This is a genomic window from Brevundimonas sp. SL161 (genome assembly GCF_049896985.1).
Taxonomy (GTDB): domain Bacteria; phylum Pseudomonadota; class Alphaproteobacteria; order Caulobacterales; family Caulobacteraceae; genus Brevundimonas.
The window spans coordinates 56238-110586 of the sequence record NZ_JAFCVJ010000008.1 but is presented as its reverse complement, the minus strand read 5'-3'; the positions used below and the strand labels follow the sequence as shown (position 1 = coordinate 110586).

Below are 54349 nucleotides of genomic sequence, written 5' to 3'. Positions count from 1 at the left end.
CGTCCGACCCGGCCATCGTCGGCGCATGATCGGGCCGCATGTAGCCGTCGAACCCGATCGCCTTATAGGCCGCGAACGCCCCCGCCATGTCGGTCTCGCCCGTCTCGGGAAAGGTCTCGACGAAGTCGTCCCACGTCCCCTTAACGTCGCGGATGTGGACGAAGGCGATCTTCTTCTGCGCCCCGAACCGGTGGATCAGCGCCGTCACGTCCTCGCCCATTGTCCGGTACGAACCCTGACAAAAGGTCAGCATGTTGGAGGGGCTGTCGACCAGGTCCAGCGCCCTCTGCGAGGCCTCGGCGTTGATGAAAACCCGCCCTATCCCGCGCACCACCGGCGCCGGCGGATCGTCCGGATGCAGCCCCATCCTCACCCCCGCATTCTCGGCCGCCGGAATGACCCGGCGCAGGAAATATTCGTAGTTCTCCCAGATCTTCTCGGCCGGCACGACCGTCCCCTCGCCGATGTCGCCCGGGTCGTGGCGATAGCCCGTCACCGTCGCCCCGCCGCGCTCGGGCACGTTCACCCGGTTCCTCAACCACCCCAGCGGCATGAAGTTGTAGCAGAGCAGGCCTATGCCGCACCGGCCCATGTTCTCCAGCATCCGCTTGTAGTTCTCGATGTCGGTGTCGCGTCCATCCAGCCCCAGCTTGATCCGGCTCATGTCGAACTGGTCGCCCTCCAGCCCGCCGATGCGGAACCCCGCCTCGGCATAGCGATCGACCTCGGACTTCAGCGCGTCGTAGTCGTAAGGCGCCGGCTTGCCGGTGAGCTCTGGCGCCAGTTTCGCGATGGCGTGGGTGACCCCCATCTGGCGCGCCAGAGCCCAGCGCCGATCGACGGTCGGCAGTATCATCATCGTCAGCTTGACCACAGAGCTCGCCCTCCCCGCCAGGCGCATTCTTACAACTCGACGCACCGTTCGACAGGCCGAATGCAGGCTGGACGACCTCTGCCGCCAACGTCATAACATATCTGATAACTAGGGAGACGGCGGGACGATGGCAAGCGTTGAAGAGGGTTCGGGGTCCCGGCTGGTCCAGCCCGACAAGTACAAGTGGGAGCTGGTCCTCCTTCTCTGGGGTGCCTTCTTCCTCAACCAGGCGGACCGCCAGGTCTTCAACGTCGTCCTGCCCCTGATCCGCGCCGATCTACATCTGACCGACACGATGCTGGGCCTGATCGCGACGACCTTCACCGTGGTTTTCGGCCTGCTCGTGCCCTTCGCAGGCCTGGCGGGCGACATCGTCGACAGGCGCAGGGTCGTGTTGATCAGCCTGCTGATCTTCTCGACCGGCACCCTCCTGACCGGTTTTGCCTCCAGCTTCCTCTTGCTGCTCCTATTCCGAGGCGTGGCGACGGGCGCGGGCGAGGCCTTCTACGCCCCTGCGGCCGGCTCCCTGATCGGCAGCGCCCATGACAAGACCCGCGCCCGCGCCCTGTCGATCCACCAGACCGCCAACTACACCGGCACCGTCCTCGGCAGCCTCCTAGCAGGCTGGGCCGGTCAGACGTTCGGCTGGCGCTCGGCCTTCCTCATCTACGGCGTGATGGGTCTCGTCTGGGGCGTGGTTTTCTTCCTGCGCAGCCGCCGCTACGCCATCCCCGCTCCAGCCACCCGAGCGCGCGGCGACCAGAAGGATCTGTTCGGAGAGGCGGTGAAACTGATCGCCACCACCCCCGCCCTGATCGGTCAGATGCTGGCCTTCGGCGGCCTGATCTTTGTTTCCGTCGGCTTCCTGACCTGGACCCCGACCCTGCTGTTCGAGCGTTTCGGGCTACAGCTCGCCGACGCAGGTTTCTCGGCCACCTTCTACCATTTCATGGGCGCCTATGTCGGCGTTCTGAGCGCAAGTTGGCTGACCGACCGGCTGATCCCTTCCATCCCACGCATCCGCCTGTGGGTCATGGCTCTGGGCCTCGTCGCCAGCGCTCCATTCATCTGGTGGGCGGCCGAGGCCCAGTCGCTGGCCCACATCTACATCGCCCTGGCCGCCTTCGGTGTCGCGCGCGGGATGTATGACGCCGGCATCTTCGCGGCCATCTTCGACGTGGTCGAGGATCGCCTGCGAGCCACCGTCATGGGCATTGTCCTGGCCTCGGGTTTCCTGATTGGCGCGGCCTCGCCCGTCATCATGGGCTCGATGAAGGCTCAGTACGGCCTCGAGGGCGGGATGCAGATGCTGGCCGCCGCCGCCCTCATCGCCGGCGTCGTCTTGTTCGCCGCCACCATGGTCCGCCCGCTGCGTCCCCGGACCTGACAAGCAACAGGGGCGGACCGGTTTCCCGATCCGCCCCGAATGCCGACATTGCGGTGAATGTCAGAAATCTGCTGTAGCGACCCTTGTCGACCCCGCCAGATTCAGCAGGAATTCGCTAGCCGAAGTCACCTCAGAAGTAGCCGCCTTTACCGGTGATGTCGGAGATCGAGTCTCCCTGCTCGACCCAGGAGAAGATCTTCAGCTCGCCCGCGTGCATCTCTTCCGCCCGGATCAACACCTCGACGCAGATGTCGCGCGGCACCACCACCACCCCGTCGCCGTCGCCGACGATCAGGTCGCCCGGCTTCACGGTCACGTCGCCGATCTTGATCGGGATCTGGTAGTGGGTGATCAGGCAGCGGCCCAGCGAACCGTTCGGACTGCGGTAGCGATAGAAGACCGGGAACTCGGCCGGGATGATCTGGGCCGTGTCGCGGATGCCGCCGTCGATGCAGGCGCCCTTGACTCCCATCTTCTTGGCTGTCGCGGTCATGACCCCGCCCCACATCGTACCCTTCTCGTCGCCCGAGGAATCCCACATCACGAAGTGATCCTGGCCAAGCGTCTCCAACATGGTAGCGCGGAAGCTCATCTCGCCGGTGATCTTGACGTTCGGCGCGCTCTTCACGGTGAAGGCGAACCCGGCCACGACGGGCCCCGGACGCAGCGCTTGGATCGACCCGGGCATGGCCTGGTCCAGCAGGGCGAACTCGCGCATCACGTCCGACACCAGGCCGGTGTAGAGCTTCTCGTAGCGGGCGATCAGCTCCTTTTCGTGGATCGACAGTACCGCGTCGCTGACGGTCTCGCGCGCGGCGATCAGCTTTTCTAGCTTCATCATGCCGACTTCGGCACGCAGTTGATCGGCGGACATTCTGGACTCCTGAAGGCATTCGGCGCCGGCGAACCGGACGTCATGGGAAAGAAAACGGGGCTCCGGAAAAGACCCGGCCCGACCGCGAGAGCGATCGAGCCGGAAGGCCGCTTCAGGAGGTGGAGAGACGCACGGCTAGAAGGTCATCTTCAGGCCGACCGTCATGCGTCGGTCCGTCTTGATGACCTGGTTCACCGTGGAGCGGTCGTCGACGTAGAGGACCGACTGCTGGTCGGTCAGGTTGATCCCCTCGACCACCACGCGGATGTCGTCGTTGATCTGGTAGCTGAACGACGCGTCCAGGAAACCTTGCGGGATCAGGTACTGATACAGGCCAATCGGCTTGCCGTCCGCAGCGATGCCGGACCCCAGGCTGTTGGAGTTGATGTTCAGCCCCACGGTTTGGGCCGACTCCGAACGGTAGTTGTAGGCCAGCCGCGCGTTGATCGGGCCGTTCTCATAGTAGGCGATGACGTTGAACGTGTTCTGCGACAGACCTTCGTATGGTGCGCCCGTCGTCGTCTCGGCGTCCGAGTAAGTGTAGTTCAGCACCGTGCCGAACCCTTCGATCGGCAGGAAGGTGAACGGCTGCTGGTAGCTCAGCTCGATCCCCTGAATCGTCGCGCCCGATCCGTTGATGCGCTGGGTGATGAAGAACTGGTTGCCTAGCGGATCGCCCGGTGGACGGTTCAGCGGCACATAGCCGGGAATCTCGGCCAGGGTCGTCTGCGAGATCAGGAAGTTGGTCACGTCCTTGTAGAAGATCGTGCCCGAGATCAGGCCGTCCTCCGAGAAGTACCACTCCAGCGCGGCGTCGTAGTTGGTGGCCTCGTAAGGCAGCAGGTTCGGGTTGCCGATTGAGGCCGTGCCGCCGCCTGGGATGACGTTGAAGCTGGTCGTCAGGTCGGCCAGGTCCGCGCGCTGCAGAATCTTGGCGGCCGCGAACCGCAGCACCAGATCCTCGCTGAGGTCGAAGCGGATGTTACCAGCCGGCAGGGTGTCGGTGTAGGAGTTGGAGACCGAGATCGGCCGTGACTGGGCGTCGAACCCGCTTGAGGTCAAATCGGTCTTGACCACCCGCACCCCGACGTTGGCCCGCATGCGCATGCCGAACACCTCGGTGTCGATATCCGTCGTGGCCCACAGGCCCTGGGTCTCCTCCTCGACCCGCGCCACGCTCAACGGCAGCAGCGCGCGCCGGCCGTTGAAGTTCAGCAGGTTGCGCCAGTTGCGCGATCCGTTCTCGACGTTCTGACCCGTGTAGACGGTGGTCAACCACTCGCGCGGGAAACTCCCGCCCTCGCCGGAGAAGAAGCCGCCTTCGGACGGGAAGTTGCGCGTCACGATCCCGTTGAACGGGCTCTGCGAGGCGTTCAGCCGCACGCCGTTGCGGTAGAAGGCCGGGTTGGTCGTGTCGTTGAACTCGTTGCCGATATTGGCTTCCGAGGCCGTGAACAGGAAGTCGCTAGACCGGACCCCGAACTTCACATTGTCGAAGATGCCGTCGGCGAACTGATACTGGCCATCCAGGGTGATGATGTTGTTCCGCTGGCGAGCCTTCGTCAGACGATCGAACGTCAGGTTCGGAACGAACTGGGTCTCGTCGAAGAAGTTGTAGGGCTGTCCCGCCGCCGTCAGAATCTCGATGTTGTAGGGCGAGGTGTCGCCCGTCGGCCGCACGTTCACCGTCGCCAGCGGACCGCCGAAGCGCAGGATCTGTGCGACCTCCTGGTAGTCGCCGGCCGAGGTTGCCGCATCCAGGGTGAAGGTCCAGGACCCCGGCGTCCACTGGCCGTTGAACCCGATCGTGTGGGTGTTGAGGGCCTCCGGCGTATAGCGACCGTCGACGTTGACTGCCGAGTTGCGATAGGTGCCGCTCTGCAGGAAACCGTTGGAATTCAGCACGATGTTTGATGCGTTCGCCGTGCCGAAGCCGTTAGCCACGCTCATGAAGGCCGCGGTCGTATCGTTGATCAGGCGCGCCGCCGTGCCGTCCAGCCGCAGCAGCATGTCCTCGTGTGGCCGCCATTGCAGGGTCAGGTCCCCGCCGATCCGCTCCCGCTCCGTCAGAAGGCTGCTGAATCGATAGTCATTCGGCCGGATGTAGTCGTTACGGACGCCGTCCCGATTGAAGTCGAACCCGGTCGTGGTCGGCGCGATGCCAATCTGCATGCCGCCTTGGTTGAAAGCGGCATCCTGGCGGATGGAACGACGGCTGTAGGACACCCCGAAGGACGCGCCGAACGTGTCGGTGATTCGGTCCGCGATGAAGAAGGTCCCGCGCGGATCCCACTCTTCGCTGTAGTCGGAATAGGTCGCTTCCAGCCCCGCCGAGATGGTGCGGTCCGAGAAGCTCAGCGGCTTCCTGGTCACTAGATTTATGGAACCGCCCAGCGTGCCTTCCGGCTGCGACGCCAGCACCGATTTGGACACCTCGACAGCCTCAAAGAAGTCGGCGGTCAGGTTGCGTAGGTCGAAGTCGCGGGTCCGGCCCGGCGACGCCGCCGAGCGGCCGTTGATGTAGGTAGTGGCGGCTAGGCCGCGAATGTTGGCGCTACGGCCTTCGCCGCCCTCGCGCGAAATCTGCACGCCCGTCACGCGCTGCAGCGAGTCGGCGACGTTCTCGTCCGGCAGCTTGCCAATGTCGGTCGCGGTGATGACCTCGACGATATTGTCCGCGTCGCGCTTCTGCTCGATTGAGGCGCGCAGGCTGCCCCGAATGCCGGTGACGATGATCTCGTCCACCTGATCGGCGTCCTGCGGATCGGCGACCTGGCTGCCGTCGGCGGTTTGAGCCAACGCGGCTGGCGCCACGAATAAGACTGCGGCAATCGCTGAACCCATCAGCGCGCGCGACTTCAACGACCCGACACTCATTGCTTCTCCCCATAGCGACATGGCCGATTTTCAGCCTTATGCTTAGCTCGCCTACATATGAGGTTAGAACATATCTGATCAGTTGCGCAATAGGGCGTGAATGTGGGATTGACTGTCTGTCGTTTGCCGACGCGCGACGGTTGATGGAGACTGCGATTGACGACGCGTGAGCTTGAGGACCCGCTGGCGATGGACGAGATGAATCCGATCGGAAACGATCGGCCCCTGCTGTCTGACACGGTGGCTCAGTCCCTGACCCAGCAGATCATCGGCCGCGCCATGATGCCCGGCGATTCGCTGCCGTCCGAAAGCGACATCGGCAAACGATTAGGCGTGTCCAAGCCTGTTGTGCGCGAGGCGATCCGCAAGCTCTCGGCTCTCGGCATCGTCGACATCAAACAGGGCAAGCAAACCACCGTCGGCCGCCTGGCCCCCGAGCCGGTGCGCCAGATGCTGCGCTTCGCCTTGCATATCAATCCGGAGGGTCTGCGCGACGCGGTCGAACTGCGACGCGCGCTGGAGACCTACGCAGTTCGCCGCGCAGCCGAACTGGCGACCGACGACGACATCGCCCGCCTTCGCGACGCCATGGCCACGCTCGAGGCCGACTTCGCGGATCAGGACAAGTGCGTCGTCGCCGACATCGCCTTCCACCGGCTGATCGCCCACATGTCGCGTAACTCCCTCGTCGCTTTCCTTATCGACGCCCTGTCCGATTCCATGGCCGAGACGATCTCAGTCCTGCGAGCGAAAACGCAAGGCCGCGACGAAAACACCCTTCCCCGTCACCGCATGCTGGTCGAAGCCATCGCCGCGCGAGACCCGGAGGCCGCCGTCGCCGCCATGCACCTGCATTTCCGCGCCGCCATGCCGACCGTCGACGCGGTTCTGGCGGAACGTCGGGGACGTTAGTTCAGGATTTTGTTTTTACCCTCGTGTTGTCGGGGGGACGAACGGACACCAAGTCCTCAGCCGGTCTTTGACATGTCATACTCATGTCCTCGGACGCTTCGGACGGTGTTTGTTTGTCCGTATCAGCCGCCCTGCGTCACGCAGGATCGTTCAAGCATCTCGGCCATCCGCTGATAGCCATCGGGGTTCGGATGCAGCCCGTCGTCGGTGAACGCCTGTTGCATCAGGCCGTCTTCCCCCGCCAACGCCGAGAAATAGTCCAAATAGCCGAACTGGCGCTCTCTCGCGAAAGCCTCCAGCCAAAGATTCATTTCCCGTATTTTCCCCGGGTCTCGGTGCAGTGTTTGCGGCGCATCCGGCTTGTCGCACACCGGCGTCATCGACCCGATCGTCATGGTGATCCCGTGCGCCCGCGCGATGTCCGTCATGGAGGCGATGTTGCGGCCGATTCGCACCCGCGCCGCCTCCCCCGCAGACGCCGCGTCTCCGACGAAGGCCCGGACGTCGTTGGCCCCGGCGGTCAGAACCATCGCGTCGGGCTCCAGGCCGATCACATCCTCCTGGATGCGCAGTAGCATCTGCACCGTCCTTTGCCCGAAGATCCCGCGGTTGATAAGCTGAGGGCCATCCGGCGAGAGCACCTGCAGATCGCCCCAGAACTCGGTGATGGAGTCACCTAGTAAGACGATCCGTCTGGCCGGCCTCGGCAACGCCCGCAGCCGCTCGTTGTAGGCGGCGTATCGCCCGATCTCGGCCACGTCGGCGACCTGCATGACCCAGCGGGTTGCGAACTCCGCCAGGGTGACCTCCGCCACGCTGCGCTGGCCCAGCGGGTGGACGCTCGCGCGATCCACTCCCGTCCGGTCGCCGGTCTCGCTCATGATTGCTCCTTCACATCGGCCAACCGTTAGCATATCCGATAAGTCGGATTAACGGAGTCGCCATGCCGACCGCGATCGACATCGAGCCCATCCTCCTCGCCGACGGCCTCGTCTTCCCCGAGGGGCCAGCCTTCGCTTCCGACGGTGCCCTGTGGGGCGTGGAGATGAACGCCGGCGGCCTGTTCCGCTGGGCCGATGGCGAACTGACCCGGCTCAACGTCGGGGGCAAGCCCAACGGCCTGGCCATCCATGACGGTTCCGTCTTATTCTGCGACGCCGCTCAGGACGCCGTCTTCCGGCTCGCCTCGGACTGGCGCGAAGACGTCCGCATCGAACCGGTCGCCGAGACTGTTCTGGGCCGCGCCCTGACCGCCCCCAACGACCTGATCTTCGATCCCTCCGGCGCGATGATCTTCACCTGCCCCGGCGACTCAAAGGCCGGCCCCATGGGAACGGTCTGGGTCCGATCTCCCGATGGCGACGTCGCCCTCGTCGCCGAGGCCCTGCACTTCCCCAACGGCCTGACCCTGACGCCCGACGGCCGTGATTTGATTGTCGCGGAGACCCTGGGTCAGCGCCTGTGGCGAGGCGGCTGGAATGGCGAAACGCGCGCCTGGGCCGACCCCCGCCCGTGGGTCGAGGTCGGCGGTGCCCCCCTCGGCCCTGACGGCATGGCTTACGCCCCGGACGGCCTTCTCTACGTTGCCCTCTACGGTTCCGGCCTCGTCCAGGCCATCGACGACACGGGTCGGATCGTCCGCACCTTTCCCGTCCCCGGCGACAAGCCGACCAACCTCGCCTTCGACCCCTCGGGCGAGCTCGGCATGGTCGTCACCGAGGCCACTAACGGCCTCCTCCTCAGTTACCCCGGCGTCGGCGCGGCGTGAGCGAAGCCCCCGCCCTGATCCGGCTGACCTCACCCGACGGCCGGCTCGTCGCCTGGATCGCTCCGGACCAGGGCGCCGAGCTGTGCGGCCTCGCCTGGGACGGACAAGAACTCCTCTACCGAGGCCTGGACTTCTCCCCGACCTTCGGCTGGACCGGCCGCGCCCCGATCCTGTGGCCCGCCATTGGCCGCACCTTCGCCCCCGGTCCCGAACCGACCGCCGAGACCTTCAAACAGGCGCCTCTCGGCTGGACCGCCGATGGCGTCGACTATCCGATGCCGATGCATGGCTTCGCCAGATCACTGGCCTGGCGGGTGGAAGATCAGACAGAATCCACCCTCCGCCTTTGCCTGGCCGGCAGCGATCACACGCGGACCTACTACCCTTTTGGCTTTCGGCACACGCTCGACTACCTCCTGAGCGACGGGCTTCTGACCCTCCGCCATCAGGTGGAGGCGGACGTGGGCAACACCTGCCCCATGCCCTTCGTTCTGGGCAATCACGCCACCTTCGATCTGCCTCAAGCCGATGGGGCACCCGCAGGAGCTACCCTTGTCTCCAACGCTACCCATCGGATATTGCTCGACGCAGCGGGGCGACCGACCGGAAAAAGGATCCCGTTCACGCGTTTCGCCTCTCCCGCAGCTGTCAGCGACATCGAGACCTTTGACGTCATTCCCCTGGCGGCGGCTCACGAACCGCCGTGGGCGCAGCTCATCGATCCCTCGGGCCTTTCGGTGACCGTCAGCCATCACGCGCTCGATCGAGCCTTCTCGCCGCTGGAGTCCCTTACCCTATGGGGCAACCCAGGCGGCGGATATCTGTCCTTGGAGGCCTGGCTGGGCACGCCCAATGCGCTCGCGACGGGAGACGGCATCTTTCTTCTTCCCGGATCTAACCTGCAGTGGACTATGTCAATTGTCGTCACGTCGCAGTGGTGAGTGATGCGGTCCAGGAGCGCTGTCGTCATCTTGGGATCGCCGAACACGGTCGGCCATTCGCCGAAGGCGAGGTTGGTCGTGACGGTCACCGAGGTGCGCTCGTAGAGCTTGCTGATCAGGTGGAACAGCAGCTGACCGCCCGAGCGTGCGAACGGCAGGTAGCCCAACTCGTCGAGGACGACGACGTCGAGGCGGCAGAGCTGAGCGGCCAGCGCACCGGCCTTGCCCAGACGGGTTTCCTCCTCGAGCCGGTTCACGAGGTCGACGGTGTTGAAGTAGCGCCCCCGTGCGCCAGCGCGCACGACGTTGGCGATGATGGCGCTGGCCAGGCGCGTCTTGCCTGTGCCGGTCCCGCCGACCAGCACGACGTTGCGACGGTTCGCCAGGAAGGAGCCGTTGTGCAGGGAGCGCACCAGCCCCTCGTCGATTGGGGTGTCGTCGAACACGAAGGCGTCCAGGTCCTTCACGGCAGGTAGCTTGGCCGCCGCCATCCTGTAGCGGATGGAGGCCGCATGCGCCTGAGCGACCGTCAGGTCCTTCTGCTCGGGATGTTGGCGTAGCTCGCCCCAGCGACGGCATTCCGCCTCCAGCCAGCCGTTCAGCTCCTCCAGACTGGTGAAGCGCAGGCGGGGCTGGAAGAACCGCCCCCGCACCGTCTGAACCTGGTGCTCGACCTGGCCCTTCTCCCAGCCCGCCGCCGGCGAGCAGGCTGTCGGCTCGACCATGTAGTGGCTCGCCATGACCAGGAAGCGCCGGTTGAACTCCGCATCCGGCTCCCGGATCGCCTTGCGCACCACCTTGCGCGACAATCGAAGGTCTCGCGCGACCGCCTTGATCGCCTTCCCGGACGCAAACTCGCGCCGGATCCTCAACACCGTCTCCAACACCAACATCCCGAGCCCGCCGCCTGACATCCGCCAAGCCGGCACCGTTAGACATCAGGAATGAGGGGGCCTTATTCGACGCCGATCACCCCGCTAACGGGGTCCCTTTTCCACGCCGATCCACAATTGAGAACGAACATCAACGAGCGCCGCCGACGCCTAACTCTAGGCGGAATCCACGATGTCTGCTGTTGGAGCAGACACACCAAGGGTCGCGAGCGGCGTGATCGAAATCAGCGTCGCTCGATGGTCGCCCCGCTGATTTCGATCCTAGAGAACCGGGCGCGGGCCGCTGCGTCGCCCAGAGCCTCCGCCCGAATAAAAGTGGTAGTCAGGTCAACCACTGCGGAAAACGTCGCATCGTCGGCGCTGACAACAAGGTTGTGGTCGGCCTCCGGAACGATCACGAGCGCGCTGCCTGGCACCGAACTGTGATCGTACAGGGCGCGGTGACTGCGCCACTCCGTAACAAATCCCGGAACGACATCATGGTCGCCCGTCACCACCAGCACCGGTGCGCTGAGGTTACGATAGGTATCCGGGGTCATGAGCCCCGGAATGATGCCGGGGCTCGAAAAGGCGACAAGCGCCTTTACGCCGGGGTCGCTTTGGGCGCCGACAGGCGTCGACGCGCCAATGGCCAGTGAGGACATCAGGCTGCCGAACGAATGGCCCATCACGACAAGCGGCAGTCCGGAATGGGTCGCCCCGGCATAGCCGCGGGCGATCGCAAGGTCCTCCAGCCGGGATATGAAGCTCGCCGGCCCGCCTGAACCGGAGATATCACCACGCGCGAGGGCGTCATCATGAACCGGTGCGATGACCGTGAATCCTTCTTGGGCCAATGCTCGCATCATGCGCTCGTACGCGGCAGGCTGACCGCCGCCCCCTGCACTGAAGACGACGACGACGGTCGGGTTGCTGGCAGCCCAGACCCTGACTTCTAGTTCGCGGCCGGCGGAGGCTGGAAGACGCACGACCTGTTCGGCCGCGACGACTTCGGCCAGACCTTGCGCCGACGCGGGTGCGCAGCCCACCAACAGCAGAGCTGCTACCGTTCCGATCAGGTTTAGACGAATATTCATGTGTTCTCTCTTCGCTTCGTTCTGTCTATCCTCAGGCCTCCGTCGCCCTGTGCAGCCCGATTTGCGCCACTGGCCATTCGCCATGCGTGAATGAACACGCCGCCTTCTGTCACATCGAAATTCGTGGCCAAGGGGGCTCTCCTAGAATGTCGTCATGCCCTTTTTACCCGTTCAACGTCATCGAACCTTTCTGCGCGGTCTTGTTGTGGCCGTGCTCGGCGGGGCCTTTCTCGCCACGGCCGAAGCCTTCGGCGGCGCAAGCACGCCCTATCCGCAGCGGCTGCTTTTCTGGGTCACGCTAATGATCTCGGGCGGTCTCTTGGGCCATCTCTGCAGCTCGGTGGTCCGACAGTTCGTTGATGTGGATGATCGGCCTTGGCTGGCCGTTGCCCTCCTGACCTTTGCTATCACCGGGCCTGTGGCCGTCGTCGTCTGGGGCGCGACCGGCCTGTTTTCTGACCAGACCCTTTTACCCATCTCAAGCCTGACCGGGCTGCTCTGGCCTGTAGCCTTGGTGACCGCCGGAGCGCTGCGACGGGCAGCCTTGTGAGGGGCTCTGTCAGGCTGGTTAGTTTCGCTAGGCTCAGGACCCATTGATGTGATGCGCTCGATCTGATTCAGCCTCTGCAAGGAGACCGGATATGAGCGACCTTTATTGGCTGACGGACGAGCAGATGGAGCGGCTCAGGCCGCACTTTCCCAAGAGCCACGGCAGGCCGAGGGTGGATGATCGTCGGGTACTGAGCGGGATCATCTTCGTGAATCGCAACGGGCTGCGCTGGCGTGACGCGCCGCCGGTCTATGGGCCACACAAGACGTTGTACAATCGCTGGAAGCGGTGGAGTGAAGCGGGCGTCTTCATCCAGATGATGCAGGGCCTGTCCGGCGGCAAGGCCGAGCGCCGCACGGTGATGATCGACGCGACCTATCTCAAAGCGCACCGCACGGCTTCGAGCCTGAGTGTAAAAAAGGGGGTCTCGGGCGGCTGATCGGATGCACCAAGGGCGGCATGAACACCAAGCTGCACGCTGTGACCGACGCCAACGGACGTCCGATCAGCCTCTTTATGACGGCAGACCAGGTTAGCGATTACATCGGCGCCGCCGCCCTGTTGGAGAGCCTGCCGAGGGCGCAATGGTTGCTGGGCGACCGGGGCTATGACGCGGACTGGTTCAGGGAGGCCTTGCAGGCCAAGGGCATCACACCCTGCATTCCCGGCAGGAAGTCCCGCACCGAACCCGTCAAATACGACAAGCGCCGGTACAAAAGCCGAAACCGCATCGAGATCATGTTCGGCAGGCTAAAGGACTGGCGGCGCGTGGCCACCCGATACGATCGATGCCCGACCGTCTTCCTGTCCGCCATCGCCCTCGCCGCTGCCGTGCTCTTCTGGCTATGAGTCCTGAGCCTAGCATAGCCAGGGCACCCCGGGTCGGCGATACCCGCAACTAAATTCAGAGTTATGAAGTGCAATATGAAGCGTGGATGGGGTCTGATAAAATCTTAATCAAAACAGTGATTTGACAGAAGAAGTGGCGCACCCGACAGGATTCGAACCTGTGACCCCTGCCTTCGGAGGGCAGTACTCTATCCAGCTGAGCTACGGGTGCATCCGCCGGGCCTCGCGGCCGGACGAAGGGCCTTACAGCAGGTCGCGGCCGGCCTCAATCCCGGAAAGGCTGGACCCGGAACGGCTTGGCGAAGGGCGCGGCCCCGCCTAGCGTGCCGGGGTCTTTGCGGAGTCCGTCCATGCGTCGCCTGTTCCTTGCCGCCCTCGCCCTGCCCCTTCTGCTGGTCGCGGCCTGCGCCACCGCCCCTTCGCCCGATCCGTCCGGCGACAGTCTGGATGCCGTGGCGCGGGACTATGTCGCCCTGATCCTGGAGATCGGCGAGCGCGAGCCCGGCTATGTCGACGCCTACTACGGCCCGCCGGAATGGGCCGCGGCGGCGAAAGCCAACCCGCGCGAGGTCCCGGCCCTGATCCAGGGCGCAGCCTCCCTTGCCGGGCGACTGAACGCCCTGTCGACGCGGGGCGCGGAGCCCGCCGTGGTGCAGCGAAAGGCCTATCTGCTGGCTCATGTCTCGGCGGCATCGGCCCGTCTGCACATGATCGGCGGGGAGCGGATGAGCTTCGCCGACGAGGCCTATGCCCTGTTCGGCGTCCGGCCCGAGCTGAAACCGCTGACCGCCTATGATCCGATCCTGGCGCGGATCGACGGTCTGGTTCCGGGAGCCGGCCCCCTGGCCGACCGGGTCTCGGCCTTCCGTAACGGCTTCGTCATTCCGACCGACCGGCTGCAGGTCGTGATGGACGCGGCCATCGCCGAGTGCCGCGCCCGGACGATCCGCCATATTCCCCTGCCGGCCAACGAGCGGTTCACCCTAGCCTTCGTCACCGACAAGCCATGGTCAGGCTACAACTATTTCCAAGGCGACGCGGCCTCGAAGATCGAGATCAACACCGACCAGCCGATCTTCACCGACCGGGCGATCGACCTGGGCTGCCATGAGGGTTACCCCGGTCACCACGTCTACAACGCCCTGCTGGAACGGACCTTCGTCGCCGAGCGCGGCTGGGTCGAGATGAGCGTCTATCCGCTGTATTCGCCGATGTCGTTCGTGGCCGAGGGCAGCGCCAACTACGGCATCGATCTGGCCTTCCCCGGCGACGAGGCGGCGACGTTCGAGCGCGACGTCCTGCTGCCTCTGGCGGGACTGACCGGCGCCCCGGTCGAGGAAAAGGCCGAGCTGAACGCCCTGGTCCGCCAGCTGGCGCGGGCCGAATACACCATCGCCGACGACTATCTGGCCGGCCGCGTCGGTCGCGAGGCGACCATCGCCAAACTGTCAAAATACATGCTGACGACAACCGAGCGGGCGACCCAGCGGCTGCGCTTCATCGAGACCTACCGCAGCTACATCATCAACTACGGCCTCGGACGCGACACGGTGCAGGCCTGGGTCGAACGCCAGGGTCCCGACCCCTGGGACGGCATGGAGACATTGCTGTCCAGCCAGATCCTGCCGGCGGATATCATCTGAGGCGGAGCCGACTGAGCGCGACTCCAAAAAGCGAGTCGACAGAGTCGACAGAGTCGCGCCGGCCAGGGCAGTCGGGATGGCGATGTCAAAGACCGGGAGACAGTGTCTCACGGTTTTCAGGGGCGCCTGGGATAAAGCTCTAAATCGTGGCCGGGCGTTGATCCGATTGAGGAAATCGGACGATCCGTTGACGGGTGTGGTGCGCTTTCCCTCTCCCGGCGGGAGAGGGCTTGAGCGTCCAGGAGCGTCAGCGATTGGAAACGCGAAAGGGTGAGGCGGAACGGCTATTGAGCCGTCATGCCGCCGTCGATCTTGAACTCGGCGCCGGTGACGAATTTGGCTTCGTCGGAGGCGAGGTAGAGGACGCAATAGGCCACGTCGTTCGGTTCGCCGATCCGCTTGAGCGGGATGCCGCGCGCCAGCCGTTCGTGAGCCTTGGCCTCGTCACCGCCGGCCATGGCGATGAAGGGATCGAGGATGCCGGTCTTGATGAAGACCGGGTGGACCGAGTTGACGCGGACGTTCCACTCCATCTTCGCGGCCTCAAGGGCGACGGTCTTGGTGTACATCCAGACGCCCGCCTTGGTGGCGTTGTAGGCGCCCATGCCCGGCCCTGCGGCCAGGCCTGCGATCGACGAGATGTTGACAATGGAGGCCGAGCCAGACGCCCGCAGATGCGGCATGGCGTGTTTGCAGCCGAACATGACCGAGCGCAGGTTGATCTCGTACTGGCGCTGCCAGTTTTCGGCCGTGTCCTGCTCGCAGAAGAGCAGGACGTCGCCAACGCCGGCGTTGTTCACCAGGACCGACAGGCTGCCCATGTCGGCCGCGGCCCGTGCGACGACATCGATCCAATGGGCTTCCGAGGCCACGTCGTGGGCATAGGCGAAGGCGGCGCCCGGGATCTCGGCGTTGATCCGTTTGGCCAGGTCTTTCGCGCCCGCGCCGTTGATGTCGGTGATCGCGACCTTCGACCCTTCGCGCGCCAGCATCCAGGCGATGGCCTCGCCCAGTCCCTGGGCCCCGCCCGTGATCAGTGCGGCCTTGCCCGCGACGCGTCCTGCCGTGCTCATTGTCATTCCCCTCCCAGGGATTTCGCGGCGGCGTCGATGAAGCGCGCCATCGTCGTGTCGAGTTCGGTGACGCCGCCGGCGTCGTGGGTCGTCAGCAGCACCGTGACCCGGTTGTAGACGTTCGACCATTCCGGATGATGGTCCATGGTCTCGGCCTTCAAGGCCACGCGCATCATGAAAGCAAAGGCGGTGTTGAAGTCGGCGAACTTCAGCGTCCGCTCGATCGCGGGGCGGTCGCCGTCGTGGACGGACCAGCCGGTCAGGCCCTGGATGGCGGCTGCGGGATCGAGGGTCGGTCTGGCCATGAATGTCTCCTGATCGTCGGGGGTAGCGGCAGCGCCGCGCCCCCGCAAGGCGCCGCTACGTCAGCCGGCCGGCCGGCACTGGAACAGACGAAGACGCTGAGGCGTTGGGAAGCGTCGCCTTACGGAACGGAGCTACATCGTGGACAATCTCTGGATCGCCTCGCTGGACGACGCCGACCGCAAACGGCTGGAGCCGCACCTGGCCGAACGGGCTTTCACCCAGGGGCAGATGCTGTACGACGCGGGCGAGGCTGTGGACCAGGTCTGGTTCCCGCTGAACGGGGTCGTCTCCCTGATGACCGTCCTGCCCGAGGACAGGATGGTCGAGACCGCCGCCATCGGTCGAGAAGGCCTGATCGGCGTGACCTGCGGCCCGATGAACGCCCGCGCCTCGAGCCGCGCCATCGCCCAGATCGAGGGCTCCGCCGCCTGCTGCTCCGCAGACATCTTCTCCGATGCCCTGGCAGAGAGCCCCGGCATGCGCACCGCCCTGTCCAAATTCACCGAAAGCCTGTTCGCCCAGGTGCAGCAGACTGCCGCCTGCAACGCACAGCACCGGCTGGACGAGCGGCTGGCCCGCTGGCTGCTGACCCTGCACGACCGCGCCCAGTCAAACCGGTTCCACCTGACCCAAGCGGACATCGCCGTCATGCTGGGTGTTCGTCGCGCGACCGTTTCCGAAGCCGGGGCCGAGCTCGAGGGCAAACACCTGATCCGGCGCGGCCGGGGCTGGGTCGAGGTGCTGGACCGCAAGGCGCTCGAGGAGGCCGCCTGCGGCTGTTACGGCGCCATGCGCGGGGTGATGAAGGATCTCGGCGTGCCGCGGCCCAGGGCGCCGCACGCCTGAGTCGATGGCCCGCGAAGGCGAGGCCCGGTGACGCAGGCTTCACAGCGCGCTAGACCGCAAAGATGAGCGCTTCTCCAGATTCCTCTCAGCCTCGGGGCCCGCACTCGTCAGGCGGCACCTCCTCCTTCGGTTTCCGCGATGTGGACGCCCGCGAGAAGGTGCGGATGGTGCGGGGCGTGTTCGACAGCGTGGCCTCCAGCTACGACCTGATGAACGACCTTATGAGCGGGGGCGTGCACCGGCTGTGGAAGGACGCGGCCGCCGCCAGGCTGAACCCCCGACCGGGCGAGACCATCCTGGACGTCGCGGGCGGCACCGGCGACATGGCGCGGCGCTATTCGAAGATGGCGCGGCGGGCGCAGGAGCGGCGCGGCGGCGAGGATGCCTCCGTCATCGTGCTCGACTACAATGCCGAGATGATCCTGGCCGGCGTCGAAAAGGGCGGCGAGCCGGAGATGATCTGGACCGTCGGCGACGCCATGGCCCTGCCGATCCCCGACGCCTCGGTCGACGCCTATTCGATCAGTTTCGGCATCCGCAATGTGTCGGACATCGCCGTGGCCCTGAAGGAGGCGCGGCGGGTGTTGAAGCCCGGCGGGCGGTTCCTGTGCCTGGAGTTCTCGCGGCCCACGGCCGAGGCGGTGCGCAAGGCCTATGACGCCTGGTCCTTCCACGCCATTCCGCGCATCGGCGGCTGGGTGGCCAAGGATCGCGACAGCTACCAGTATCTGGTCGAGAGCATCCGCCGCTTCCCCGACCAGTCGACCTTCAAGGCCATGATCGAGCAAGCCGGGTTCTCCCGCGTCGCCGTGACCAACCTGTCGGGCGGCGTCGCCGCGATCCACTTCGGGTGGGCGGTCTGAGCTTTCCGGCCGCATATCGGGTCGCGCCCGCCGCCCCGCCGACCGTGGCCGTGCGCGATCCCGTCGGCGCGACCTGGCGGCTGATCCGCTGGGGCGCCGCCCTGGCCAGGCACGACGCCCTGCTCCCGCGCGAGATCACCGGCCTGCTGCCCGCCTGGGTCAGGGTTCTCGCGGGGTTCATCCACCTGTTCGCCGGGCGCGAGGGTCGCGACGGACGGCCGGGCCAGCGTCTGGGTCGGGCGTTCGAAACCCTGGGGCCGGTGGCGATCAAGCTCGGTCAGGTCATGGCCACGCGGGCCGACATCTTCGGCATCGAGTTTGCGCGCGACCTGGGCCGGCTGAAGGACAAGCTGCCGCCCTTCCCGACCGACGAGGCGCGCCGCGAGATCGAGCGCTCCCTCGGTCGGCCGGTCGAGAGCCTGTTCATCGATTTCGGCGATCCGATCGGGGCGGCCTCCCTGGCCCAGGCACACCCCGCCTGGCTGGCCGATGGGCGCAAGGTGGCGGTCAAGGTGCTGCGCCCCGGCGTGGAACGTCGCGTGGTCAAGGGGCTGGACGCCATGCGTCTGGCGGCCGGACTGGTGCACAGGCTGGTCCCTGCGGCGCGGCGACTGGAGCCCGAAGCCTTCGTCGAGACTGTGGCCCGGTCGATGTATCTGGAGCTCGACATGCGGCTGGAGGCGGCGGCGGCCTCCGAATTACACGACATCATGGAGAAGGCCCGGGCCGACGGCGCCCATATGACCGCGCCCAAGGTGGTCTGGGACGGGGTCGGCAAGCGGGTGCTGACCCTGGAGTGGGCCGTGGGCCTGCCAATGACCGACCCGGCCGCGATCGAACAGCCGGGCATGGACATCAACGCCCTTGCCGACAATGTCGTCCGCGCCTTCCTTGTCCAGGCGCTGGACTACGGGACCTTCCACGCCGACCTGCACGAGGGAAATCTGTTCGCCTCGGCCCCGGCCGAGCTGAGCGCCGTCGATTTCGGCATCATCGGCCGGCTGAACCCCGGCGAGCGGCGCTACCTCGCCGAGATCCTGTGGGGCTTCCTGACGCGCGACTACCCGCGCATCGCCCGGGTCCATTTCGAGGCCGGCTACGTGCCGCCGCACCATTCGGTCGAGGCCTTCGCCCAGGCCTTGCGCGCCGTTGGAGAGCCGGTAATAGGCCGTGCCGCGTCCCAGGTCTCGATGGGCCGGTTGCTGGGCCAGCTGTTCGAGATCACCGCCCTGTTCGACATGCATTTGCGGCCCGAACTGATCCTGCTGCAGAAGACCATGGTCTCGGTCGAGGGTGTGGCGCGACGCCTGAACCCGGACCATGATCTGTGGGCCGCGGCCCAGCCGGTGGTGGAGCGCTGGATCACCCGCGAGCTCGGTCCCAGGGCCCAGGTGCGGGACGGCCTGCGCGAGATCCTCTCGGGCGCCCGGGCCCTGTCGCGACTGGTGCAGGAGCCGCCCACCAGCCAGACGGTCATCGTCGAGCGGGTGAAGACCCCGACCTGGCTGGCCGTCTGCGTCGTCGTCGCGACCGGCCTCTCGGCCGCCGCCCTCATTGTGTCGCTTTGGCCCCGGATTGTGGGATGACACAGTCGGAGTCCGCATGACCGTCTCGATCAAGATCCCCCTTCTCGTCCTCGCCCTGGCCGCCCTGGCCGGGCCCGTGCTCGCCCAGGCGACGCCCCCGGCGCAGCTGGCCCCCCGCGGAGGCGCCGCTGCCACCCTGCCCAACACCTTCGACAACCCGACCGCTCCGGCCGCGCCCGCCGTGCGCGCGCCCGCCGCCCCGGGCGGTCAGGTCTCGGATGCCCAGATGGCCGAGGCCGCGCTGCGCGCCGTCATCGAACAGCTCAAGGCCGGCGACATCCAGGAGGCGATGTTCACGCCGGACCTCGGGCGTCGCCTGAACAGCCAGATGACCACCTTCTCGCCCCTGGTCCAGGGCTTCGGCGACCTGCAGACGATCGAGCCGTCCGGCGTCGACGATGGCGTGGCCCAGTATCTGGTCACCTTCGACAATGCCGCGACCCAGTGGCTGATCGGGCTGGAAGAGGGCGGGCTGATCGCCGCCCTGCTGTTCCGCCCGGCGCCGCCTGAATCGTCCGACCCGCCGTCGCCCGACGCCTGATCCCCTCCGCCCCTCCTTTCGGGAACCCTCCATGAAGCGTCTCGCCCCCATCGTCCTCGGCGTGGCCGTCCTGGGTCTCGTCCCCGGCGGCTGCGCGTCCGGCCCGGGTGGCCCGATGGGGGGCCCCGGCGGTGCGCAGGGACCGGGTCCCGGCCTGTTCGTCAGTCCCTTCGGCGAGCTGTTCTTCGCCGAACCGGGCGAGCCCTGGCCGGTCGCCGGCTGGTTCTCGGGCGCCGATGCCGACAACGACGGCCGGGTGACGCAGGAAGAATTCACCGCCGACGGGATCCGCCAGTTCCGCGCACTGGACGTGCGCCGCGACGACCGGCTGACCCCCGACGAGATCGCGGCCTACGAAGCGGATCTGGCTGAGGCCCGCGCCCGTCTGCCGGGCATGGCGGGCGGGCCCCGTGAGCCCGGGCGCCGTCTGCAAGGCTTCAGCGGCGGCATGGCCCTGGGCCTGGCCGAACCCGCCCAGCAACAGGGCAGCCGCAGCGCCCCCCGCCAGCGCGCGCCGACCGGCCCGCTGGCCTACGGACCGATCGCCGCGGCCGGGTTCTTCAACTATCCGCAACCGGTCAAGGCCGCCGACCTCGACATCAACCAGACCGTGACGGCCCAGGAGTGGGCGCAGGCGACGGACCGCTGGTTCATCGCCCTGGACACCGATCAGGACGGCGCCCTGACCCTGGCGACCCTGCCGCGCACGCCGCTGCAGCAGATGATGGATCGCGGTCCGCGCTAATCCAGCGCCGGCTTGCCGCGTCCGCTCTTGATCGTGGCGCGGCCCGACTTGGCCTGGAGGCGGCGTTCCTTCGACGCCCGCGTCGGCCGGGTCGGGACGCGGTAGGTCGGGGCCACCGAGGCCTTGTCGACCAGGTCCTGAAGCCGTTCGATGGCGTCGGCGCGGTTGCGCTCCTGGGTCCGGTGACGAACGGCGGTGATCAGGATCACGCCCTCCAGGGTCAACCGGCTGCCGGCCAGTTTCATCAGCCGCTCGCGCACGGGCTCCCTCAGCGAGGGCGAGTTCCTGGCGTCGAACCGCATCTGCACGGCGGTCGAGACCTTGTTGACGTTTTGCCCGCCCGGTCCGCCAGCACGGTAGAAGTGAAACTCCAGCTCGCTCTCGGGGATGGTGGTCATCGCGGCGCCCGCTTCGCCATGATCACTGCGCGGTCCAGCGCCTGAAGAAAGGCCGAACGGTCCCTGGGCCCGAACGGCGGCGGGCCGGAGGTGGCGACCCCCATCGACCGCAGATGCTCGCCCACCATCCGCCCTGCGAGGGCCGAGCCGATCGAGTCCGGCGTGAAGGGATGGCCGTTCGATTTCAGCGCCTGTGCCCCGGATTTCAGGCAGCGGTCGGCCAGCGGGATGTCGGCGGTGATGACGATATCGCCCGGTCCAGCGCGTTCGGCGATCCAGTCGTCGGCGATGTCGGGACCGGCATCGACGACAATCTGTTCGATCCACGTTTCGCGTGGCGTGTTGATCCAGCTGTTCGAGACCACAAACACCTGCAGGCCGTAGCGGGCCGCCACGCGATAGACCTCGTCCTTTACCGGACAGGCGTCGGCGTCGATGAAGAGGCGGGGGGCGGCGGACATTCGCTCCCTATACCTCTCCCTCCCCCTGCGGGGGAGGGGCGTCGCGAAGCGACGGGGTGGGAGCGGCGAGGTGATCCAGACACAGACCCCGTCCCTGTTTCGCCTTGCCGCCCCCACCCGGCTTCGCTGGGCTCAGCCACCCTCCCCCCGAGGGGGAGGGAGAAGGCCTCGATTTACCGCCCGTAGGCGACCGGCATCCCTCCGGCCTGACGCCCGCCGTTGAGATAGCGGTCGCGCAGGAGGATCTGGCGGCTGGTCAGGGACTGTTCCTGGCCGTTGATGAACTCCGCCGTCACCGACGACAGAGGCTCCAGCGGATCGCCGGACCAGACGACCACATCGGCCGCTGCGCCCGCGCGCAGCTCGCCGAACTGGCCCGCCATGCCGAAGATACGCGCCGGATTGACCGTCAGGGCCGCGATGGCCGCCTCGAACGGCAGTCCGTGGGAGACGGCGTTCCCGGCGTTGTAGCGGGCCTCGCGCGCCCTGTGGACCGAGCCCTCGTTGCCCTTGATGGCGATGACGACCCCGGCGGCGTTCAGGGCCGCGGCATTCTCCATCCGCGCCGCCCGGGTCTCGAGATCGCCCGGCAGGTTGGAGATGGGGTTGAGCAGCACCGGCACGTCGGCGGCGGCTATGTCGGCGGCGACCAGCCAGCCTTCCTCGGCGCCGTCCAGGATCAGCTTGACCCCTTCCTCGCGGCCGAGACGCAGGACCTGCTGGATGTCGGCCGCCCGGTGGACGGTGACGATCAGCGGCAGGGTCCCGTTGGCGACCGGGATCAGAGCCTCGAGATCGGCGCGAGAGATCGACAGGTCGCGCAGGGCCGCGCGGTCATAGGCGGCCTTGTTGCGGGCATAGAGGCGGACCTCAGCCAGGGTTTCCTTGAACAGGGTGAATTCGGCGCCGCGCGCGCCGCCGGCGACACCCGCTCCGGCCTCGCCGAACGGAGCAACCATGGCCACGCGAGGCTGGACCAGGATGTCGGTCCCGGCCGCCAGGTGGATCACCGAGGCCGTGCCTGCGAACAGGCCCGGCGTCTGGAACCCGCCCGAACCGGCGCCGGCGAAATCCGAGTCATCCTGATGCTGGTGACCGCCCGAGCCGCCCGGATGGTTGGGGACAACGATGGCGCGGGTGATGCCGCCCAGACGCGCGACCGGAATGGCGATCGACCAGGGGTCGAGGCCGTAGCTGACGTCGAACGAGGCCGAGATGGTGTTGGCGCCGTTGGACTGATCCTCCGACCCCTGGACGGATGAAATCTCGGTCAGGCCGAGGCCGGAATCGACGGCGACGAAACCGGGGGTGACCACCTTGCCACGCGCGTCGATGACGCGGGCTCCGGCCGGAGCGGCCCCGGTCCCGACCGAGACGATACGGCCGCCGGAGATGACGACCGTGCCGTTCTCGATCACCGACGTACCCGTGAGGACGCGCCCCCCGGTGATGGCGGTCACTTGCGCCAGTGCGGGCATGGCCGACAGCGCCAGAGCGGTCAGGGAGATGAGGGCGAAACGGCGCATCAGCGGGCTCCCGGAACGATGTTGGCGGCTGCGATGCCGAAGCCGGGCTGGCCCAGCTCGAAGTCCGAGACAGGCTGATAGCGCGGGTCGAAGCGGTCGAACGTGAGAGCGCCGTCAATGAAGACCTGGTCGGCGCGAGCGTAGACCGAGAACGGATTGGCGCTCCAGATCACAACGTCGCCGCGCAGGCCCGGCGTCAGCGCTCCGGTCTCGTCGCCGATGCCGATCGAGCGGGCGGCGTTGGAGGTGATCCAGCCGATCGCGTGTTCCTCACTGATGTTCAGACCGGCGCGGCGACCCGCGGCGAGCGCGGCGGCGGCTTCCTGGTTCAGGCGCTGAGTCAGCTGGGCGTCGTCGGAATGGATGACGGCGCAACCGCCCTCGGCGGCATCGACCAGGGCGGCATTCTCCTCAACCGCGTCGAGCGCCTCCATCTTGAAGCCCCACCAGCCGGTCCACATGTCGGCGCAGACGCCGGCGGCGGCCAGTTGCGGCGCGATCTTGTAGGCCTCGACAGCGTGGTGGAAGGCCGTGACGCGATAGCCGAACTCATTGGCGATATCGAGCATCACCATCATCTCGTCGGCGCGGTAGCAGTGGTTCTGGACCAGGATAGACCCGTCCAGCACCCCGGCCAGAGTCTCGTTCTGCAGGTTGCGGGTCGGGGGCGAGCCCTCGCCGTCCTCGCGCCACTTGTCCCATTTGGCCTTGTATTCGCGGGCGGCGATGAAGGCGGCGCGATAGCCGGCGACATTGCCCATGCCGGTGGCCGGCGACTGGTTGCGGCCGCCGTAGACGCGCGACGGGTTCTCGCCGCAGGCCATCTTCACGCCATAGGGAGCGCCGGGGAACTTCATCCCCTGCATGCTGATCGACGGAATGTTGCGCACCGTCACCGAGCGGCCGCCGAACAGGTTGGCCGAGCCAGGCAGGATCTGGAGGGTGGTGACTCCGCCGGCGCGGGCGGTGTTGAACCCAGGGTCCTGGGGCCAGATCGAATGTTCGGCCCAGACCTGGGCCGTGTTGGGGCTGGTCGCCTCGTTGCCGTCGCTCATGCCGCTCACGCCGGGCGAGGGATAGACGCCGAGGTGGGAGTGGACGTCGATGACCCCCGGGGTCACGAAGCGACCGCGTGCGTCGACGACGCGGTAGCCGGCGGGGACAGGCATCGAGGCCGGACCCACGGCCTCGACCTTGCCGTCCGACATCAGGACGACGCCGTTCTCGATGCGCTGGTCCGTGCCGGTCAGGACCGTGCCGCCGACGATGGCGACGTTGTCACGCGGCAGCGGCTGGTAGGTCGAGGGATAGGGATCGAGGTTGGTCGAGGCGTCCAGACCGCGCGCCATGGTGCGATCCGTGGAGGCGCCGCCGCTGCTCGATCCGTCGGCCGCGGGCGGGGCGTCAGTGTCCGTTGTGGCGCAGGCCGATAGCGCCAGAGCGCAGGCGATTACGGCGAGGCTGGAGCCCCGCAAGGCGTGACGGATCATTAAACGCTCCCCTTCGCGCCGACGGCGCGGAACGGGGCGGATTACAAGAGCGTCTCAAGCCGTCCGTCAAAGGCGGAAACATTACATTCCTGTAAGGCGGTCGCGACGCTCCGCATCATCAAGGCCTTCGACCTCGATCATCTTCAGCCGGGACTGTCCGCCGCGCGCCAGGGACACTGCCGAACGGGCCACGCCCAGAGATTTCGCGAGCAGCAGGATCAGGGCGGCGTTGGCCCCGCCTTCGACCGGTCGGGCGCGCACGCGGACCTTGAGGACCGGCCGCCCTTCGGGGTCGACGTCCCAGCCGTCGATGCGATCAGAGGCCGCGCCGGGGGTCAGTTTGATGGCGATCCGGGCCATGGCATCATCCCGATCAGGCCGCCTTCGCCCGGTTCCGCAGCGACAGGCAGTAGATGAAGGTCACCGCCATCCCGAGGATCACCGCGCCGCATCCGACCACGACCGCCGTCATGATGGTCGGCGCGAAGACGAACGCTCCAGCGTAGACGAGGCCGCTGAGCACCATGGACCAGGCGGTGACGCGCTGGGCCTTTCGGGCGCAGTAGCTGGGGGCGAAGGTCTTGGGTATGCGATTGCCGAACGAGGCGATCATCAGGCCGGTGGCGCCCAGAACGATCCGGATCGTCGTCTCCTGGTCGATGTAGCCGAGCTTGCGGGCGAGGCTTGCAGCCAGCGCCAGCACGAGAATGCCGCCGCCCCAGGCGAGGCTGTTGATCAGGTCCTTGTTCATTTCGCCGGCTCCTCTGAAGGCGTCGGCGCATCCGCGCCGAGGCCGAATGAATGGACGAAGCCCAGCAGGGCCTCTTCGAGCACCGAGAGCTTCAGGTGATAGATGACGGACTTTCCGACCTTCTCGGCGTGGACCAGATCAGCCTCTTTCAGCACCGCGAAATGCGCCGACATGGTCGGTTTGGAGACCTCGAACCGGGCGCTGAGTTCGCCGGCGCTCATCGGCCCCTGACGCAGGAACTGAAGCACCCGCCGGCGGGTCGGATCGGAAAGGGCCCTGAAGACACTGCTCATAATGCGACAATTAGCTAATCATCGAAATGAGTCAAGATGTCTGATCTCCGGGCATGAAAAAGGGCGCGGGCCTCTCGGCGCCGCGCCCCCGTTCGAAGCCTCAGAAAGCCTTAGCCCAGAGCGGCCATCAGCTCCGGCACGACCGTCTTGTAGTCGCCGACGATGCCGAAATCCGCGACCTGGAAGATCGGGGCGTCGGCGTCCTTGTTGATGGCGACGATGATCTTGGAGTCCTTCATCCCCGCCAGGTGCTGGATAGCGCCTGAGATGCCGATAGCGATGTAGAGGCCCGGAGCGACGACCTTGCCGGTCTGGCCGACCTGGTAGTCGTTGGGGGCGTAGCCGGCGTCCACAGCTGCGCGAGACGCGCCGACGGCGGCGCCCAGTTTGTCGGCCAGGGGATCCATGACGGCATGGAACTCCTCGGCCGAGCCCAGGGCGCGACCGCCGGAGACGACGATCTTGGCGGCGCCCAGTTCGGGACGGTCCGACTTGACCATCTCCTCGCCGACGAAGGCCGCCTTGCCGGCGTCCGAACCAGCCACGGTCTCGACCGGGGCCGAGCCGCCGTCCGCCGCAGGGACGAAGGCGGTCGGACGCACGGTGATGACCTTTTTCGCGTCCGACGACTGAATCGTCTCCAGGGCGTTGCCGGCATAGATCGGCCGCACGAAGGTGTCTGCGGCGACGACCTCGACGATCTCGGAGATCGGGGCGACGTCCAGCTTGGCCGCAATCCGCGGCATGAAATTCTTGCCGTCCATCGAGGCGGGAGACAGGAACGCGTCGTAGCCGGCGGCAAGGGCCACGACCGTGGCGGTCACGGCCTCGGCCAGCTGGTGGCCCAGCTCGCCGCTCTCGGCCAGCAGCACCTTGCGCACGCCGGTGATCCTGGCGGCGGCATCGGCGGCTGCCTTGGCGCCCGAGCCGACGACCAGAATGTCCACGTCGGAGGACAGGGCGAGAGCCGCGGTCACGGTCTTGTTCGTGCTGTCACGGACGGCCGAACCGTCGTGGTCGGCGATGACGAGGACGGCCATCTACAGGGCTCCCGCAGTCTTGAGTTTGGACACCAGTTCAGCCGCATCGGCGACCTTGATCCCGGCCGAGCGGGTCGGCGGGGCCGTCACCTTGACCACCGTCAAACGGTTGGCCGTATCGACACCGTAGTCGGCGACCGCCTTCATCGCGATCTCCTTTTTCTTGGCCTTCATGATGTTGGGCAGGGAGGCGTAGCGCGGTGTGTTGAGACGCAGGTCCACCGTGATCACGGCCGGCAGGGTCGCCGACAGGGTCTGGTTGCCGCCGTCAACTTCGCGCGTGACCCTGGCCGCGCCGCCGGCGATGTCGATCTTCGCCGCGAACGTGGCCTGGGGCCAGTCGAGCAGGGCGGCCAGCATCTGGCCGACCGCATTGTTGTCGCCGTCGATGGACTGCTTGCCCATCAGGACCAGGTCCGGCTTCTCTTCGGCCACAACGGCGGCCAGCAGCTTGGCGACGGCCAGGGGCTCGAGGTCGGCGTCGGACTGGATCAGGATGCCGCGATCGGCGCCCATGGCCAGGGCGGTGCGGATGGTTTCCTGTGCCTGGGTCACGCCGATCGAGACGACGACTATCTCGGTCACCGTGCCGGCGGCGTGGTGCTCCTTGCCCTCTTTCAGACGAACCGCCTCTTCGACAGCGATCTCGTCGAAGGGATTCATGCTCATCTTGACGTTGGCGAGATCGACGCCGGTCTGGTCCGCCTTGACGCGAGCCTTGACGTTATAGTCGATCACCCGTTTGACGGGGACGAGAACCTTCATGTTTGACTGTCCATAGGATCGCCGGAATGTTGCGGCAGGGAATGGAACGGGCGAAGGAGCCTGTCAACGTAACGCGACGTGAACTTGAAGCGTCGCCGGGAATGAGATTTCGATGAACCGCTTCCTGACCATGCGACGCCTGTCGATCCTGTTCTTCGGACTGTTCGCCGTCTGCGTCGCCGGAGCCTTCGCCTTCCAGCGCTTCTATGTCGCACCCGCCGACGCCTGCGCGCAGAGCGGCCGCTGGTGGTATGAGGAGGGGCGCGAGTGCGTCCAGCCGATCTACCTGCCCGACATCACCGGCCGGCCGGCCGGCGTGACGCGCGCCGAGGCTTCGAACGAGCAGAACCGCCAACTGCTGGCGATCGAGGACCGGCTGGCTGCCGAGCGTGTCGCCCGGGCCGCGGCGACGGAGCGCGACCGCGCCGACTACGCCGCCAAGACCGGCAAATGATCTAGACAGCGGCGTCGAACAGGGCGTCGCGGGCGATATCGGGGCGCAGCATCGGGAAGAAATGCGTGCCGCCGGCCACCGTCTCGACCGAGACCAGCGGCAGGCCGCGCGGCGCGGCCTCGACCGCGCAGCTCGAGTGGATCTCCGCCTTCAGGATGCGGATCGGCCGGCCGCAGTCGCGCATCGCCTTCCAGGGATCGTGCCCCTGGGCGCAATAGTTCGAGGCCTCCCACGCCGGGGGACAGGTCAGGACGAATCCGTCGCCGTCCTCGGTCAGGCCGGCGCCGAGATAGTCGATCACCATGATGTCGGACCAACCCTTGAAGGCGCCACGGCCGCGGTAGGCCGCCAGAGCCTGTTCCCGGCTGTCGAACCGCGCACGACGTCTGAGCGCGCCCTTCACCAGCGGGATATGGCCGGGCAGACGGTTCAGCAGCGGCAGTTGCAGCGCCGCCACCATCCAGCGCTTCCAGACGACCGGATCGAGGGCGACGATCTGGGAGACCTTCCCGGGCCGTTCGGCAGTGGCGAGGATGGCGCTGGTCGCGCCCATGGAATGGCCGGCCATGACCACCGGCGGTCCGTCCAGGCTGTCGAGCAGTGACACGAGGTCGTCGCGGTGATCCTGCCAGCCCTTCCGGCCGGTCGGGAGCGGCAGGGTGGTTGCCCCATGCCCCCTCAGATCGGGCGCGAGGATGCGCAGGGACGACGTCAGCGGCGCCAGAATCGAGCGATAGGTCGCGGCGTTGAACCCGTTCGCGTGGCAGAAGATCAGATCGACCGGCCGCCTCGGGTCGCCGAAGTCGAGGACCGACATGTCTCCGTCGCCCCATCGATTGGCGATGGGCACGGTCATGCGGCGGGGCGGGGAGAGCCGGGCAGCGTCCATGTCGGAAACCTAGGGAGCCGGAGACCCCGACGCCAGCATCTATCCGCCTATGCGGCGACGCGGCTTCCCGGTCATGCCGCTACACGGCAGGCGGGACAGCGGCCGTGGCCCTCGATCGTGGTGCGCTCCAGCGCATAGCCGGCGGCGGTCGCGGCCTGTTGCAGGGCTTCGCCTTCCGGCGGGGTGACCTCCTCGGTCGCGCCGCAACAGTCGCAGATCAAAAAGGCGGCGGCGTGGGCCCGATCGCCCACCGAACAGGCCACATAGGCGCTGATGGAGGCGATTCGGTGGGCCAGCCCCGTCTTCTCGAGAAACTCCAGCGCGCGATAAACGGTCGGCGGCTTGGCGGCGACGCCGTCCAGGCCGTAGCGGGCGATCAGGTCATAGGCCTTCACCGCCTCGCCGGCCTGCAGCAGCAACTCCAGCACGCGGCGGCGCGGCGCAGTCATCCGCTCGCCCTGCTGCACGCAGCGCGTCTCGGCAGAGGCCAGGGCGCGGCCAATTTCTCCGGCGTCGAGGCCGGTTTCGTCGTGCGCGTGATCGCAGTGGGAACCCATGGCCCAGAGCTAAGCCGCGCGACGCCCCATCGCAACCATCGCGGCTTGACTACCCGTGATGTTATCTCATAACACTTCAACCTCTTCCTCCCGAGAGATTGCCATGCGTTCTGCTTACCTGTCCCGTTCCGCCCTTCTCGTGGCCGTCGCCTCGAGCGCCCTGGCCGGCGCCGCCTCCGCCCAGACCGCCCCACCCGCGCAACAGGCCGATGCGGTCGAGGACGTCATCGTCACGGGACGTCCCTTCGGCGTCAGCGACAACGCCAGCTTGATCGCCGTCGACGTGCTGGACGAACAGGCCCTGGCTGTCGCCCCGGTCCAGACCCTGGGGGACCTGGTCGCGAGCCTGCCGGGCGTGCGCTCGTCCAGCTTCGCGCCGGGCGCCAGCCGCCCCGTCATTCGCGGCCTGTCCGGTCCCCGGGTCCAGGTCCTGACCAACGGCCTCGGCATGATCGACGCCTCGGCCGTCTCGCCGGACCACCAGGTCGCCGTGGATCCCGCCGAGGCCAGCCGGATCGAGGTCGTGCGCGGCCCCTCGACCCTGACTTTCGGCGGTTCGGCCATCGGCGGAGTGGTCAACATCCTCGATGAACGCATCCCGACCCATGCGGTCGAGGGCGGCGTCGACGGCCATATCTCGACCCAGTATTCCAGCGTCGACGACGGCTATGGCCTGGGCGCACGCCTGGCGGCCAACGCGGGCCCGTTCGTGTTCACGGTCGACGGCTTCCGGCGCGACAGCGGTGACTACGACATCCCCGGCTCGGCCATCTCACAGCGGCTTGCGGATGCAGAGAGCGTGGCCCGCGATGACGCCGGTACCGTGGTCAACTCCTTCGCCAAGATCGAACAGGTCGGCGCCGGCGTTTCATATGTCGACGACCGCGGCTTCGTCGGCGTCTCGATCAAGAACACCCGGTCCAACTACGGCACCGTGGCCGAGCCCGATGTCTCGATCGACCTGGAACAGACGCGCTACGACTTCCGCGCCGAGCGGGAGCTGGATACCGCCTGGTTCCAGTCGTTCAACCTCTCGGCCGGCTATGCCGACTACGCGCACACCGAGTTCGAGGGCCCCAAGGTGGGAACCGTCTTCCAGTCCTCGGGCTATGAGGGCCGAGCCGAACTGATCCAGCGCCAGCGCGACGGCTGGCAGGGCGTGGTCGGGGCCCAGGTGCTGGACCGCGAATTCGACGCCATCGGCGACGAGGCCTTCGTCCCCGCAACCTCGATTCAGGAAACCGGCCTCTACACCGTCCAGAGGCTGGATCTCGGCGCCTACGGCTTCGAGGGCGGCGTCCGCTACGACCGCCGCGAGCTGTCCGCCACCCCGATCGGCGGGACGTCGAAGATCAATCGCCAGTTCGATAACTGGTCCGCCTCGGGCTCCGTCTTCGTCAAGCCGGCCCAGGGCCTGTTCCTCGGCCTCAGCCTGTCGTCAAGCGAGCGAGCACCGAGCGAGGTCGAACTGTTTTCCGACGGCGTCCACGTCGCCACGGCGGCCTATGAGCTCGGCGATCCGACGCTCAATTCCGAGAAGGTCCTGACCCTCGAGGGGACGGTCCACCTGTCGCGCGGCCCGCTGGACGGCGATCTGCACGTCTATCGGGCGAAATACGACGGCTTCATCGACCAGCGCCCGACCGGCGCCGCTTTCGACTTCGACGGCCAGCCCTTCCCGATCTTCGCCTATGTCCAGACCGACGCGACCTTCACCGGTTTCGAGATCGAGGGCGACTATGCGCTGTGGGAATCGGGCGAACGTAGCCTGAAGCTCGGCGGCTCGGCCGACTATGTGAAGGCCGATACCGACCTGGGTCCGGCCGCGCGCATTCCGCCATACTCGGTCACCAGCCGCCTGATCTGGACCGACGCCCGATGGGACACCCAGCTTGAGGTCCGCCACGTCGGCGAACAGGACAAGACCGCCGCGTTCGAACTGCCGACCGACAGCTACACCATGGTCAATCTGTCCGGCTCAATCCGACCGTTCGCAGACCGCAACGTCACCGTCTTCGCCGAGGCGCACAACCTGACGAACGAGGAGGCGCGCGAACACGCCTCCTTCCTGAAGGACATCGCGCCCCAGCCCGGACGGAACCTGCGGGTCGGCGTCACCTATCGCTTTTAAGCGCGACAGGCGCACCGGTTTGCGGCGGCGGGCCGGTTCCGCTAGAAGGCCCGCCTTTCCGTCATTCCCAGAGCTCTCGAGTCCATGACCGACACCACAGCCTCCAACGACTCCGGCCTCGACGGCAACGTCCTGTTCTACGCCAAGCCCGAGCCGCTCTCGAGCGACCTGCACGGCAAGCTGGGCGTCAACCCCATCGACAAGCCCTACGCCTTCGTCGCCGCTTCGCACGTCGTGCCGCTGACGGTGACCGAGTTCGCCCCGGCTGCCCTGTCCTACCCGGTCGTCTTCCTCGGCGATTCCAAACAGCCGGTCGCGGTCATGGGCCTGCGCCAGAGCGAAAACCTCTATGTCAGCGCCAAGGGCGAGTTCCGCCCCGAGGCCTACATCCCCGCCTACGTCCGCCGCTATCCGTTCGTCTTCGCCAACGACCCGCAGGGCCAGCGCCTGATCCTGTGCATCGACCGCGATGCGCCGTTCATCGTCGAGGGCGGCCAGGCGCCGCTGTTCGAGGACGGCAAGCCCTCCGAATACGTCAACCAGGCCATGGAATTCTGCAACAACTTCGAGCAGGAGCGCCAGCGCACCGACAGTTTCATCAAGCTGCTGACGGACCTGGACCTGTTCGACGTCCGCGAAGCCGTCTTCACGCCGCGCAACGAGCGCGGCGAGCCGGGTGAACCCCAGAAGCTGGCCGACTATTTCGCCGTCTCGGAAGAGAAGCTGAAGCTCCTTCCGGCCGAGAAGCTGGCGGAACTGCGCGACAACGGCGCCCTGGGCCAGATCTACGCCCACCTGGTGTCGCTGCTCGGCTGGGACCGCCTGATCGCCCTGGCCTTCCAGCGCGCGAACGACAACGGCGAGATCGCCGGCAACGCTTAAGAGACACGGCCTTCTCCCTCCCCCTCGGGGGAGGGCAGATCGCGCAGCGATCGGGTGGAAGCGGCAAGGCAAGGCCGAACAAGCCTGTGTCTGGACCGCCTGGCCCTTCCCACCCCGTCGATGCTCCGCATCGACAACCCTCCCCCAAGGGGGAGGGAGAGACGTTCAGCTACCGCCTGACGAATACGCCCCGGGTCAGGCAAGAGAAGACCAGACGGCCGCCCTCGTCGAGCAGGTCGTGCTGGGCGATGACGATGCCCTTGTCGTCACCCACGGGGTCCTTGCCCATCACCGTCATCCGACCGCGCAGCAGTTCACCCGCCGGCGGATTGCGCATGAAGCGAAGGCCGTCGACCGCCAGCAGTTTCGACTGGGCCCATCCGGCGGCCTTGTCGGCCGCCAGACGGCTCCACAGCGCATAGACGAGCGCATCCGGCGCGCCATAGGCCGGATCCCAGCCTGGCGCGAAATGCGCGACGAACAGCTCGATCGCCGCCTCGTCCACGGCGCAGGCGCCGAGCTGAAGCACCTGGCCGTTCTCGATGTCCTCGAAATGAACATGCAGCGGATCGCTCATGGTGTCCCCTTGTTCGATCAGGCCGGTTCTTCGGAGACGCGTACCAGAAGCTTGCCGTCATGGTCGCCGGTGAACAGCCGATTGAGGGATGTCACGGCGCCTTCCAGGCCGTTGTCGACGTGGACCTTCCACTGGACCTTGCCCGACGCCAGCCACGGGCCGACCTCGGCGATGAACTCCCTGGCGCGTGGCGAATAGTCCATGACGAGGAAGCCCCGCATCGTCATCCGGTGGGTAATCAGGCGGCTGAGATCCGGCGACGGCGGCCGCTTGGTGGCGTTATAGGCCGAGACCATGCCGCAAACGGCCATCCGGGCGTGGATGTTCAGCCGGTTCCAAACCGCGACCATGATGTCGCCGCCGACATTTTCGAAGTTGAGATCGACGCCGTTCGGGGCCAGCCGGTCGAGCGCCTCGCCCACGTCCTCGTTCTTGTAGTCGATGGCGGCATCGAACCCGAGCTCCTCGGTCAGCCAGCGGCATTTCTCGGGTCCGCCGGCGATGCCGATGACATGGGCGCCCTTCTGTTTGGCGATCTGGCCGGCGACCGAGCCAACCGCCCCGGCTGCCGCCGAGATGACCATGACCTGTCCCGGCTCGGGCCTCAGCACGTCGGTGACGCCGGCCCAGGCGGTCAGACCCGTCATGCCCAGGACCGACATGTTCGCCGTCAGCGGCATGCCCGGGGCGCGATGCACCCGGCTCACGCCGCTGTCCGGCACCACGCCATAGTCACTCCAGCCGCCCATGGCCGTGGTGACGATGTCGCCTTCCTTGAATTTTTCGGACCTCGACTGCTCGATCACGCCGAGCGTCAGGCCGCGCATCACGTCGCCCAGGCCCACCGGCGGCAGATAGCCGACGGCGTCGTTCATCCAGGTCCGGTTCGTCGGGTCCAGCGACAGATAGACGGTGCGGACCAGGACCTCGCCGTCCTTCAGATCGCGAACCGGGCTCTCGACCAGTTCCAGGTCGCCGTCCTTGATCAGACCCTGCGGCCGCTGGCGCAGCACCCACTGGCGGTTGGTCAGAGCCATGGTCGTCATCTCCGGGTTGGTTTCTTTTGCAGACCCATCATGGGCACAGGCCGCGGGCAGAGCAAAGAAAAAGGCGACCCCTGGGGGATCGCCTTAAAGTGGCATTATCGAGAATGAGGCGCGGAGGCGACAGGGCCAGCTGAGGCCGGTCCGGTAGGGGGGGCGTCGCCGCCTCCGCAGATTGAGAACGACGTCATTCCATAAGCGTTCCCCTGTTCAGCGAAGTTTTTTCGCCGCTTGCGAGACAGGCCGACCGCACGGAACGGCCACGCTCGCCTAAGCGTTGTCTGACCTGGACGTTCACCTTCGGAAAGCAGCCTCATGACCCATCACGATCCCCATTCCGAAGCAGCCGACGCTGTCCACGAAGGCCGCCCCGTCGATGCCCAGTATGTGCGAGGCGCCAGACCCGGCAAACGCATGCTGGTGCTGCTGATCGTTTCGGCGGGTGCGGCGGCCATCCTCCTGCTGGGGATGTGGTTCGTGTCCAACGGCGGCTTCGCCTCCCAGAACCCCAACACCGGCGCCCAGGCGGTGGATGCCGCCGCCTTCGACAATTCCGGCCCGCCCACGCCCGATGCGCCCACCACCGCCACGGGCGAACCGACCTCGCCGGCGGCCGGGACCGCCCCGAACGTCAATCAACCCGCCAACTGATCCCTGCTCACGAAGAAGCCCCGCCGGAACGATCCGGCGGGGCTTTTCATTGCCGGGAAGGCGCCTGGGATCAGGCGACTTCCTTCTGGCGGCTCGGGTGGAAGAAGAGGGCCTGGCTGATCGCCGCCTTCACCGTTTCCGGCTGGAAGGGCTTGGTGATCAGGAACGTCGGTTCCGGCCGCTCTCCAGTCAGCAGACGCTCGGGGAAGGCGGTGATGAAGATCACCGGCACGTCGAACTTCTTGAGGATATCCTTGACCGCGTCGATGCCCGACGAACCGTCTGCCAGCTGGATGTCGGCCAGGACGAGGCCTGGACGATGGCGGGCGACCGCATCGACGGCCTCGTCATGCGTCGTGGCCGTGCCGGTGACATTGTGACCCAGTTCGCGAACCAGGCTCTCGATGTCGGCGGCGATGATGGCCTCGTCCTCGATGATCAGGACGTCAGTGGCCAGTTCAGCGTCGATCTCGGCCTGGGCGTCGCCGATCAGCCGCTCGACCGAATGGGCGTCGGCCGACAGGATCTGCGCCGCTTCGGACGGGGTGAAGCCTTCGAGCGCGGTCAGCAGGAAGGCCTGACGCGAACGCGGAGCGATCCGCATCAGTCGGCTGGACGCATCGGTCAGCCCTTCAATGCCGCTGGTGTCTTCCAGCTGGGCGCCGGTCGTGGACCAGATGGTGTGGAACACATGATACAGAGCCACGCGCGGCGCCATGTCGGGCGAAAGCTGGCGCTCGCCGGCGGCGAGGGCTTCCAGCGCCACGCGCACATAGTTGTCGCCCGTCGCCTGATCCCCGGTGAGGGCCCGCGCGTAACGACGGACGTAGGGCAGGTGCGGCGCAAGTCTGGCCAGAAGGCTCATTTAAGTATTCCCCGACAAATCGACGATGCGCCCGTTAAAAGCGGCACGCGTGGCGAACGGAACGTATCACTACCGTCACGGTTCCAACGGGTCTGATTTAGCTTCACCATAAAATGCGCGGCCAACGGAACTGGCGTGCGCGAGCGACGTTGACGGCCTGATCAAGAAGCCCGGCGCGCGGAGCCGGCGCATACTCGCGGATGAGTTTCAACGATTGGCGGCGCAGACATACATGATCGATTCATCGGACTCCGGGCGAAAACCCGCCAATGCCCGGCCTGCAGGCGGCGAGCCGCCGCTTGAGGAAGCGCGACTGCGTCAGCAGGCCATCGGCGTGAAGCTGCGCCACCTGTTCGACGAGGTCGTCAACGAGCCTGTCCCCGACGAATTCCTGGAAATCCTGCGCCGCGCCGACCAGCGCGCTTCCGACGAGAACAAGGCGTGAGCGTCTCAGGCCGTTCGACCGCGCCCAAGCCTCCCTCCGCCGACGACGAGGGGTTCAAGCGCGAACTGGTCCAGCTGATCCCGCACCTGCGCGCCTTCGCCCGCACCCTGACGGGCGACCCGACCGCCGCCGACGACCTGGCGCAGGACGCCATGATGAAGGCCTGGGACGCCCGCGCCTCCTATCAGATGGGCACCAATATGAAGGCCTGGACCTTCATGATCCTGCGCAACCAGTTCTATTCGGAGAAGCGTCGCTCGTGGCGTTCGTCCCAACTGGATCAGGAAGCCGCCGAACGGACCCTGGTCGCTGTCGATGATCCCGAAGCGCCGGTCGCCCTGGACGAACTGCGTCAGGCCCTGAACACCCTGCCGGAGGAACAGCGCGAAGCCCTGATTCTCGTCGGCGCGGGCGGCTTCGCCTATGAAGAGGCGGCCGAGATCTGCCAGTGCGCCGTCGGCACGGTGAAGAGCCGTGTCAGCCGCGCCCGCAAGGCTCTGGCGGCGACCCTGGAGCGCGGCGGCTATGGCCGTGACGGCCGTGCGGCCGGCGACGCCATGCGCTCCATTCTTGCCGACGCCGACCGTCTGAGCGGCGCGCGGCAGGGCTGATCGTGGATTCTCCCAGGCCCGCGCGGGGTCGTATCGCCCGGCGCATGGCCTCTTCCTTCAGTCGGTTCTGGGCGCAACGCGCGGGCGCGTCCGGAGGCCGGAGGATTCACGTCCAGGGCATCCGCTTCCGACTGGGCCTGGCCATGGCCATCGCCCTCATGCCCATCCTCCTGCTGGGCGCCTTCCAGGCCCAGGTCGAGTTCCGTCGACAGGCCGAGGATCGCCGCGGCGACCTGCAGTTCGCCGCCGAACGGACCGCCCAGGCCGCCAAGTCCCGGCTGGATTCGGCGAGCGTCCTCCTGAGCGCCCTGGCCCCGGAGGCGAGCGGACCGGACTGCGGCCCGCGTCTTGCGGCGCTGGTCCAGCGGCTCGACGGTTACGACGCCCTCCATCGCATCGGCATGGGCGGACAACCGGTCTGCGACTCCAGGCCGACGCCCATCGTCGGCGAGGAGGTTTCCTTCACCGACGGCCCCTGGTTCCAGCGGCTGCGGCAGGGCGAGGAAGTGACTCTGGCTCGCGCCTCGTCGGACCTTAGCAGTACACCGGCGCTGGTGGTCGGGGTGCGTTGGGAACGACCGCGCGGCGTCTTCGCCGGAGCCATGGCTGCGGTCCTGCCCCTGTCGGTGTTGCAGCCCGACATTGCCGACCCGTCCCTGCCGGACGACGCCCAGGCCGCCCTGACCGACGCCGAGGGCCGCGTCCTGGTCTCTACCGACATCCGCGCCTTCACCTTCAATGAGGGCCCCGGCCTGCTCGGCTGGGTCGAACGCGCCCGCGAAGACCAGTCCGCGGTGTTCGAAGCCGACGACGCCACCGGGGAGCATCGCGACTATGCCGGGGCGGCCCTGGCCGGCCGCGATGTCTATGTGGTCATCTCCGCCCCCTCGCCGGGTCTCCTGTCCTGGGCCCGACTGAACCCGATCGGCGTGCTGATCCTGCCGCTCGCCGCCTGGGTCACGGCCTTCGGGGCCGTCATGCTGGTGTCCGAGCGGATCGTGGTGCGCTGGCTGAACTATCTGGAGCGGATCGCCGCCCTCTATGCGCGAGGCCGCTATTCCGTCCGTCCGGTCCAGGCGGCCCAGGCGCCCGCCGAGATCCGCCGGCTGGCCCAGACGCTCGACGAACTGGCCGAGGCCATCGCCACCCGCGACCGCTCCCTGCACGAAAGCCTGTCGGAGAAGGACGCGCTGATGCGGGAGATCCATCACCGGGTGAAGAACAACCTGCAGATCATCTCGTCCCTGCTGTCGATGCAGCAGCGGGCCCTGAAGGACGAACCGGCCAGGGCGGCGCTGGGCGACACCCGCCAGCGCATCTCGGCCCTCGCCCTGATCTATCGCACCCTCTACCAGTCCGACGACATCCGCCACGCCGACGCGCGCGAGTTCATGACCGAACTGGTGGGTCAGCTTGTGGCCTCGGAGTCCGGACGCGGCCACACCGTCACCAGTTCGATCGACGCCGACAGTCTGGTGGTCGATCCCGACAAGCTCGCGCCGCTGGCCCTGTGGCTGGTCGAGGCCATCACCAATGCCCAGAAGCACGCCTTCGCCGGTCGCGGCGGGGCGCTTCAGGTCCGCTTCCGCGTCCTTGGCGACACCAGTACGCTGGAGGTTCAGGACGACGGTCCCGGCTCTGCCAGCGAGGCGGGCCGCGGCGGGGTTGGTCGCACCCTGATGGGCGCCTTCGCCAAACAGCTGCGCGGCGAGGCCGAGCTTCTGCCCGCCCCCGGCGGCGGCACGATCGCGCGTATGGTCTTCGCCACACCCGAGGCTGTGGGCCCCACCAACCCCGACGACCTCAAGCCCAGCGACGCCACGGTCACGCCCGGAACCCTCAGCCGCACCTCGCGTTGAGATCTCACACGGCAAGATCCCTCTCCGCCTCGAATTTTCAGGAGTTCCTCATGCGCAAGCTTTTCGTACTGATCGCCGCCGCCGCCGCCCTGACCACCGCCGCCTGCAACACCATCTCGGGTGTCGGCCGCGACACCTCGGCCGCCGGCCAGGCTGTCACCGGCGCCGCGGAAGAAGCCAAGAACTGACCTCTTTCGGGACGCTGTCTCTCGAGACGCGGCCTGGATGAAGAAGGCCCGCCGGTCCCCCGTCCGGCGGGCCTTCGCTTGTCCGCTTGGCCCCCGGGAGAGACGCCGCTAGGCTGATCGCGAGGCGTCCGGCAGACGACGCCCGGGCTCACAGGCGGGGAAAGCGATGACCGATACGACCACCGAACAGGACACGGGCGAACCGGGTCTGAAAACCGTCGTGACGGCCTCGGCCGCGGGCACGGCGTTCGAGTGGTACGACTTCTTCATCTTCGGCTCGCTGACGACCATCATCGCGCGCCATTTCTACGCCGACGTCGGCGAGGCGACCTCCTACATCCTGGCCCTGCTGACGTTCGGCGTGGGCTTCGTCGTGCGACCGCTGGGCGCGCTGGTGTTCGGCTGGTTCGGCGACAAGACGGGGCGCAAAACCACCTTCCTCGTGACCATCTCCCTGATGGGCGTGGCCACTGTCGCCATCGGCCTGTTGCCTGACTACGGCCAGATCGGCATCGCCGCGCCGATCCTGTTACTGTTCATGAGGGTCCTTCAGGGCTTCGCCCTCGGCGGCGAATACGGCGGCGCCGCCATCTATGTCGCCGAACACGCCCCGCCGAAGAAGCGCGGCTTCCTCACAGGCTGGATCCAGACCACGGCCGCGATCGGCCTGATCATGGCGCTGAGCGTCATCCTGATCACCCGCTGGATCCTGGGGACCGAGGCCTTCGACGCCTGGGGCTGGCGCATCCCCTTCCTGCTGTCCTTCTTCCTTCTCGTGATCAGCCTGTGGATCCGGTTGAAGCTGAACGAAAGCCCCGCCTTCAAGCGCATGGTGGCCGAGAGCACCGAACGACAGGCGCCCTTCCGCGAAAGCTTCGGGACCTGGAAGGTCGGCAAGTTCGTGCTGATCGCCCTGGCCGGCATCATGTTCGCGCAAGGGGCCGTCTGGTACGCGGGCTATTTCTACACCCGGTTCTTCATGGAGCGGGTGCTGAAGGTCGAGGTCGCCACGGTCGACATGATGATCCTGGCCATCACGGTGGCCTCAGCCTTCCTCTATGTCTTCTTCGGCTGGCTGTCGGACCGGGTGGGACGCAAGCCTGTGATGATCGGCGGCATGGCCCTGTTCCTGATCGCCATCTTCCCCGGCTTCCACGCTCTGACGCAGGCGGCCAACCCCGCCCTGGCCATGGCCCAGTCCTCGGCCCCGGTCACTGTCATCGCCGACCCGGCGACCTGCGCCGTCCAATTCGATCCGGTCGGCAAGACCGCCTTCGCCTCATCCTGCGACCTGGCCAAGACCGTGCTGTCCAATGCAGGGGTCAGCTACGACAATCTCGCCGCCGAGCCCGGTTCGCTCGCCGCCGTCCGTGTCGGCACGGTCGAGATCGCCTCGATCGAGGGCGCAGGCCTCGACGCCGCCGCCCTGAAGTCCGCCCGCACCGATGTCGAGACCCGCGTCAAGGCGGCCCTGACCGAGGCCGGCTATCCAGCCAGGGCCGATCCGGCGGGCATAAACCTGATCGCCGTCTTCGCCATCCTGATGGTCTTCATGGTGGCGGCCACCGCCGTCTACGGCCCCCAGGCCGCAGCCCTGGTCGAGCTGTTCCCGACGCGGGTCCGCTATACGGCGATGAGCCTGCCCTACAACATCGGCACCGGCTGGGTCGGAGGCCTCCTGCCCGCCGCCAGCTTCGCGCTCGTGGCCTGGTCGGGGAACATCTATTTCGGCCTCTGGTATTCGGTCGGCTTCACGGCGGTCGCGGCGGTCGTGGCCCTGCTGTTCCTGCCGGAGACGAAGGGCCGCGACCTGCATACGATTGGCGATTGAGGCGTTAGATCAGATAGCGGCGTCTCCCTCCCCCTCGGGGAGGGTGGCTGAACCGAAGGCGAAGTCGGGTGGGGACGGCAAGGCAACGCCGCACCCATGCGTCGGATCGCGTTGCCTTGCCCTCCCCACCCGGTCGCTTCGCGACCACCCTCCCCCGCGGGGGAGGGAGACGTTCGAGGATTAATTTCATGAACACCGCCGCCCGCAATGCCGGCCTCAAGCTCCTGCGCGAGCACGCCTTCATCGCCGGCGAGGCGATCCCCGCAGGCGCCAACGGCATCGCCGTCGACGATCCCGCGACCGGTGAAATCATCGGCCATATCCCCGACCTCGGAATCGCCGGGACGGAGCGCGCCGTCCAGGCGGCGCACGACGCCTTCCCCGACTGGTCGCGCTCGGATCCGCACAAACGCGCCGCCTTCCTGCGCGAATGGGCGCGGCTGATCGAAGAGAACACCGAGGGACTCGGCGCCCTGATGGCCATTGAAAATGGCAAGCCGTTCGAGGAGGCCAAAGGCGAGGTGACCTACGCCAACGGCTTCATCAAATGGTTCGCGGGCGAGGCCGAGCGTCTCCTTGGCGAGACCCAGGACAGTCCGCTGGGCCACGTCATCCTGACCTTCCGCGAGGCCGTCGGCCCCTGCGCCCTGATCACGCCTTGGAACTTCCCGGCCGCCATGCTGACGCGCAAGCTCGCCCCCGCCTTCGCCGCCGGCTGCACCGCCGTGGTCAAGCCGGCGTCCCAGACCCCCTTCACGGCGATCGCCCTGGCCGAACTCGCCTACAGGGCAGGCCTGCCCAAGGGCGCGCTCAGCGTCATCACCGGGGACGCGGCGACCATCGGCGGCGTCCTGACCGCCTCGCCCCTGATCCGCAAACTGTCCTTCACCGGCTCGACGCCCGTCGGTCGCAAGCTGGCCGAGCAGTGCGCCCCGACTCTCAAGCGGGTGTCGATGGAGCTGGGCGGCGCCGCCCCCCTGATCGTGTTCGAGGACGCCGATCTCGATCTCGCCGTGGCCGAGACGATCAAGGGCAAGTTCAGGAACTCGGGGCAGACCTGCGTCTGCCCCAACCGCGTCTATGTCCAGGCCTCGGTCGCCGAGGTCTATGCGACGAAACTCGCCGAGGCGGTTTCGAAGATCCCCGTCGGCCCGGCCTTCGAGGACGGGGTCAAGGTCGGCCCCCTGATCGAGGATAAGGCCATCGCCAAGGTCGAGGATCACCTGAAGCGGGTTCAGGCCTCGGGCGGCAAGGTCCTGACCGGCGGCGCGCGCCACGAACTTGGCGGCCGCTTCTTCCAGCCGACGGTGACCCTCGGCGGCGACGACGAACTGTTCCGCCACGAGGAGACCTTCGGCCCCCTGATCCCTGTCTTCCCCTTCGACACGGAAGAGGAAGCTCTGGGCAAGGCCAACGACTCCGAGTTCGGCCTCGCCTCCTACCTGTTCACCCGCGACCTCGACCGCGCCATGCGCATCGGCCGCCGCATCGAGGCAGGCATGATCGGGATCAACACCGGCCTGATCTCCACCGCCGTCGCCCCGTTCGGCGGGGTCAAACAGTCGGGCTACGGCCGCGAAGGCTCGACCCACGGCATCGAGGAATACGTCGACATCAAACAGGTCACCCTGGCGCTGAAATGAAATTCAGCCGTCGCCTGAAGCCCATGATGTGGCCCGTCGCGCTCCTGATCGCGGCCGGGCTGACGGCGCTAGCGGCCGATGCGACGACGCGGTCGGTGGAGACGGTGACACTCTACGGGCTGATCAAGCTGGCCAGCGATCTGGTGCTGGTGATTGCGCTGGCATGGCTGGTCGTCGCCTTGTTCCGGGTATTCAGACCGGCAGCGCCCCGCGCTTGACCACCGTCCGCATCGCCACGCTGGAGGACACCCGCGTCACCCCGGGTATGGTGGTCAGGGCCTTGGCGTGGACCCGCTCCAGATCGTCGACGTCGCGCACCACCAGCCGCAGCAGATAGTCTGATCCGCCGGTCATCAGATAGCATTCCACCACCTCCGGCACGCCCGTGATCGCGGTCTCGAACGCGGTCAGGGCGCTCTCGGCCTGGGACGACAGGGTCACGGTGACAAAGACGCTGATCGGAAAGCCCACGGCGCGCTCATTGATGATGGCGGCGTAGCGACTGATCACTCCCGCCCCCTCCAGAGCGCGCAGTCGACGGAGGCAGGCGCTCTCGGACAGGGCCACCGCCTTGGCCAGATCCGTGTTGGTCATCCGCCCGTCCGCTTGCAGCGCACGGAGCATCTTTCTGTCGGTCGCATCAAGCGCGACAGCGGAAATGGCCTTCATGTCTACCCTCTGCGCAAGTTTCTGCGGCTTTACGCTGATCACTTGCCGAAAAGAACAGGAACCTGCACGGCGCGGGTCGCTAGAAGATGGAGCCATCGCCCCACCGGCCCCCGGCCTCGCGGGCCCCGTCTGAACCGGAGAGATCTGATGCGCGTCGGCGTTCCCAAGGAAATCAAGAAGAACGAACACCGGGTCGGCCTGACCCCCACGGCCGTTCGGGAATACATCGCCCACGGCCATACGGTCACGGTCCAGACGGGCGCAGGCCTCGGCGCCGGCTTCCCCGACGACGCCTTCGTCAAGGCCGGTGCGACCCTGGTCCCTGACGCGGCCACGATTTTCGCGACCTCGGACATGATCGTGAAGGTCAAGGAGCCGCAGAAGGTCGAGTGGGAGATGCTGCGCGAGGACCAGATCCTCTACACCTACCTGCACCTCGCCCCCGATCCGGAACAGACCAGGGGCCTGCTGGCCTCGAAATGCGCGGCCATCGCCTATGAGACCGTCACCGACGCGCGCGGCGGCCTGCCGCTGCTGGCGCCGATGTCCGAGGTCGCCGGCCGCATCGCCGTCTTCTCGGCCGCGGAGACCCTGCTCAAGCACAACGGCGGCATGGGCCTGCTGTTCTGCGGCGTGCCGGGCGTGGCTCCGGCCCGCGTGCTGGTCCTGGGCGGCGGGGTCGTCGGCCTCAACGCCGCGCGCATGGCCATGGGCCTGGGCGCCGAGGTCGTGGTGCTGGAACGCTCGATCCCGCGCATGGCCTATATCGACGAGGTCACCAACGGCCGCGTCATCACCCGCTACTCCTCGATCGGCGCGATCGACGAAGAAGTGGTCAAGGCCGATGTCGTCATCGGCGCCGTCCTGGTGCCGGGCGCCGAGGCTCCCAAGCTGATCAAGAAGGCGCACCTCAAGTCGATGAAGCCGGGCAGCGTCCTCGTCGACGTCGCCATCGACCAGGGTGGCTGTTTCGAGACCAGCCACGCCACGACCCACGAGGATCCGACCTACGTCGTCGACGGCGTCGTTCACTACTGTGTCGCCAACATGCCGGGCGCCGCCCCGCGCACCTCTTCGGAAGCCCTGAACAACGCCACGCTTCCGTTCGGCCTGGCCCTGGCCAACCACGGCCTGGAAGCGCTGAAGAAGGACCCGCATCTGGCGCGCGGCCTCAACGTCCTCAAGGGCGAGATTACCTATCCGGCGGTCGCGGAAGCCATGGGCCTGAGCTGGTCCGATCCGTTCGGCGTCTGGGCCAAAGGCTGACTGCTACTCCCTCTCCCCTTGCGGGACCCTTGCGGGAGAGGGATCAGCTCGCGGTCGCCAGCCGCACCAGCTTGCCGTCTTCCTCGTCGGTGATGACCCAGACCGCGCCGTCCGGCCCCACGGCGACGTCGCGGATACGCTCGCCGAGGCCGGTCAGCAGCCGCTCCTCGCCGACCACGCGGTCGCCGTCCAGCACCAGCCGGGTGAGCGACTTGCCGCCCAGACCGGCGATCAGCAGGTTCCCGTCCCAGCCCGGAAACATGGCGCCGGAATAGAAGGCCTGGCCGCCCGGCGCGATCACCGGATCCCAGCGATAGACCGGCTGCTCAAGACCGGCCCGCGCCGTGATCCCCTCGTTGATCGGGGCGCCGCGGTATTCGACGCCATAGGCGATGATGGGCCAGCCGTAGTTCCTGCCGGCCTGCGGCCGGTTCAGTTCGTCGCCGCCGCGCGTGCCGTGTTCGATGGTCCAGACCGCGCCCGTGCCCGGCTGGACCGCGACGCCCTGCACGTTCCGGTGCCCCAGCGACCAGATCTCCGGCAGGGCGCCGGCCTGACCGACGAAAGGATTGTCCTGCGGGACCGACCCGTCCGCATTGATGCGGATGACCTTGCCCATATGACTGTCGAGCTGCTGGGCCTGGGGCCGCATCGGCGCGTCGGACCGCTCGCCCAGGGTGATGAAGAGATGGCCCGCCGGGTCGCAGGCCAGCGAGGAGCCGAAATGCTTGTCCCCGTCATAGGTCGGCAGGGCGCGGAAGATGACCTGAACATTTCCGACGGAAACGCCGTCTTCCGTCAGCACGCCGCGCGCGACCGAGGTGGCGTTGCCGCCCTCGCGCGGTTCGGCATAGCTCCAGAAGATCGTCCGGTCGGTGGCGAAGCCAGGCGACAGGATCACGTCGAGCAGCCCGCCCTGACCGCGCGCGTCGACAGCGGGCAGACCCGTGATCGGCGCCCCGACCTGGCCCTGGGCGCTGACAATCCGCAGGCGGCCCGGACGCTCGGTCACCAGCCAGTCTCCGTCGGGCAGCAGGGCCATGCCCCAGGGGTGCACGAGGCCAGACGCCACCACGGCGTGCCTCAGCGTCCCCTGCGTCTGGACGCCCGGCGCGCGGGTCTGGCCGGCGAAGGCGGGGGTCTGGTCGGCGCCATTGGCCGGGCGGGTCTCGACGGGCGCTCCGGGCGCGGCGGCCGGTCCAGTCTGGCCGTTGGCCCCGCAGGCGGCGCCCAGCATGAGTAGAGACGAGGCGGCAGCGAGGACGATCGGGCGCATGGGAACTCTGGGTCTGACAGGGGCGCGACCGCCCTGAAACGGCGCACAGGCTCCGCCGTTCCTGCCCCGGCTTCCACGTTACAGCAAGTCGCAGAACACACCGGCTGTTCAACTCACTTGAACCGGAGGGGCCGCGACGATATACGCACGCCTCTCGCGTCGTCCGGCCCCGGCCTGAGGACGACCGATGCGCTGGGCTGGGTAGCTCAGATGGTTAGAGCGGTGGATTCATAACCCACAGGTCGGCGGTTCGATCCCGCCTCCAGCCACCAGCGCATTTCCCCTATCTGCGGACCCTCAGGTCGGTCGGCGCCGCACGGATGCCGATGGGTCTGGCGCTCTCGATCAGGCCGTCCAGACGCTGGACCAGCTCGACCCCGGCCTCGGTCAGATAGAGGTGGCGCGACACCGCCTCGCGCCCGTTCGACGCCATCAGCAGCCAGCCGCGACCCGGTGCCCGCGCGCCGGGTTCGCCGGCGTCCAGCAAGGATCGCGACGCGCGGGACGCCGTCGCCTCGGTCGTCTCCATCAGGGCGGCCAGTTCCTTGACCCGTACCCCTGGATTCTCGGCCACATAGAGGAAGGCGAGAATCTCCGACTGAGTGATGTCGGGCGCCAGTTTCTTCAGCAAGACCAGTCCGGCCAGCAGCGTGTTTCTTCGCCGGCCGCCGGTCTCAGTCATCGGCATAGGGCGCGACCACCAGAGCCGGCGCCGGTGGGCGACGACCGGAGCGGGGTTTCCGACGCTGGAAGGCGAGGGCCGCAGTCGGGTGGACGCGCTTAACCATCTCGAACTGGCCGCGAACGGCCTCCGACTGGCGTTCTGCGTCTTCGGCGTCATGGGCGTCGATGTCGATCGTGATCGTCGCGCGAAGGCGCATTGTCTGCGCCGACGTCCGGGCGGCAGGGGTGTTCGAGATCGCAGCAGGCGGCGCGACCGACCTGGCGGCGCGGGCCGCCAGCACGGCCCAGCCGATACTGGCCTGGATCCATTCCAGCAGTTCCGCTCGCACAGGATTGATCATGCCGGATCCCATCTTTCCGTGTTCGGCCACGGCGGCAGAACAGGTCGAAATCGTGTTCCCACAATGTCGGAAATCATACTTCGTTGTAAGGTTTGGGCGCCGCCGTCAGGTTCCGTCAGGGCTTGACTATCTGCAGTGGCATCCCGCTCAAAGCCCCTGCCCGCGGAACGGGAGCGCCAATCGGCCAAGCCCGGCGTCTGCCCTTGCGCCGAAGAGCCGCAGCCCCTGGCGCCGCCTGCGCCAGCGTCAGCCCATCGGCTGACCGACCAGAAGCCCGGCCATGGCGAAGATCACCAGGGCGCGCGAAATCAACATGAACGCCGGCCCCGGTCCGCATGGCCGTAACCGCGCCGCTGGGTCTGCGCCGCACCACCGCCGCAACCGATCATGGCGACCGACGTTCACGGCAAAGGTTCAACGCTGTCCGAAGGCTCCCCCATGACCATTCGCATTCCGTCGCTTCTGGCTGTCTCCGCCATTGCCGCACTGTCGCTGGGCGTCGTCGCCTGCACCGAGGCTGAACAGGAGAAAACCGAAGCCAAGGCGGAGGTCGCCGCGGACAACGCCGGGGTCACGGCCTCGGAGGCCGCCGACAGGGCTGGCGTCGTCGCCGCCCAGGCCGGTGAAGTGATCGAGTCCGGTGCGATGAAGGCGGCCCAGGCCGTGGAGACCGGCGCCGGCAATGTCGCCGATCGTCTGGAAGCCAATCAGGCCGAGGCCGCCGCCGAGGGCCGCCCGGGCGCAGTCAACCCGGCGACGGATCAGCGCGTCCCGGCCCCGGCGCAGTAAACGGTCAGCAACGGGCGACAGAGACCTAGGAAGACAGCGGCTCCGCCAGCACCGCGTCGATCAAGGCCTTAGCCTCAGAGCTGTTCCAGTCAGCTTCTCCGGCGAAGGCGGCGCGGATCCGCCCCTGACGGTCCAGCAGGATCGTCTGGGGCATCTTGCCCTTGCCCGGAAACTCGAACGGCAATTGAAATTTCGGATCGCTGTAGAAGGGCAGCGGCAAGTGCACGTCGATGAAGCTCTTCGCGTCGGCCACCGGGTCCGCGCCCGTGTCGACATTGATCGGCAGCACCACCAGATCTCCGTCCGGATAGGCTGAGGCCAGGGCCGCGATCGTCGGCATCTCGGTGCGGCACGGGGCACACCACATGGCCCACAGATTGACCAGAACCACCTTTCCCCGGAAATCGGCAAAACGAACGTCGGCGCCGTCGCGGGTTTTGAAGACATAGTCGGGCGCAGCGTCCAGGGCGGCGGGCGTGTCCAGAGCGGCTAGCGAGCCGACCGCGAACCGGGCCAGTTCGCTCTTTTCGGCCAACGCGGGCGCCTCGGCTTTGAAAGGACCGGCGTGCATGGCGTATAGGGTGCCGACCGCTCCGCCGGCGACGACCGCCAGCGCCGACGCTCCCACGATCCAGACGCCCCTTTTCGAGCCGCTCATGCCTAACTCCAAAGACCCGGCCCACAGTACGGCCCCGGCCGGGCAGACCCTATGGGGCGGACGCTTTTCCGCCAAGCCCGCCGACATCATGCAGGCGATCAACGTCTCCATCGGCGTCGACCAACGCCTGTGGGCACAGGATCTGCGCGGCTCGCGGGCGCATTGCCGCATGCTGATCGACCAGGGCATCGTGACGGCGCAGGACGGTGCGGCCATCCTCGGCGGGCTCGACACGATCCAGGCCGAGATCGAGGCCGGGACCTTCCCCTTCCGCGACGAATACGAGGACATCCACCTGAACGTGGAGGCACGGCTGTCGGAGTTGATCGGCGAGCCGTCGGGCCGTCTGCACACGGCCCGCAGCCGCAACGATCAGGTCGCCGTCGACTTCCGCCTGTGGGTTCGGGACGCCTGCGACCGGTCGGTGGAACATCTTCAGGCCCTGCAGCGCGCCCTGCTGGCCCGCGCCGAACAGCATGCCGGCGACCTGATGCCCGGCTTCACCCATCTGCAGACGGCCCAGCCGGTCACGCTCGGCCACCACCTGATGGCCTATGTCGAGATGGCCGGTCGCGACGCGGGCCGGTTCTCCGACGCCCGCGCGCGCATGAACGAGAGCCCGCTCGGCGCCGCCGCCCTGGCCGGCTCGCCCTTCCCAATCGACCGCCATGCGACGGCGGCCGCGCTCGGCTTCGACCGGCCGATGGGCAATTCGCTGGACGCCGTCTCGGACCGTGATTTCGCGCTGGAGACCCTGGCCGCCGCCTCGATCACCGCGGGCCACCTGTCGCGCCTGGCCGAGGAGATCGTGATCTGGATGACGCCAATGTTCGGTTTCGTCTCCTTGCCCGACGACCTGACCACCGGCTCGTCGATCATGCCGCAGAAGCGCAACCCCGACGCCGCCGAATTGGTCCGCGCCAAGACCGGCCGGATCATGGGATCGTTCGTCGCCCTGTCGACCGTCATGAAGGGCCTGCCGCTCGCCTATTCCAAGGACATGCAGGAGGACAAGCCGCCGGTGTTCGAGGCCATGGACGCCCTGGACCTGGCCCTGACCGCCATGACGGCCATGGTTTCCGCCTTCCGTCCGAATACGGAACGGATGGCTGAGGCCGCCGGATGGGGCTTCTCCACCGCCACCGATCTGGCCGACTGGCTCGTGCGCGAGGCTGACCTGCCGTTCCGCCAGGCGCACCATGTTACAGGCGCGGCGGTGAAGCGGGCGGAACAGCTGGGCGTGGGTCTGGCGCAACTGCCGCTCGCCGAATTGCAGAGCCTGCATCCCGGCGTCACCGAAGCCGTTTACAAGGTGCTCACGCCTGAAGCTTCCTGCGCCAGCCGCCAGAGTTTCGGGGGAACCGCGCCGGAACAGGTCCGCGCGCGCATCGCCGATTGGAAAGTCCGACTGTCATGACCAAGGTCCTCACCCTCGGCGCCCTCGCCATTCTCGCTGTCGCCGCCGCCGGCTGCGGCCGGATGGCCGACCTGGAGAGTCCGGCGCCGCGCCAGACCGAGCGCGCGCCGCGCGACGCCCGCGCCCCGGCCCTGCCCGACCCGGCGACGATCAACCGTGCGTCCAGCCAGCAGCCGATCGACGGCGGCCCCTCCAACCCCATCGGCGGCACCGCCGCCGGTCGCGAGCCTCAATAGATCTTGGATCACTTTGAACTCAGGGACGGCACCCTCCACGCCGAGGGCGTCGACCTGACCATTCTGGCGACCGAGGTCGGCACCCCGGTCTACGTCTATTCGAGCGCCACACTGACGCGGCATTACCGGGTGTTGCGCGAGGCGCTGGACGCCCATCCGTCGGTGCTGGGCGACAGTCTGATCGCCTTCGCGGTCAAGTCGAATTCCAACCTGTCAGTACTGGCGACCCTGGCCCGTCTCGGCTGCGGCGCCGACACGGTGTCGGAGGGAGAGATCCGGCGCGCGCTCAAGGCGGGCATCCCGGGCGACCGCATCATCTTCTCGGGCGTGGGCAAGACCGACGCCGAACTGGCCTTCGCCCTCGAGGTCGGGGTGCGCCAGATCAATGTCGAGAGCGTGCCCGAACTGGACCGCCTCATCGCCATCGCCGAGGCGAAGGGCGCCAAGCCCGACGTCGCCATCCGGGTGAACCCGAAGATCGGCGCCGGCGGTCATGCCAAGATCACCACGGGCGGAGAGGGCGACAAGTTCGGTGTCCCGGCCGACGAGGCGATGGCCCTCTACGCCCGCGCCGCCGCCAGCCCGCACCTGAACCCGGTGGCGCTGGCCTGCCATATCGGCAGCCAGATCACCGACCTGGCGCCGCTGGAGGCCGCCTTCAGCCTGTTGCGCAAACTGACCGAGACCCTGCGTCAGCAGGGGCTGCCGGTGACCCGCATCGACCTCGGCGGCGGCCTTGGCGTGCCCTACACCGGCGGAGCGACAACCGCCTCGCCCGCCGACTATGCCGCCATGGTCGCCCGCGTGCTGGACGGCCTGGACGTCGAGGCGGCGTTCGAGCCCGGCCGCCTGCTGGCCGCCAATGCCGGGGTCCTGCTGACCCGGGTCATCCAGGTCACCGAACGGGCAGACGGCCGAAAATTCCTGGTGCTGGACGCGGCCATGAACGACCTGATGCGCCCGGCCATGTATGACGCCTTCCACGAGGTGAAGCCCGTGGTCCCGCGCGAGGGCGCCGAAGTCGTCTATGACATCGTCGGTCCCGTCTGTGAGACCGGCGACACCTTCGCTCGCGGCCGTTCGCTCGCCCCGCTGCAGGCCGGCGATCTCGTCGTCTTCACCGGCGCCGGCGCCTACGGGGCGGTGATGTCGAGCGAATACAACTCCCGCCCGCTGGTCCCCGAGGTGCTAGTCGACGGCGACCGCTGGGCCGTAGTGAGGGCGCGGCCGTCGTATGAAGAAATGCTGGCGCGCGAGACGACGGCGGAGTGGCTAGCCTAGAAACCGCGTCACCGCCGCCAGGAACCGCGTCGGCTGGTCGATCATGACCATGTGTTCGGCGCCCTCGATCCGTTCGAACCGGGCGGGCGCTCGCAGGTTGCGGTAGCCGGCGGCGAACAGGGCATCCAGATGGGCGCGCGGCGAGTTCCCGTCTGCGCTCCAGCCATAGACGACGGTCACCGGCGCCGCGATGTCCGGCAAACGACTGCGCAGGTCCGTGGTCATGACCTCGTAGAGGCCCTGGGCCAGAACCTGACGGTCGCCGCCCTGCCAGCCGAGCGTCCCGAACACGCTGTCGGCCGCACCGCCGAGCTGTTCGCCCAGCAGTATTCCCTGCGTCCGCAAGGCCTCGTCGCCGAGAAACAGCAGGGCCTGATAGGCGATCTGGGCCAGGGGTTCGACATCTCCGACCGTCGCGCCCGGGCTGATCAGGGAGGGGAAAAAGGGCGTCGCATCGACCACCATGACCCGGCCGACCTGGCCGCCGCGCCGGTCCCGCCCCGCGTCGGCGGCGGCCCTCAGCGCCACCAGCCCGCCCATCGAATGACCGATGACCGCAGGCCGTCGCAGGCCCTGCGAGGCGATGTAGCGCCGCAGCTCCGCCGCCACCGGCGCCACCAGCGCCCCGTCCACGTTCGCCCCGGCCGGGACGTTGCCGAAGCCCCGGATGGAGACGAGGTGAACCCGGTAGCGGTCGTCCAGCCGGTTCGCTGTCCGCGCCCAGACGTCGCTGGTCGAGGCCAGGCCGGGGATCAGGATCACATCGGGTCCCTCGCCCCGGACCGTGACGACCAGCCGGTCGGATCGGAACGCCCCGCTCGACTGCGCCTGGGCGACAGTCGGGAGGATGAACAGGGCGATTGAGATGATCAGGGCGCGCAACATGTCAGGACCCTGAACGGGGAAGTGGGCAAAGGGTTGACCGGTCGACCCTTGATCTTCGCCTCGCAACGGCGCGAAATATGGCAGACAAGTGTCCGTCTGGGGAGGCGACTATGACTATCCGGAAATATGCGATCGCGACCGCCATGGTAATTTTCTGGGCCGCTGCGGCGCAGGCCCAGACGGCTCCGCCTCAGGAAAAGGTGCTGGGCGGCGCCCCCGCGCCGGTTCAGGAAGCCACCGGGCCCGAGTGGTGGGCCTTCTCTCGCGCAGAGGCGAAACACTATCTGATCGACGTCAACAGCGTCGTCCGGACCGGCGACGAGCTGACGGTCATGGTCGCCCGCGTGCCCATGGACACGACCGCCAGAGACTATTCCCATACGGTCGACCAGTTCGGCATCCGCTGCAACGGCCGTCAGTCGCATGTCGCCACCACGAGCGACGCCTTCGCGGATGGCGTGCCCGAGGAACCCTACGACACCGAGGAGCCGTGGGAATCGATCGCCCCCGACAGCTTCGACGACGCCATCCGCGAGATCAGCTGCGAGGACATGCGCCCCTCGCCGCCGTCCTATGCGAGCGTGAAGGCCTATATCGACGCGGGCCGGCCCTGAGACTGATCCTGGCTGTCGCCGTCAGACGTCGACGGCGGCGTCCAGGGCGTTTTCCTGGATGAACTCGCGGCGCGGCTCGACCACGTCGCCCATCAGCTTGGCGAACAGATCGTCGGCGTCATCGGCGTGGTCGACCTGGACGCGCAGCAGGGTGCGGGCGTTGACGTCCAGGGTCGTCTCCCACAGCTGCTCCGGGTTCATCTCGCCCAGACCCTTGTAGCGCTGGATCGACAGGCCCTTCTTGCCGGCGTCGAGCACGGCATTGAGCAGGTCGAGCGGACCCCGGATCGTTGTCGACTTGTCCTTGCGGCGATAGGTGGCGGGCGCCGCGAACACGCCCTCGAACGCACTCGCCCGTTCGGCCAGGCGACGCGCGTCCAGCGAGCGGATCAGCGCCTCTTCCAGCACGATGGTCTCCTGCACCGCGCGGCGTGATCGGGTGAAGACCACGGCGCCCTGCTCTCCGGGCTCGCCTGTCCACGCCCCGTCGCCTTCCTCCGCATAGAGGTTCAGCCGCGCGGCCGCAGCGGCGGACACCCCGGCCATGTCGGCCTCATCGGCGAACAGACCGGCCAGCGCCGCCTGTTCGATGGCGAAGGCCGGAGCGCGCTGGCTCAAACGGTCGACGCTGGCGCTATAGGCCTTGGCGTCACGCACCAGGGACTGCAGATCAAGACCCATCCGGCGTTCACCGTTCGACAGGTCCAGCTCGGCCTCCGATGACCCTTCCTCGATCAGGTAGGAGTCCATCTCGGACTGGTCCTTGAGATACCGGCTCTGCTTGCCCTTAGCGACTTTGTAGAGCGGCGGCTGGGCGATATAGACGTGGCCGCGTGTGATCAGCTCCGGCATCTGACGATAGAAGAAAGTCAGGAGCAGGGTCCGGATGTGGGCGCCGTCGACGTCGGCGTCGGCCATCAGGATGATCTTGTGGTAGCGCAGCTTGTCGGCGTTGAAGTCGTCACGCCCGATGCCGGTGCCGAGCGCAAGGATCAGGGTTCCGATCAGTTCGGACGACAGCATCCGGTCGAACCGGGCGCGCTCGACGTTGAGGATCTTGCCACGCAGCGGCAGGACGGCCTGGTTCTCGCGGTTGCGGGCCTGTTTGGCCGAGCCGCCGGCGGAATCGCCCTCGACGATGAACAGCTCGGACTTGGCCGGATCGCGCTCCTGACAGTCGGCCAGCTTGCCGGGCAGGCTGGAGATTTCCAGCGCCGACTTGCGCCGGGTCAGGTCGCGCGCCTTGCGGGCCGCCTCACGCGCCGAGGCCGCCTCGATGATCTTGCCGACGACCTGTTTGGCCTCCAGCGGATGTTCCTCGAACCATTGCGCCAGCCCTTCGGAGCAGAGCCCCTCGACCGCCGGCCGCACCTCGGACGAGACCAGCTTGTCCTTGGTCTGGGAGCTGAATTTGGGATCCGGCACCTTGACCGACAGGACGCAGGTCAGACCTTCGCGCGCGTCTTCGCCAGTGACGGAGACCTTCTCCTTCTTGCCGGCGCCGGAGCTCTCGATATAGGCGCCCATGACGCGGGTCAGGCTGGTGCGGAAGGCTGAGAGGTGGGTGCCTCCATCCCGCTGCGGGATGTTGTTGGTGAAGCACAACATGGTCTCGTGGTAGGAGTCGTTCCACCACAGGGCCAGGTCGATCTCGATATTGTCCTTCTTGCCGCGAATGACGATGACGTCCTTCAGGATCGGCGTCTTGGACTTGTCCAGGTGGCGCACGAAGGCCTCCACGCCACCCTCGTAATGCAGCAGGATATCGACGGCTTCGGCATGGCGATGGTCTTGCAGCTTGATGACAACGCCCGAGTTCAGGAAGGCCAGCTCCCGCAGGCGATGCTCCAGCGTCTTCAGGTCGAAGTCGATGTGGGCGAAGGTCGTGATCGAGGGATAGAAGGTCACCTGGGTGCCGCTCAGAACCTTGCCGTTCTCGCGTATCGGGGCCTCGCCCGTCACCCGCAGGCTCTCGACCGTGTCGCCCCGCTCGAACTTCATCTCGTGGCGCTGGCCGTTACGGAAGATGACCAGCTTCAGCCAGTCCGAAAGGGCGTTGACCACCGACACGCCCACGCCGTGCAGACCGCCGGAGACCTTGTACGAGTTCTGGTCGAATTTCCCGCCAGCGTGCAGCTGGGTCATGATGACCTCTGCGGCCGACACGCCTTCCCCGGCGTGGATATCGACCGGGATGCCGCGCCCATTATCGGTCACCGTGACCGAGCCGTCGGCGTTCAGGATCACCTCGACGAGATCGGCGTGACCGGCCAGGGCCT

General features: G+C 67.2%; 57 protein-coding genes, 2 tRNA genes and 2 pseudogenes (2 of these 61 only partly in view). 30 read left to right on the top strand and 31 right to left on the bottom strand.

Annotation, left to right across the window (positions count from 1 at the left end; genetic code table 11):
* A protein-coding gene (locus tag ACP7AU_RS08280; protein WP_426051093.1) for a mannonate dehydratase crosses the window boundary here: on the bottom strand, window positions 1-874 show its 5' portion. Its footprint begins 113 nt before the window's first position; 874 of the gene's 987 nt are visible here — the first part of the coding sequence; it begins with the start codon at window positions 872-874; its stop codon lies beyond the left edge, outside the window.
* Between the two features lie 127 nt (window positions 875-1001).
* Here ACP7AU_RS08280 and ACP7AU_RS08275 point away from each other — a divergent pair, with 127 nt between their 5' ends.
* Complete coding sequence (locus ACP7AU_RS08275) at window positions 1002-2261, top strand: MFS transporter (RefSeq protein ID WP_426051092.1); 1260 nt, start codon at window positions 1002-1004, stop codon at window positions 2259-2261.
* Window positions 2262-2391: 130 nt separating this feature from the next.
* Here ACP7AU_RS08275 and ACP7AU_RS08270 read toward each other — a convergent pair whose 3' ends face one another.
* On the bottom strand, window positions 2392-3135 hold the full coding sequence (locus tag ACP7AU_RS08270; RefSeq protein WP_426051091.1) for an RraA family protein: 744 nt from the start codon (window positions 3133-3135) through the stop codon (window positions 2392-2394).
* 135 nt (window positions 3136-3270) lie between these two features.
* Window positions 3271-5934 (bottom strand): TonB-dependent receptor, encoded by a 2664-nt coding sequence (locus ACP7AU_RS08265; RefSeq protein WP_426051090.1) that lies wholly within the window; start codon window positions 5932-5934, stop codon window positions 3271-3273.
* Between the two features lie 234 nt (window positions 5935-6168).
* On the opposite strand from ACP7AU_RS08265, the gene ACP7AU_RS08260 reads away from it, so the two are divergent.
* Window positions 6169-6924, top strand: a complete 756-nt coding sequence (locus tag ACP7AU_RS08260) for a FadR/GntR family transcriptional regulator (RefSeq protein ID WP_426051089.1) — start codon at window positions 6169-6171, stop codon at window positions 6922-6924.
* 122 nt (window positions 6925-7046) lie between these two features.
* On the opposite strand, the gene ACP7AU_RS08255 is transcribed toward ACP7AU_RS08260, so the two are convergent.
* Complete coding sequence (locus tag ACP7AU_RS08255; protein WP_426051088.1) at window positions 7047-7805, bottom strand: GDSL-type esterase/lipase family protein; 759 nt, start codon at window positions 7803-7805, stop codon at window positions 7047-7049.
* Window positions 7806-7867: 62 nt separating this feature from the next.
* Here ACP7AU_RS08255 and ACP7AU_RS08250 point away from each other — a divergent pair, with 62 nt between their 5' ends.
* Window positions 7868-8692 (top strand): SMP-30/gluconolactonase/LRE family protein, encoded by an 825-nt coding sequence (locus ACP7AU_RS08250; protein ID WP_426051087.1) that lies wholly within the window; start codon window positions 7868-7870, stop codon window positions 8690-8692.
* Window positions 8689-9633 (top strand): hypothetical protein, encoded by a 945-nt coding sequence (locus ACP7AU_RS08245; protein ID WP_426051086.1) that lies wholly within the window; start codon window positions 8689-8691, stop codon window positions 9631-9633. The genes ACP7AU_RS08250 and ACP7AU_RS08245 overlap by 4 nt, the downstream gene beginning before the upstream one ends.
* Here the strand turns inward: ACP7AU_RS08245 and istB are convergent.
* From istB to ACP7AU_RS08230, 3 genes and pseudogenes are all read right to left on the bottom strand, one after another.
* A pseudogene (istB, locus tag ACP7AU_RS08240) lies at window positions 9618-10145 on the bottom strand (IS21-like element helper ATPase IstB); the annotation flags it as partial. The gene ACP7AU_RS08245 and the pseudogene istB sit on opposite strands and share 16 nt — an antisense overlap.
* Window positions 10134-10394 (bottom strand): annotated as a pseudogene (locus tag ACP7AU_RS08235) (IS21 family transposase); the annotation flags it as partial. The pseudogenes istB and ACP7AU_RS08235, both read right to left, overlap by 12 nt.
* 356 nt (window positions 10395-10750) lie before the next feature.
* Window positions 10751-11602, bottom strand: a complete 852-nt coding sequence (locus ACP7AU_RS08230) for an alpha/beta hydrolase (RefSeq protein WP_426051085.1) — start codon at window positions 11600-11602, stop codon at window positions 10751-10753.
* A 154-nt stretch (window positions 11603-11756) separates the two neighbouring features.
* On the opposite strand from ACP7AU_RS08230, the gene ACP7AU_RS08225 reads away from it, so the two are divergent.
* Entirely contained in the window at window positions 11757-12152 is a 396-nt protein-coding gene (locus ACP7AU_RS08225) for a hypothetical protein (protein WP_426051084.1), read from the top strand.
* 91 nt (window positions 12153-12243) lie between these two features.
* A protein-coding gene (locus tag ACP7AU_RS08220) for an IS5 family transposase (protein ID WP_426051083.1) occupies window positions 12244-13001 on the top strand; the annotation gives its coding sequence in 2 pieces (ribosomal slippage) (window positions 12244-12562 and window positions 12562-13001; 759 coding nt in all).
* Between the two features lie 134 nt (window positions 13002-13135).
* On the opposite strand, the gene ACP7AU_RS08215 is transcribed toward ACP7AU_RS08220, so the two are convergent.
* A tRNA-Arg gene (locus ACP7AU_RS08215) sits at window positions 13136-13212 on the bottom strand.
* A 139-nt stretch (window positions 13213-13351) separates the two neighbouring features.
* Here ACP7AU_RS08215 and ACP7AU_RS08210 point away from each other — a divergent pair.
* The gene (locus ACP7AU_RS08210; protein WP_426037935.1) at window positions 13352-14644 is read left to right on the top strand and encodes a hypothetical protein; all 1293 of its coding nucleotides are present in this window, start codon (window positions 13352-13354) and stop codon (window positions 14642-14644) included.
* A gap of 284 nt (window positions 14645-14928) precedes the next feature.
* Here ACP7AU_RS08210 and ACP7AU_RS08205 read toward each other — a convergent pair whose 3' ends face one another.
* Together ACP7AU_RS08205 and ACP7AU_RS08200 are read right to left on the bottom strand one after the other, a co-directional pair.
* A complete protein-coding gene (locus tag ACP7AU_RS08205; RefSeq protein WP_426037933.1) occupies window positions 14929-15723 on the bottom strand; it encodes an SDR family oxidoreductase in 795 nt (264 codons plus the stop codon).
* The gene (locus tag ACP7AU_RS08200) at window positions 15720-16022 is read right to left on the bottom strand and encodes a 4a-hydroxytetrahydrobiopterin dehydratase (protein WP_426037931.1); all 303 of its coding nucleotides are present in this window, start codon (window positions 16020-16022) and stop codon (window positions 15720-15722) included. Before ACP7AU_RS08200 ends, ACP7AU_RS08205 begins: the two co-directional genes overlap by 4 nt.
* A 139-nt stretch (window positions 16023-16161) precedes the next feature.
* Between ACP7AU_RS08200 and ACP7AU_RS08195 the strand changes: the two genes are divergently transcribed.
* The 5 genes from ACP7AU_RS08195 (at window position 16162) to ACP7AU_RS08175 (ending at window position 20604) form a co-directional block, all read left to right on the top strand.
* Complete coding sequence (locus tag ACP7AU_RS08195; RefSeq protein ID WP_426051082.1) at window positions 16162-16869, top strand: Crp/Fnr family transcriptional regulator; 708 nt, start codon at window positions 16162-16164, stop codon at window positions 16867-16869.
* A gap of 62 nt (window positions 16870-16931) precedes the next feature.
* Window positions 16932-17732, top strand: coding sequence for a class I SAM-dependent methyltransferase (locus ACP7AU_RS08190; RefSeq protein WP_426037927.1), 801 nt, complete (start codon window positions 16932-16934; stop codon window positions 17730-17732).
* 44 nt (window positions 17733-17776) lie between these two features.
* A complete protein-coding gene (gene ubiB, locus ACP7AU_RS08185; RefSeq protein WP_426051101.1) occupies window positions 17777-19318 on the top strand; it encodes a 2-polyprenylphenol 6-hydroxylase in 1542 nt (513 codons plus the stop codon).
* 16 nt (window positions 19319-19334) lie between these two features.
* On the top strand, window positions 19335-19859 hold the full coding sequence (locus ACP7AU_RS08180) for a hypothetical protein (protein WP_426037925.1): 525 nt from the start codon (window positions 19335-19337) through the stop codon (window positions 19857-19859).
* Between the two features lie 31 nt (window positions 19860-19890).
* The gene (locus ACP7AU_RS08175; protein WP_426051081.1) at window positions 19891-20604 is read left to right on the top strand and encodes a hypothetical protein; all 714 of its coding nucleotides are present in this window, start codon (window positions 19891-19893) and stop codon (window positions 20602-20604) included.
* Here the strand turns inward: ACP7AU_RS08175 and arfB are convergent.
* The 9 genes from arfB to ACP7AU_RS08130 all read right to left on the bottom strand — a co-directional run bounded on the left by arfB (window position 20601) and on the right by ACP7AU_RS08130 (window position 27328).
* The gene (gene arfB, locus ACP7AU_RS08170; RefSeq protein WP_426051080.1) at window positions 20601-21002 is read right to left on the bottom strand and encodes an alternative ribosome rescue aminoacyl-tRNA hydrolase ArfB; all 402 of its coding nucleotides are present in this window, start codon (window positions 21000-21002) and stop codon (window positions 20601-20603) included. The genes ACP7AU_RS08175 and arfB overlap by 4 nt on opposite strands.
* Window positions 20999-21463, bottom strand: coding sequence for a YaiI/YqxD family protein (locus ACP7AU_RS08165; protein ID WP_426037919.1), 465 nt, complete (start codon window positions 21461-21463; stop codon window positions 20999-21001). The genes arfB and ACP7AU_RS08165 overlap by 4 nt, the downstream gene beginning before the upstream one ends.
* A gap of 173 nt (window positions 21464-21636) precedes the next feature.
* Entirely contained in the window at window positions 21637-22989 is a 1353-nt protein-coding gene (locus ACP7AU_RS08160; RefSeq protein WP_426051079.1) for an amidohydrolase family protein, read from the bottom strand.
* The gene (locus ACP7AU_RS08155; protein WP_426051078.1) at window positions 22989-24479 is read right to left on the bottom strand and encodes an amidohydrolase; all 1491 of its coding nucleotides are present in this window, start codon (window positions 24477-24479) and stop codon (window positions 22989-22991) included. The genes ACP7AU_RS08160 and ACP7AU_RS08155 overlap by 1 nt, the downstream gene beginning before the upstream one ends.
* Before the next feature lie 81 nt (window positions 24480-24560).
* Complete coding sequence (locus ACP7AU_RS08150) at window positions 24561-24839, bottom strand: DUF167 family protein (RefSeq protein WP_426051077.1); 279 nt, start codon at window positions 24837-24839, stop codon at window positions 24561-24563.
* A 13-nt stretch (window positions 24840-24852) separates the two neighbouring features.
* Window positions 24853-25230: an ammonium transporter gene (locus ACP7AU_RS08145; protein WP_426037910.1), complete on the bottom strand. Its 378-nt coding sequence runs from the start codon at window positions 25228-25230 to the stop codon at window positions 24853-24855.
* Window positions 25227-25523, bottom strand: coding sequence for an autorepressor SdpR family transcription factor (locus tag ACP7AU_RS08140; protein WP_426037908.1), 297 nt, complete (start codon window positions 25521-25523; stop codon window positions 25227-25229). The genes ACP7AU_RS08145 and ACP7AU_RS08140 overlap by 4 nt, the downstream gene beginning before the upstream one ends.
* Window positions 25524-25633: 110 nt before the next feature.
* A complete protein-coding gene (locus ACP7AU_RS08135) occupies window positions 25634-26563 on the bottom strand; it encodes an electron transfer flavoprotein subunit alpha/FixB family protein (RefSeq protein ID WP_426037906.1) in 930 nt (309 codons plus the stop codon).
* The gene (locus tag ACP7AU_RS08130) at window positions 26564-27328 is read right to left on the bottom strand and encodes an electron transfer flavoprotein subunit beta/FixA family protein (protein ID WP_426037904.1); all 765 of its coding nucleotides are present in this window, start codon (window positions 27326-27328) and stop codon (window positions 26564-26566) included.
* A 112-nt stretch (window positions 27329-27440) separates the two neighbouring features.
* Between ACP7AU_RS08130 and ACP7AU_RS08125 the strand changes: the two genes are divergently transcribed.
* Complete coding sequence (locus ACP7AU_RS08125) at window positions 27441-27782, top strand: hypothetical protein (RefSeq protein WP_426037902.1); 342 nt, start codon at window positions 27441-27443, stop codon at window positions 27780-27782.
* Window position 27783: 1 nt separating this feature from the next.
* Here ACP7AU_RS08125 and ACP7AU_RS08120 read toward each other — a convergent pair whose 3' ends face one another.
* Together ACP7AU_RS08120 and ACP7AU_RS08115 are read right to left on the bottom strand one after the other, a co-directional pair.
* Window positions 27784-28671, bottom strand: coding sequence for an alpha/beta fold hydrolase (locus ACP7AU_RS08120; protein WP_426051076.1), 888 nt, complete (start codon window positions 28669-28671; stop codon window positions 27784-27786).
* Between the two features lie 71 nt (window positions 28672-28742).
* A complete protein-coding gene (locus ACP7AU_RS08115; RefSeq protein WP_426037898.1) occupies window positions 28743-29228 on the bottom strand; it encodes a transcriptional repressor in 486 nt (161 codons plus the stop codon).
* 103 nt (window positions 29229-29331) lie between these two features.
* Here ACP7AU_RS08115 and ACP7AU_RS08110 point away from each other — a divergent pair, with 103 nt between their 5' ends.
* Together ACP7AU_RS08110 and ACP7AU_RS08105 are read left to right on the top strand one after the other, a co-directional pair.
* Window positions 29332-31359, top strand: coding sequence for a TonB-dependent receptor (locus ACP7AU_RS08110; protein WP_426051075.1), 2028 nt, complete (start codon window positions 29332-29334; stop codon window positions 31357-31359).
* Between the two features lie 84 nt (window positions 31360-31443).
* Complete coding sequence (locus tag ACP7AU_RS08105; RefSeq protein WP_426037894.1) at window positions 31444-32241, top strand: SapC family protein; 798 nt, start codon at window positions 31444-31446, stop codon at window positions 32239-32241.
* A 169-nt stretch (window positions 32242-32410) separates the two neighbouring features.
* On the opposite strand, the gene ACP7AU_RS08100 is transcribed toward ACP7AU_RS08105, so the two are convergent.
* Complete coding sequence (locus ACP7AU_RS08100; protein ID WP_303696676.1) at window positions 32411-32818, bottom strand: MaoC family dehydratase; 408 nt, start codon at window positions 32816-32818, stop codon at window positions 32411-32413.
* A gap of 17 nt (window positions 32819-32835) precedes the next feature.
* Window positions 32836-33855 (bottom strand): NADP-dependent oxidoreductase, encoded by a 1020-nt coding sequence (locus ACP7AU_RS08095; protein ID WP_426037892.1) that lies wholly within the window; start codon window positions 33853-33855, stop codon window positions 32836-32838.
* Between the two features lie 321 nt (window positions 33856-34176).
* Between ACP7AU_RS08095 and ACP7AU_RS08090 the strand changes: the two genes are divergently transcribed.
* Window positions 34177-34512, top strand: a complete 336-nt coding sequence (locus ACP7AU_RS08090; protein WP_426037890.1) for a hypothetical protein — start codon at window positions 34177-34179, stop codon at window positions 34510-34512.
* A gap of 70 nt (window positions 34513-34582) precedes the next feature.
* Here ACP7AU_RS08090 and ACP7AU_RS08085 read toward each other — a convergent pair whose 3' ends face one another.
* Complete coding sequence (locus ACP7AU_RS08085) at window positions 34583-35377, bottom strand: response regulator (protein ID WP_426051074.1); 795 nt, start codon at window positions 35375-35377, stop codon at window positions 34583-34585.
* Window positions 35378-35609: 232 nt separating this feature from the next.
* Here ACP7AU_RS08085 and ACP7AU_RS08080 point away from each other — a divergent pair, with 232 nt between their 5' ends.
* From ACP7AU_RS08080 to ACP7AU_RS08050, 7 genes are all read left to right on the top strand, one after another.
* A complete protein-coding gene (locus ACP7AU_RS08080; protein ID WP_426037886.1) occupies window positions 35610-35822 on the top strand; it encodes a NepR family anti-sigma factor in 213 nt (70 codons plus the stop codon).
* The gene (locus tag ACP7AU_RS08075; RefSeq protein ID WP_425991074.1) at window positions 35819-36433 is read left to right on the top strand and encodes a sigma-70 family RNA polymerase sigma factor; all 615 of its coding nucleotides are present in this window, start codon (window positions 35819-35821) and stop codon (window positions 36431-36433) included. The genes ACP7AU_RS08080 and ACP7AU_RS08075 overlap by 4 nt, the downstream gene beginning before the upstream one ends.
* A 143-nt stretch (window positions 36434-36576) precedes the next feature.
* Complete coding sequence (locus ACP7AU_RS08070; RefSeq protein WP_426051073.1) at window positions 36577-38292, top strand: sensor histidine kinase; 1716 nt, start codon at window positions 36577-36579, stop codon at window positions 38290-38292.
* Window positions 38293-38342: 50 nt separating this feature from the next.
* The gene (locus tag ACP7AU_RS08065) at window positions 38343-38480 is read left to right on the top strand and encodes an entericidin A/B family lipoprotein (protein ID WP_426037882.1); all 138 of its coding nucleotides are present in this window, start codon (window positions 38343-38345) and stop codon (window positions 38478-38480) included.
* Between the two features lie 166 nt (window positions 38481-38646).
* Window positions 38647-40311: an MFS transporter gene (locus tag ACP7AU_RS08060; protein WP_426051072.1), complete on the top strand. Its 1665-nt coding sequence runs from the start codon at window positions 38647-38649 to the stop codon at window positions 40309-40311.
* 188 nt (window positions 40312-40499) lie between these two features.
* Complete coding sequence (locus ACP7AU_RS08055; RefSeq protein WP_426037878.1) at window positions 40500-41954, top strand: NAD-dependent succinate-semialdehyde dehydrogenase; 1455 nt, start codon at window positions 40500-40502, stop codon at window positions 41952-41954.
* Window positions 41951-42172 carry a hypothetical protein gene (locus tag ACP7AU_RS08050; RefSeq protein WP_426037876.1) on the top strand — a complete coding sequence of 74 codons (222 nt, stop codon included), beginning with the start codon at window positions 41951-41953 and terminating at the stop codon, window positions 42170-42172. Before ACP7AU_RS08055 ends, ACP7AU_RS08050 begins: the two co-directional genes overlap by 4 nt.
* Here the strand turns inward: ACP7AU_RS08050 and ACP7AU_RS08045 are convergent.
* Window positions 42147-42623 (bottom strand): Lrp/AsnC family transcriptional regulator, encoded by a 477-nt coding sequence (locus tag ACP7AU_RS08045; RefSeq protein WP_426037874.1) that lies wholly within the window; start codon window positions 42621-42623, stop codon window positions 42147-42149. The genes ACP7AU_RS08050 and ACP7AU_RS08045 overlap by 26 nt on opposite strands.
* A 147-nt stretch (window positions 42624-42770) precedes the next feature.
* Here ACP7AU_RS08045 and ald point away from each other — a divergent pair, with 147 nt between their 5' ends.
* A complete protein-coding gene (ald, locus tag ACP7AU_RS08040; RefSeq protein WP_426037872.1) occupies window positions 42771-43889 on the top strand; it encodes an alanine dehydrogenase in 1119 nt (372 codons plus the stop codon).
* 43 nt (window positions 43890-43932) lie between these two features.
* Here ald and ACP7AU_RS08035 read toward each other — a convergent pair whose 3' ends face one another.
* Window positions 43933-45165, bottom strand: a complete 1233-nt coding sequence (locus ACP7AU_RS08035) for a PQQ-dependent sugar dehydrogenase (RefSeq protein WP_426051071.1) — start codon at window positions 45163-45165, stop codon at window positions 43933-43935.
* Between the two features lie 195 nt (window positions 45166-45360).
* Between ACP7AU_RS08035 and ACP7AU_RS08030 the strand changes: the two genes are divergently transcribed.
* Window positions 45361-45437: transfer RNA gene (locus tag ACP7AU_RS08030), tRNA-Met, on the top strand.
* Window positions 45438-45448: 11 nt separating this feature from the next.
* Here the strand turns inward: ACP7AU_RS08030 and ACP7AU_RS08025 are convergent.
* On the bottom strand, window positions 45449-45853 hold the full coding sequence (locus tag ACP7AU_RS08025) for a MarR family transcriptional regulator (protein WP_426037868.1): 405 nt from the start codon (window positions 45851-45853) through the stop codon (window positions 45449-45451).
* Window positions 45840-46190 carry a hypothetical protein gene (locus ACP7AU_RS08020; protein ID WP_426037866.1) on the bottom strand — a complete coding sequence of 117 codons (351 nt, stop codon included), beginning with the start codon at window positions 46188-46190 and terminating at the stop codon, window positions 45840-45842. The genes ACP7AU_RS08025 and ACP7AU_RS08020 overlap by 14 nt, the downstream gene beginning before the upstream one ends.
* A 438-nt stretch (window positions 46191-46628) precedes the next feature.
* Here ACP7AU_RS08020 and ACP7AU_RS08015 point away from each other — a divergent pair, with 438 nt between their 5' ends.
* Window positions 46629-46979 carry a hypothetical protein gene (locus ACP7AU_RS08015; protein ID WP_426037864.1) on the top strand — a complete coding sequence of 117 codons (351 nt, stop codon included), beginning with the start codon at window positions 46629-46631 and terminating at the stop codon, window positions 46977-46979.
* Between the two features lie 25 nt (window positions 46980-47004).
* On the opposite strand, the gene ACP7AU_RS08010 is transcribed toward ACP7AU_RS08015, so the two are convergent.
* Window positions 47005-47637, bottom strand: coding sequence for a TlpA family protein disulfide reductase (locus ACP7AU_RS08010; RefSeq protein ID WP_426051070.1), 633 nt, complete (start codon window positions 47635-47637; stop codon window positions 47005-47007).
* Between ACP7AU_RS08010 and argH the strand changes: the two genes are divergently transcribed.
* The 3 genes from argH to lysA are packed head-to-tail and all read left to right on the top strand — an operon-like array spanning window position 47636 to window position 50571.
* The gene (gene argH, locus ACP7AU_RS08005; protein WP_426037860.1) at window positions 47636-49054 is read left to right on the top strand and encodes an argininosuccinate lyase; all 1419 of its coding nucleotides are present in this window, start codon (window positions 47636-47638) and stop codon (window positions 49052-49054) included. The genes ACP7AU_RS08010 and argH overlap by 2 nt on opposite strands.
* Window positions 49051-49290 (top strand): hypothetical protein, encoded by a 240-nt coding sequence (locus ACP7AU_RS08000; RefSeq protein WP_426051069.1) that lies wholly within the window; start codon window positions 49051-49053, stop codon window positions 49288-49290. The genes argH and ACP7AU_RS08000 overlap by 4 nt, the downstream gene beginning before the upstream one ends.
* Window positions 49291-49293: 3 nt before the next feature.
* Window positions 49294-50571 carry a diaminopimelate decarboxylase gene (gene lysA / locus ACP7AU_RS07995; RefSeq protein ID WP_426051068.1) on the top strand — a complete coding sequence of 426 codons (1278 nt, stop codon included), beginning with the start codon at window positions 49294-49296 and terminating at the stop codon, window positions 50569-50571.
* Here lysA and ACP7AU_RS07990 read toward each other — a convergent pair.
* Entirely contained in the window at window positions 50563-51456 is an 894-nt protein-coding gene (locus tag ACP7AU_RS07990) for an alpha/beta fold hydrolase (RefSeq protein ID WP_426051067.1), read from the bottom strand. The two genes, lysA and ACP7AU_RS07990, sit on opposite strands and share 9 nt — an antisense overlap.
* 110 nt (window positions 51457-51566) lie before the next feature.
* Here ACP7AU_RS07990 and ACP7AU_RS07985 point away from each other — a divergent pair, with 110 nt between their 5' ends.
* Window positions 51567-52070 carry a surface-adhesin E family protein gene (locus ACP7AU_RS07985; RefSeq protein WP_426051066.1) on the top strand — a complete coding sequence of 168 codons (504 nt, stop codon included), beginning with the start codon at window positions 51567-51569 and terminating at the stop codon, window positions 52068-52070.
* A gap of 21 nt (window positions 52071-52091) precedes the next feature.
* Here ACP7AU_RS07985 and gyrB read toward each other — a convergent pair whose 3' ends face one another.
* Window positions 52092-54349: the 3' portion of a DNA topoisomerase (ATP-hydrolyzing) subunit B gene (gene gyrB, locus ACP7AU_RS07980; RefSeq protein ID WP_426037849.1), read on the bottom strand. It continues 190 nt past the right edge of the window; 2258 of the gene's 2448 nt are visible here — the last part of the coding sequence; its start codon lies beyond the right edge, outside the window; it ends in the stop codon at window positions 52092-52094.

Coding starts and splice junctions, on each gene's coding strand:
- ACP7AU_RS08275 (WP_426051092.1), top strand. CDS start 1,002: ATGGCAAGCGTTGAAGAGGGTTCGGGGTCCCGGCTGGTCCAGCCCGAC.
- ACP7AU_RS08270 (WP_426051091.1), bottom strand. CDS start 3,135: ATGTCCGCCGATCAACTGCGTGCCGAAGTCGGCATGATGAAGCTAGAA.
- ACP7AU_RS08255 (WP_426051088.1), bottom strand. CDS start 7,805: ATGAGCGAGACCGGCGACCGGACGGGAGTGGATCGCGCGAGCGTCCAC.
- ACP7AU_RS08250 (WP_426051087.1), top strand. CDS start 7,868: ATGCCGACCGCGATCGACATCGAGCCCATCCTCCTCGCCGACGGCCTC.
- ACP7AU_RS08230 (WP_426051085.1), bottom strand. CDS start 11,602: ATGAATATTCGTCTAAACCTGATCGGAACGGTAGCAGCTCTGCTGTTG.
- ACP7AU_RS08225 (WP_426051084.1), top strand. CDS start 11,757: ATGCCCTTTTTACCCGTTCAACGTCATCGAACCTTTCTGCGCGGTCTT.
- ACP7AU_RS08210 (WP_426037935.1), top strand. CDS start 13,352: ATGCGTCGCCTGTTCCTTGCCGCCCTCGCCCTGCCCCTTCTGCTGGTC.
- ACP7AU_RS08205 (WP_426037933.1), bottom strand. CDS start 15,723: ATGACAATGAGCACGGCAGGACGCGTCGCGGGCAAGGCCGCACTGATC.
- ACP7AU_RS08200 (WP_426037931.1), bottom strand. CDS start 16,022: ATGGCCAGACCGACCCTCGATCCCGCAGCCGCCATCCAGGGCCTGACC.
- ACP7AU_RS08190 (WP_426037927.1), top strand. CDS start 16,932: ATGAGCGCTTCTCCAGATTCCTCTCAGCCTCGGGGCCCGCACTCGTCA.
- ACP7AU_RS08180 (WP_426037925.1), top strand. CDS start 19,335: ATGACCGTCTCGATCAAGATCCCCCTTCTCGTCCTCGCCCTGGCCGCC.
- ACP7AU_RS08175 (WP_426051081.1), top strand. CDS start 19,891: ATGAAGCGTCTCGCCCCCATCGTCCTCGGCGTGGCCGTCCTGGGTCTC.
- arfB (WP_426051080.1), bottom strand. CDS start 21,002: ATGACCACCATCCCCGAGAGCGAGCTGGAGTTTCACTTCTACCGTGCT.
- ACP7AU_RS08165 (WP_426037919.1), bottom strand. CDS start 21,463: ATGTCCGCCGCCCCCCGCCTCTTCATCGACGCCGACGCCTGTCCGGTA.
- ACP7AU_RS08160 (WP_426051079.1), bottom strand. CDS start 22,989: ATGCGCCGTTTCGCCCTCATCTCCCTGACCGCTCTGGCGCTGTCGGCC.
- ACP7AU_RS08155 (WP_426051078.1), bottom strand. CDS start 24,479: ATGATCCGTCACGCCTTGCGGGGCTCCAGCCTCGCCGTAATCGCCTGC.
- ACP7AU_RS08150 (WP_426051077.1), bottom strand. CDS start 24,839: ATGGCCCGGATCGCCATCAAACTGACCCCCGGCGCGGCCTCTGATCGC.
- ACP7AU_RS08145 (WP_426037910.1), bottom strand. CDS start 25,230: ATGAACAAGGACCTGATCAACAGCCTCGCCTGGGGCGGCGGCATTCTC.
- ACP7AU_RS08140 (WP_426037908.1), bottom strand. CDS start 25,523: ATGAGCAGTGTCTTCAGGGCCCTTTCCGATCCGACCCGCCGGCGGGTG.
- ACP7AU_RS08135 (WP_426037906.1), bottom strand. CDS start 26,563: ATGGCCGTCCTCGTCATCGCCGACCACGACGGTTCGGCCGTCCGTGAC.
- ACP7AU_RS08130 (WP_426037904.1), bottom strand. CDS start 27,328: ATGAAGGTTCTCGTCCCCGTCAAACGGGTGATCGACTATAACGTCAAG.
- ACP7AU_RS08125 (WP_426037902.1), top strand. CDS start 27,441: ATGAACCGCTTCCTGACCATGCGACGCCTGTCGATCCTGTTCTTCGGA.
- ACP7AU_RS08120 (WP_426051076.1), bottom strand. CDS start 28,671: ATGGACGCTGCCCGGCTCTCCCCGCCCCGCCGCATGACCGTGCCCATC.
- ACP7AU_RS08115 (WP_426037898.1), bottom strand. CDS start 29,228: ATGGGTTCCCACTGCGATCACGCGCACGACGAAACCGGCCTCGACGCC.
- ACP7AU_RS08110 (WP_426051075.1), top strand. CDS start 29,332: ATGCGTTCTGCTTACCTGTCCCGTTCCGCCCTTCTCGTGGCCGTCGCC.
- ACP7AU_RS08105 (WP_426037894.1), top strand. CDS start 31,444: ATGACCGACACCACAGCCTCCAACGACTCCGGCCTCGACGGCAACGTC.
- ACP7AU_RS08100 (WP_303696676.1), bottom strand. CDS start 32,818: ATGAGCGATCCGCTGCATGTTCATTTCGAGGACATCGAGAACGGCCAG.
- ACP7AU_RS08095 (WP_426037892.1), bottom strand. CDS start 33,855: ATGGCTCTGACCAACCGCCAGTGGGTGCTGCGCCAGCGGCCGCAGGGT.
- ACP7AU_RS08090 (WP_426037890.1), top strand. CDS start 34,177: ATGACCCATCACGATCCCCATTCCGAAGCAGCCGACGCTGTCCACGAA.
- ACP7AU_RS08085 (WP_426051074.1), bottom strand. CDS start 35,377: ATGAGCCTTCTGGCCAGACTTGCGCCGCACCTGCCCTACGTCCGTCGT.
- ACP7AU_RS08080 (WP_426037886.1), top strand. CDS start 35,610: ATGATCGATTCATCGGACTCCGGGCGAAAACCCGCCAATGCCCGGCCT.
- ACP7AU_RS08070 (WP_426051073.1), top strand. CDS start 36,577: ATGGCCATCGCCCTCATGCCCATCCTCCTGCTGGGCGCCTTCCAGGCC.
- ACP7AU_RS08065 (WP_426037882.1), top strand. CDS start 38,343: ATGCGCAAGCTTTTCGTACTGATCGCCGCCGCCGCCGCCCTGACCACC.
- ACP7AU_RS08060 (WP_426051072.1), top strand. CDS start 38,647: ATGACCGATACGACCACCGAACAGGACACGGGCGAACCGGGTCTGAAA.
- ACP7AU_RS08055 (WP_426037878.1), top strand. CDS start 40,500: ATGAACACCGCCGCCCGCAATGCCGGCCTCAAGCTCCTGCGCGAGCAC.
- ACP7AU_RS08050 (WP_426037876.1), top strand. CDS start 41,951: ATGAAATTCAGCCGTCGCCTGAAGCCCATGATGTGGCCCGTCGCGCTC.
- ACP7AU_RS08045 (WP_426037874.1), bottom strand. CDS start 42,623: ATGAAGGCCATTTCCGCTGTCGCGCTTGATGCGACCGACAGAAAGATG.
- ald (WP_426037872.1), top strand. CDS start 42,771: ATGCGCGTCGGCGTTCCCAAGGAAATCAAGAAGAACGAACACCGGGTC.
- ACP7AU_RS08035 (WP_426051071.1), bottom strand. CDS start 45,165: ATGCGCCCGATCGTCCTCGCTGCCGCCTCGTCTCTACTCATGCTGGGC.
- ACP7AU_RS08025 (WP_426037868.1), bottom strand. CDS start 45,853: ATGCCGATGACTGAGACCGGCGGCCGGCGAAGAAACACGCTGCTGGCC.
- ACP7AU_RS08020 (WP_426037866.1), bottom strand. CDS start 46,190: ATGATCAATCCTGTGCGAGCGGAACTGCTGGAATGGATCCAGGCCAGT.
- ACP7AU_RS08015 (WP_426037864.1), top strand. CDS start 46,629: ATGACCATTCGCATTCCGTCGCTTCTGGCTGTCTCCGCCATTGCCGCA.
- argH (WP_426037860.1), top strand. CDS start 47,636: ATGCCTAACTCCAAAGACCCGGCCCACAGTACGGCCCCGGCCGGGCAG.
- ACP7AU_RS08010 (WP_426051070.1), bottom strand. CDS start 47,637: ATGAGCGGCTCGAAAAGGGGCGTCTGGATCGTGGGAGCGTCGGCGCTG.
- ACP7AU_RS08000 (WP_426051069.1), top strand. CDS start 49,051: ATGACCAAGGTCCTCACCCTCGGCGCCCTCGCCATTCTCGCTGTCGCC.
- ACP7AU_RS07990 (WP_426051067.1), bottom strand. CDS start 51,456: ATGTTGCGCGCCCTGATCATCTCAATCGCCCTGTTCATCCTCCCGACT.
- ACP7AU_RS07985 (WP_426051066.1), top strand. CDS start 51,567: ATGACTATCCGGAAATATGCGATCGCGACCGCCATGGTAATTTTCTGG.